The 56,788-nt window shown below is 38.0% G+C and carries 63 protein-coding genes (2 of these 63 cut by a window edge); 25 read left to right on the plus strand and 38 right to left on the minus strand.

The annotated features are described in order from the left end of the window. Together C502_RS0101810 and C502_RS0101815 are read right to left on the minus strand one after the other, a co-directional pair. A protein-coding gene (locus C502_RS0101810) for an HlyD family secretion protein (RefSeq protein WP_018677155.1) crosses the window boundary here: on the minus strand, positions 1–1,009 show its 5' portion. Its footprint begins 143 nt before the window's first position; the window shows 1,009 of its 1,152 coding nt (coding positions 1–1,009); it begins with the start codon at positions 1,007–1,009; the stop codon falls past the left edge of the window. Positions 1,010–1,021: 12 nt separating this feature from the next. After that, a complete protein-coding gene (locus C502_RS0101815) occupies positions 1,022–2,518 on the minus strand; it encodes a TolC family protein (protein WP_018677156.1) in 1,497 nt (498 codons plus the stop codon). A gap of 325 nt (positions 2,519–2,843) precedes the next feature. Here C502_RS0101815 and serC point away from each other — a divergent pair, with 325 nt between their 5' ends. Continuing rightward, positions 2,844–3,923 carry a 3-phosphoserine/phosphohydroxythreonine transaminase gene (gene serC / locus C502_RS0101820; RefSeq protein WP_018677157.1) on the plus strand — a complete coding sequence of 360 codons (1,080 nt, stop codon included), beginning with the start codon at positions 2,844–2,846 and terminating at the stop codon, positions 3,921–3,923. A 68-nt stretch (positions 3,924–3,991) separates the two neighbouring features. On the opposite strand, the gene C502_RS19220 is transcribed toward serC, so the two are convergent. Both C502_RS19220 and C502_RS0101830 read right to left on the minus strand, forming a co-directional pair. Beyond that, positions 3,992–4,135, minus strand: a complete 144-nt coding sequence (locus tag C502_RS19220) for a hypothetical protein (RefSeq protein WP_018677158.1) — start codon at positions 4,133–4,135, stop codon at positions 3,992–3,994. A gap of 36 nt (positions 4,136–4,171) precedes the next feature. Continuing rightward, on the minus strand, positions 4,172–5,110 hold the full coding sequence (locus C502_RS0101830) for a hypothetical protein (RefSeq protein WP_018677159.1): 939 nt from the start codon (positions 5,108–5,110) through the stop codon (positions 4,172–4,174). 183 nt (positions 5,111–5,293) lie between these two features. On the opposite strand from C502_RS0101830, the gene C502_RS0101835 reads away from it, so the two are divergent. Together C502_RS0101835 and C502_RS0101840 are read left to right on the plus strand one after the other, a co-directional pair. Beyond that, the gene (locus C502_RS0101835; RefSeq protein ID WP_018677160.1) at positions 5,294–5,764 is read left to right on the plus strand and encodes a YaiI/YqxD family protein; all 471 of its coding nucleotides are present in this window, start codon (positions 5,294–5,296) and stop codon (positions 5,762–5,764) included. Between the two features lie 7 nt (positions 5,765–5,771). Next, positions 5,772–6,662, plus strand: coding sequence for a DMT family transporter (locus tag C502_RS0101840; protein ID WP_018677161.1), 891 nt, complete (start codon positions 5,772–5,774; stop codon positions 6,660–6,662). Between the two features lie 9 nt (positions 6,663–6,671). On the opposite strand, the gene C502_RS0101845 is transcribed toward C502_RS0101840, so the two are convergent. Further along, a complete protein-coding gene (locus C502_RS0101845; RefSeq protein ID WP_018677162.1) occupies positions 6,672–7,259 on the minus strand; it encodes a PilZ domain-containing protein in 588 nt (195 codons plus the stop codon). Between the two features lie 25 nt (positions 7,260–7,284). Between C502_RS0101845 and C502_RS0101850 the strand changes: the two genes are divergently transcribed. From C502_RS0101850 to C502_RS0101860, 3 genes are all read left to right on the plus strand, one after another. Then, a complete protein-coding gene (locus C502_RS0101850; RefSeq protein WP_023274495.1) occupies positions 7,285–8,520 on the plus strand; it encodes a lipoprotein-releasing ABC transporter permease subunit in 1,236 nt (411 codons plus the stop codon). Continuing rightward, positions 8,513–9,199 carry a lipoprotein-releasing ABC transporter ATP-binding protein LolD gene (gene lolD, locus C502_RS0101855; RefSeq protein ID WP_018677164.1) on the plus strand — a complete coding sequence of 229 codons (687 nt, stop codon included), beginning with the start codon at positions 8,513–8,515 and terminating at the stop codon, positions 9,197–9,199. Before C502_RS0101850 ends, lolD begins: the two co-directional genes overlap by 8 nt. Positions 9,200–9,284: 85 nt before the next feature. Next, on the plus strand, positions 9,285–11,711 hold the full coding sequence (locus tag C502_RS0101860; RefSeq protein ID WP_018677165.1) for a DNA internalization-related competence protein ComEC/Rec2: 2,427 nt from the start codon (positions 9,285–9,287) through the stop codon (positions 11,709–11,711). A gap of 71 nt (positions 11,712–11,782) precedes the next feature. Here the strand turns inward: C502_RS0101860 and C502_RS0101865 are convergent, their stop codons facing one another. Next, on the minus strand, positions 11,783–12,739 hold the full coding sequence (locus tag C502_RS0101865) for a lysophospholipid acyltransferase family protein (protein WP_018677166.1): 957 nt from the start codon (positions 12,737–12,739) through the stop codon (positions 11,783–11,785). A 138-nt stretch (positions 12,740–12,877) separates the two neighbouring features. Between C502_RS0101865 and sppA the strand changes: the two genes are divergently transcribed. Together sppA and C502_RS0101875 are read left to right on the plus strand one after the other, a co-directional pair. Then, positions 12,878–13,900: a signal peptide peptidase SppA gene (gene sppA, locus C502_RS0101870; RefSeq protein ID WP_018677167.1), complete on the plus strand. Its 1,023-nt coding sequence runs from the start codon at positions 12,878–12,880 to the stop codon at positions 13,898–13,900. A gap of 186 nt (positions 13,901–14,086) precedes the next feature. Then, complete coding sequence (locus tag C502_RS0101875) at positions 14,087–14,881, plus strand: alpha/beta fold hydrolase (RefSeq protein ID WP_018677168.1); 795 nt, start codon at positions 14,087–14,089, stop codon at positions 14,879–14,881. A gap of 61 nt (positions 14,882–14,942) precedes the next feature. Here C502_RS0101875 and C502_RS0101880 read toward each other — a convergent pair whose 3' ends face one another. From C502_RS0101880 to purM, 3 genes are all read right to left on the minus strand, one after another. Then, on the minus strand, positions 14,943–15,470 hold the full coding sequence (locus tag C502_RS0101880; protein ID WP_018677169.1) for a hypothetical protein: 528 nt from the start codon (positions 15,468–15,470) through the stop codon (positions 14,943–14,945). 76 nt (positions 15,471–15,546) lie between these two features. Then, complete coding sequence (gene purN / locus C502_RS0101885) at positions 15,547–16,176, minus strand: phosphoribosylglycinamide formyltransferase (protein ID WP_171067601.1); 630 nt, start codon at positions 16,174–16,176, stop codon at positions 15,547–15,549. Then, positions 16,173–17,243, minus strand: a complete 1,071-nt coding sequence (purM, locus tag C502_RS0101890) for a phosphoribosylformylglycinamidine cyclo-ligase (protein WP_018677171.1) — start codon at positions 17,241–17,243, stop codon at positions 16,173–16,175. The genes purN and purM overlap by 4 nt, the downstream gene beginning before the upstream one ends. 134 nt (positions 17,244–17,377) lie before the next feature. Between purM and cxpE the strand changes: the two genes are divergently transcribed. The 4 genes from cxpE to C502_RS0101910 all read left to right on the plus strand — a co-directional run bounded on the left by cxpE (position 17,378) and on the right by C502_RS0101910 (position 23,758). After that, positions 17,378–18,565 (plus strand): chloramphenicol efflux transporter CxpE, encoded by a 1,188-nt coding sequence (cxpE, locus tag C502_RS0101895; protein ID WP_018677172.1) that lies wholly within the window; start codon positions 17,378–17,380, stop codon positions 18,563–18,565. 20 nt (positions 18,566–18,585) lie between these two features. Further along, positions 18,586–19,281: a DnaA regulatory inactivator Hda gene (gene hda / locus C502_RS0101900; protein ID WP_018677173.1), complete on the plus strand. Its 696-nt coding sequence runs from the start codon at positions 18,586–18,588 to the stop codon at positions 19,279–19,281. A gap of 116 nt (positions 19,282–19,397) precedes the next feature. Next, on the plus strand, positions 19,398–21,284 hold the full coding sequence (gene rbtA / locus C502_RS0101905; RefSeq protein ID WP_018677174.1) for a rhombotarget A: 1,887 nt from the start codon (positions 19,398–19,400) through the stop codon (positions 21,282–21,284). 17 nt (positions 21,285–21,301) lie between these two features. Further along, the gene (locus C502_RS0101910; protein WP_026315712.1) at positions 21,302–23,758 is read left to right on the plus strand and encodes a CSLREA domain-containing protein; all 2,457 of its coding nucleotides are present in this window, start codon (positions 21,302–21,304) and stop codon (positions 23,756–23,758) included. An 84-nt stretch (positions 23,759–23,842) separates the two neighbouring features. Here the strand turns inward: C502_RS0101910 and C502_RS0101915 are convergent, their stop codons facing one another. The 5 genes from C502_RS0101915 to C502_RS0101935 form a co-directional block, all read right to left on the minus strand. Further along, on the minus strand, positions 23,843–24,232 hold the full coding sequence (locus tag C502_RS0101915) for a DUF3106 domain-containing protein (protein WP_018677176.1): 390 nt from the start codon (positions 24,230–24,232) through the stop codon (positions 23,843–23,845). After that, complete coding sequence (locus C502_RS0101920; RefSeq protein WP_018677177.1) at positions 24,222–24,545, minus strand: hypothetical protein; 324 nt, start codon at positions 24,543–24,545, stop codon at positions 24,222–24,224. The genes C502_RS0101915 and C502_RS0101920 overlap by 11 nt, the downstream gene beginning before the upstream one ends. Next, positions 24,538–25,149 carry an RNA polymerase sigma factor gene (locus C502_RS0101925; protein ID WP_018677178.1) on the minus strand — a complete coding sequence of 204 codons (612 nt, stop codon included), beginning with the start codon at positions 25,147–25,149 and terminating at the stop codon, positions 24,538–24,540. The genes C502_RS0101920 and C502_RS0101925 overlap by 8 nt, the downstream gene beginning before the upstream one ends. Before the next feature lie 157 nt (positions 25,150–25,306). Then, the gene (locus tag C502_RS0101930) at positions 25,307–26,083 is read right to left on the minus strand and encodes a TrmH family RNA methyltransferase (protein WP_018677179.1); all 777 of its coding nucleotides are present in this window, start codon (positions 26,081–26,083) and stop codon (positions 25,307–25,309) included. Positions 26,084–26,376: 293 nt separating this feature from the next. Then, on the minus strand, positions 26,377–27,348 hold the full coding sequence (locus C502_RS0101935) for a class 1 fructose-bisphosphatase (protein WP_018677180.1): 972 nt from the start codon (positions 27,346–27,348) through the stop codon (positions 26,377–26,379). Between the two features lie 177 nt (positions 27,349–27,525). Here C502_RS0101935 and C502_RS0101940 point away from each other — a divergent pair, with 177 nt between their 5' ends. Further along, on the plus strand, positions 27,526–27,711 hold the full coding sequence (locus C502_RS0101940; RefSeq protein WP_018677181.1) for an NF038105 family protein: 186 nt from the start codon (positions 27,526–27,528) through the stop codon (positions 27,709–27,711). 66 nt (positions 27,712–27,777) lie between these two features. On the opposite strand, the gene pal is transcribed toward C502_RS0101940, so the two are convergent. The 12 genes from pal to C502_RS0102000 all read right to left on the minus strand — a co-directional run bounded on the left by pal (position 27,778) and on the right by C502_RS0102000 (position 37,820). Beyond that, positions 27,778–28,347, minus strand: a complete 570-nt coding sequence (gene pal / locus C502_RS0101945) for a peptidoglycan-associated lipoprotein Pal (protein ID WP_018677182.1) — start codon at positions 28,345–28,347, stop codon at positions 27,778–27,780. A 22-nt stretch (positions 28,348–28,369) separates the two neighbouring features. Then, positions 28,370–29,653, minus strand: a complete 1,284-nt coding sequence (tolB, locus tag C502_RS0101950; protein ID WP_018677183.1) for a Tol-Pal system beta propeller repeat protein TolB — start codon at positions 29,651–29,653, stop codon at positions 28,370–28,372. A gap of 99 nt (positions 29,654–29,752) precedes the next feature. Beyond that, on the minus strand, positions 29,753–31,204 hold the full coding sequence (locus tag C502_RS0101955) for a cell envelope integrity protein TolA (RefSeq protein WP_018677184.1): 1,452 nt from the start codon (positions 31,202–31,204) through the stop codon (positions 29,753–29,755). 3 nt (positions 31,205–31,207) lie between these two features. Beyond that, a complete protein-coding gene (gene tolR / locus C502_RS0101960) occupies positions 31,208–31,660 on the minus strand; it encodes a protein TolR (RefSeq protein ID WP_018677185.1) in 453 nt (150 codons plus the stop codon). After that, positions 31,660–32,358, minus strand: a complete 699-nt coding sequence (gene tolQ / locus C502_RS0101965; protein WP_018677186.1) for a protein TolQ — start codon at positions 32,356–32,358, stop codon at positions 31,660–31,662. Before tolQ ends, tolR begins: the two co-directional genes overlap by 1 nt. A 25-nt stretch (positions 32,359–32,383) precedes the next feature. Continuing rightward, positions 32,384–32,791, minus strand: a complete 408-nt coding sequence (gene ybgC, locus C502_RS0101970; protein WP_023274565.1) for a tol-pal system-associated acyl-CoA thioesterase — start codon at positions 32,789–32,791, stop codon at positions 32,384–32,386. A 154-nt stretch (positions 32,792–32,945) separates the two neighbouring features. Next, positions 32,946–33,857: a hypothetical protein gene (locus tag C502_RS0101975; RefSeq protein WP_018677188.1), complete on the minus strand. Its 912-nt coding sequence runs from the start codon at positions 33,855–33,857 to the stop codon at positions 32,946–32,948. Between the two features lie 143 nt (positions 33,858–34,000). Then, complete coding sequence (ruvB, locus tag C502_RS0101980; RefSeq protein WP_018677189.1) at positions 34,001–34,996, minus strand: Holliday junction branch migration DNA helicase RuvB; 996 nt, start codon at positions 34,994–34,996, stop codon at positions 34,001–34,003. An 18-nt stretch (positions 34,997–35,014) separates the two neighbouring features. Continuing rightward, entirely contained in the window at positions 35,015–35,617 is a 603-nt protein-coding gene (gene ruvA, locus C502_RS0101985; protein WP_023274566.1) for a Holliday junction branch migration protein RuvA, read from the minus strand. 34 nt (positions 35,618–35,651) lie between these two features. Then, complete coding sequence (locus C502_RS0101990) at positions 35,652–36,149, minus strand: GNAT family N-acetyltransferase (protein ID WP_018677191.1); 498 nt, start codon at positions 36,147–36,149, stop codon at positions 35,652–35,654. Beyond that, complete coding sequence (locus C502_RS0101995; RefSeq protein ID WP_018677192.1) at positions 36,146–36,418, minus strand: type II toxin-antitoxin system TacA family antitoxin; 273 nt, start codon at positions 36,416–36,418, stop codon at positions 36,146–36,148. The genes C502_RS0101990 and C502_RS0101995 overlap by 4 nt, the downstream gene beginning before the upstream one ends. Positions 36,419–36,479: 61 nt before the next feature. Beyond that, a complete protein-coding gene (locus tag C502_RS0102000) occupies positions 36,480–37,820 on the minus strand; it encodes a deoxyguanosinetriphosphate triphosphohydrolase (protein WP_018677193.1) in 1,341 nt (446 codons plus the stop codon). A gap of 70 nt (positions 37,821–37,890) precedes the next feature. Between C502_RS0102000 and C502_RS19225 the strand changes: the two genes are divergently transcribed. From C502_RS19225 to C502_RS0102030, 6 genes are all read left to right on the plus strand, one after another. Continuing rightward, the gene (locus C502_RS19225) at positions 37,891–38,040 is read left to right on the plus strand and encodes a hypothetical protein (protein WP_018677194.1); all 150 of its coding nucleotides are present in this window, start codon (positions 37,891–37,893) and stop codon (positions 38,038–38,040) included. Next, positions 38,041–38,364 carry a hypothetical protein gene (locus C502_RS0102010; protein WP_018677195.1) on the plus strand — a complete coding sequence of 108 codons (324 nt, stop codon included), beginning with the start codon at positions 38,041–38,043 and terminating at the stop codon, positions 38,362–38,364. 494 nt (positions 38,365–38,858) lie between these two features. After that, on the plus strand, positions 38,859–42,689 hold the full coding sequence (gene purL, locus C502_RS0102015; RefSeq protein ID WP_018677196.1) for a phosphoribosylformylglycinamidine synthase: 3,831 nt from the start codon (positions 38,859–38,861) through the stop codon (positions 42,687–42,689). A gap of 84 nt (positions 42,690–42,773) precedes the next feature. After that, positions 42,774–44,585 (plus strand): tetratricopeptide repeat protein, encoded by a 1,812-nt coding sequence (locus C502_RS0102020; protein ID WP_018677197.1) that lies wholly within the window; start codon positions 42,774–42,776, stop codon positions 44,583–44,585. Between the two features lie 256 nt (positions 44,586–44,841). After that, complete coding sequence (locus tag C502_RS0102025; protein WP_018677198.1) at positions 44,842–45,315, plus strand: CC0125/CC1285 family lipoprotein; 474 nt, start codon at positions 44,842–44,844, stop codon at positions 45,313–45,315. Positions 45,316–45,439: 124 nt separating this feature from the next. Next, the gene (locus C502_RS0102030) at positions 45,440–45,853 is read left to right on the plus strand and encodes an NUDIX hydrolase (RefSeq protein ID WP_018677199.1); all 414 of its coding nucleotides are present in this window, start codon (positions 45,440–45,442) and stop codon (positions 45,851–45,853) included. A gap of 43 nt (positions 45,854–45,896) precedes the next feature. Here C502_RS0102030 and C502_RS0102035 read toward each other — a convergent pair whose 3' ends face one another. Further along, a complete protein-coding gene (locus C502_RS0102035) occupies positions 45,897–46,565 on the minus strand; it encodes a prolyl hydroxylase family protein (protein WP_018677200.1) in 669 nt (222 codons plus the stop codon). Positions 46,566–46,677: 112 nt separating this feature from the next. Here C502_RS0102035 and C502_RS19620 point away from each other — a divergent pair, with 112 nt between their 5' ends. Both C502_RS19620 and C502_RS0102045 read left to right on the plus strand, forming a co-directional pair. Next, positions 46,678–46,803: a KGW motif small protein gene (locus C502_RS19620; RefSeq protein ID WP_018677201.1), complete on the plus strand. Its 126-nt coding sequence runs from the start codon at positions 46,678–46,680 to the stop codon at positions 46,801–46,803. Between the two features lie 67 nt (positions 46,804–46,870). Continuing rightward, a complete protein-coding gene (locus tag C502_RS0102045; protein ID WP_018677202.1) occupies positions 46,871–47,185 on the plus strand; it encodes a YqfO family protein in 315 nt (104 codons plus the stop codon). A 2-nt stretch (positions 47,186–47,187) separates the two neighbouring features. Here C502_RS0102045 and C502_RS0102050 read toward each other — a convergent pair whose 3' ends face one another. Together C502_RS0102050 and C502_RS0102055 are read right to left on the minus strand one after the other, a co-directional pair. Next, positions 47,188–47,949, minus strand: coding sequence for a nitroreductase family protein (locus tag C502_RS0102050; RefSeq protein WP_018677203.1), 762 nt, complete (start codon positions 47,947–47,949; stop codon positions 47,188–47,190). 106 nt (positions 47,950–48,055) lie between these two features. Further along, positions 48,056–48,856 carry an enoyl-CoA hydratase-related protein gene (locus C502_RS0102055; protein ID WP_018677204.1) on the minus strand — a complete coding sequence of 267 codons (801 nt, stop codon included), beginning with the start codon at positions 48,854–48,856 and terminating at the stop codon, positions 48,056–48,058. A 109-nt stretch (positions 48,857–48,965) separates the two neighbouring features. On the opposite strand from C502_RS0102055, the gene C502_RS0102060 reads away from it, so the two are divergent. Next, positions 48,966–49,532, plus strand: a complete 567-nt coding sequence (locus C502_RS0102060) for a nicotinate-nicotinamide nucleotide adenylyltransferase (RefSeq protein WP_162147113.1) — start codon at positions 48,966–48,968, stop codon at positions 49,530–49,532. An 8-nt stretch (positions 49,533–49,540) separates the two neighbouring features. On the opposite strand, the gene C502_RS0102065 is transcribed toward C502_RS0102060, so the two are convergent. After that, positions 49,541–50,452: a LysR family transcriptional regulator gene (locus C502_RS0102065; RefSeq protein ID WP_018677206.1), complete on the minus strand. Its 912-nt coding sequence runs from the start codon at positions 50,450–50,452 to the stop codon at positions 49,541–49,543. A gap of 97 nt (positions 50,453–50,549) precedes the next feature. On the opposite strand from C502_RS0102065, the gene gstA reads away from it, so the two are divergent. The 3 genes from gstA to C502_RS0102080 are packed head-to-tail and all read left to right on the plus strand — an operon-like array spanning position 50,550 to position 51,784. After that, positions 50,550–51,152: a glutathione transferase GstA gene (gene gstA / locus C502_RS0102070; protein ID WP_018677207.1), complete on the plus strand. Its 603-nt coding sequence runs from the start codon at positions 50,550–50,552 to the stop codon at positions 51,150–51,152. A 37-nt stretch (positions 51,153–51,189) separates the two neighbouring features. Further along, positions 51,190–51,402: a tautomerase family protein gene (locus C502_RS0102075; protein ID WP_018677208.1), complete on the plus strand. Its 213-nt coding sequence runs from the start codon at positions 51,190–51,192 to the stop codon at positions 51,400–51,402. Between the two features lies 1 nt (position 51,403). After that, positions 51,404–51,784, plus strand: coding sequence for a nuclear transport factor 2 family protein (locus C502_RS0102080; protein WP_018677209.1), 381 nt, complete (start codon positions 51,404–51,406; stop codon positions 51,782–51,784). Here C502_RS0102080 and C502_RS0102085 read toward each other — a convergent pair whose 3' ends face one another. The 8 genes from C502_RS0102085 to dapD all read right to left on the minus strand — a co-directional run. Next, on the minus strand, positions 51,785–52,147 hold the full coding sequence (locus C502_RS0102085; RefSeq protein WP_018677210.1) for a glyoxalase superfamily protein: 363 nt from the start codon (positions 52,145–52,147) through the stop codon (positions 51,785–51,787). It abuts the gene before it with no gap. A gap of 12 nt (positions 52,148–52,159) precedes the next feature. Continuing rightward, positions 52,160–52,732 carry a CAP domain-containing protein gene (locus tag C502_RS0102090; RefSeq protein WP_018677211.1) on the minus strand — a complete coding sequence of 191 codons (573 nt, stop codon included), beginning with the start codon at positions 52,730–52,732 and terminating at the stop codon, positions 52,160–52,162. 114 nt (positions 52,733–52,846) lie between these two features. After that, positions 52,847–53,311 carry a peroxiredoxin gene (locus C502_RS0102095; RefSeq protein WP_018677212.1) on the minus strand — a complete coding sequence of 155 codons (465 nt, stop codon included), beginning with the start codon at positions 53,309–53,311 and terminating at the stop codon, positions 52,847–52,849. Between the two features lie 19 nt (positions 53,312–53,330). After that, positions 53,331–54,017: a Dph6-related ATP pyrophosphatase gene (locus C502_RS0102100; protein WP_018677213.1), complete on the minus strand. Its 687-nt coding sequence runs from the start codon at positions 54,015–54,017 to the stop codon at positions 53,331–53,333. 93 nt (positions 54,018–54,110) lie between these two features. Continuing rightward, on the minus strand, positions 54,111–54,536 hold the full coding sequence (locus tag C502_RS0102105) for a hypothetical protein (RefSeq protein ID WP_018677214.1): 426 nt from the start codon (positions 54,534–54,536) through the stop codon (positions 54,111–54,113). Positions 54,537–54,566: 30 nt separating this feature from the next. Beyond that, positions 54,567–55,235, minus strand: a complete 669-nt coding sequence (gene queC / locus C502_RS0102110; RefSeq protein WP_018677215.1) for a 7-cyano-7-deazaguanine synthase QueC — start codon at positions 55,233–55,235, stop codon at positions 54,567–54,569. A 73-nt stretch (positions 55,236–55,308) separates the two neighbouring features. Then, the gene (gene queE, locus C502_RS0102115) at positions 55,309–56,019 is read right to left on the minus strand and encodes a 7-carboxy-7-deazaguanine synthase QueE (protein ID WP_018677216.1); all 711 of its coding nucleotides are present in this window, start codon (positions 56,017–56,019) and stop codon (positions 55,309–55,311) included. A gap of 118 nt (positions 56,020–56,137) precedes the next feature. Then, positions 56,138–56,788, minus strand: the 3' portion of a protein-coding gene (gene dapD / locus C502_RS0102120) for a 2,3,4,5-tetrahydropyridine-2,6-dicarboxylate N-succinyltransferase (RefSeq protein WP_018677217.1). It continues 171 nt past the right edge of the window; only the last 651 of its 822 coding nucleotides appear in the window; its start codon lies beyond the right edge, outside the window — the gene reads right to left on this strand; it ends in the stop codon at positions 56,138–56,140.

The raw sequence follows: 56,788 nt of genomic DNA on the forward strand, positions 1-56,788 counted from the left end.
CCTCAGCATCAATTTTTTTCACCTTGAAGTTTGCTTTACGATTGAGTGCAGGAATAAAACCTTCGAGGGTTTTGGTTTTATAAATTGAGCTATACATGTCTTCACGAACATTTAAACCCACCCATAAATCATGGTCTTCAAGAATACTGACCACAGGGATGCCTGTTGCGACTAGCTCGGTTGGTTTGCCATAGGTTTTAGAAACAGTACCATCGGTTGGTGAATAGAGCTTAGTTTCTTCGGTCAGTGCATTGGCTTCTTTGACCGCTGCTTGAGCCATTGCAACTTGCGCATCAGCAGTTAATTTTTGTTGCTCCGTACTGCCTCGTTGAGCGCGCGCGTACTGTTGATAAGCTGCTTCAGCCGTTTCACGTGCTGAAGTTTGGGCGGCTAACATTTCATCACGACGTTGACGGGAAATTACACCTTGCTGAAATAGGTTTTCACCCCGTTTATACGTGGTTGCAGCCAAATCAGCTTGGGTTTTCATTGCTTGCCAATTTGCGTACAGAGTTTCAATATTCTCTTGTTGTGCGCCACGATACACCGTTGAATGAAATGCTGTGGCACTTTGTAAGGCGGCTTGGGCTTGTTCTTTCTTTGCTTCCAATTCTGGACTAACAAAGCGAACCAAAGCTTGTCCTTTTTTGACGGGTTGTCCGTCAGTGACATAAAACTCTTCAATACGGCTTGGAACTTTGGTGCTGATATGTACTGTTTCTGCTTCAACCCGTCCTTGTAGTTCTATGGTTTTCGGAAGGTAAGCTTTCCATAAACCATACGAAATGAGACCCAGTAATAAGATCACCATCATAGCGACCATGATTTTTAATTTTCCTCGTTTTGATGTTTGCTGAAGATCATCAGGTGAAGGCGAAGCAGGTATGTTTTCTGGTGCGACTTCAATGTTTTCAGTCGTTGTTGATGTGTCATTTTCTGCGTCAACTGTTGGCATTTCTACTTGATCTGTATCACGTTCAGAATTGGATGATGATGGATTTTGGCTCATAAATTTCTCCAATTAACGGATATAGTCAGTACGTGGTTGGTTAACGTAAAGCTTAAACTCATCAATAGAACCGTAGCTTTGTAACAAGGTGGCTAAAGATAAAATATATTTATATGAGTTAAGTGCCATTTCAGTTTTTAAAGCACTCAAAGCATTCTGTGCATCAATCACTTGCGTTGCAGTGCCCATACCTTCTTTAAATGAGAGTTGTTGAATGCGTAAATTCTCTTGTGCTGCTTTGGTATTCTGCGAGAGTAATTGATGACTATTTTGCGAAGAACTTAATTCACTATAGGATTTATACAGTACATTTTCGACTTCTTGTTTAGTACGTTCAGTTATAAGTTCAGCCGCATGTTTTTTCAGTTCGGCTGCACGTATATTTTTATTGTTATCCATCCCAGAAAATAAATTATATTTTGCCATCACACCAACAATCCAATTTTCTTTGTTATCTAATCCATATTCACCAAAAGCAAAAACACTCGGTTTTTTGGTGGCTTGCTGAACTTTTACATTTTCATTTGCAAGTTCAGTATCCATTTGTAGTTTCTTAATTAAACTGGAGTTTTGATCATAATTTGCAAGTAATTTATCTAATGAATGATTTTGAGCTAAATTGACAAAAAGAGGGGTACTGAGTTTGAGGTTCTCTTTGGTTTGTAATAAATTCTGTAAGCTAAATTCACTTGCATGTAAATTGGATTGGGCATTTTGATAGGCTCGTTCAGCATTGTTTCGCGCAACTTCAAATTGCATACGCTGTCCCTTGTTAATAAATCCTTGTTTTTCAAGTTTCAGTGCATTGTTGTAATGCTGTTGCATGGCATCAAAATTAAATAGTGCAGAATTTAATAGTTGTTGTTGTAATTGTACATTGAAATAAGCCTGAATCATTTCAAAGCGTTGTGTATCTTGTTGTTGTTTCTCACTGATATTGGAACGTTGGGCTTGAATATTCGCAATTTGTTTAGCGCTATTAATTTTTCCTCCCATATACAGTGGCATCACCATGGATACTGACGTGCGAATATCACGATCTTGAACAGTGACGTCTAGGTTGTTAGGAACTTTATTTAAACCATCGCTTACCACTTGGTTAAAGCCTTGGCTGACTTGATCAATCACATCAGGGGGAAGTACATTTTCCCATTGAGATAGTTTTTCATCGAAACCATTGGTGAGCGAGTTTTCTAAGCGACGCTTACTTGACTCAAGCGGTACGCTGGTTTCACTATGAAAAGCATAGGCACGGGCATTTAAATCAATTCGCGGTAGACCTAAATTTTTGACGGCTTCCATTTCCAATTGCGATGCTTGTCGTAATGCCTGTTGCGCTTGTGAACCATAAGCATTTTCCACAACATATTGTTCAGCTTGGCTATAACTGACAGTTTGAGCAAATGATGATATTGAGAATAGGGCACAACTGATGAGACTCATACATAAGCTGAGCTGTTTTGGAAACCGTTTGACCTGAAAACTCGGTCGTTCATGTCGTTTCAACATTAGAGTATGTCGCAATTTAATAATATCCTTGGATAGTCTAAATTCTTTTTATAAAATTGAAATATTATGTTTTTAATTAAATAGTTATATCACTTCAATTGGTGTATTGAATTTGTAAAAAATAGAGCTTTTAATCTATAGGGAACAAGGAGATAAGTATTGCTCTATACCCTCGAAAACAAGGGAAATAATCAAAACCTGATTGAAAAATTCAACTGTTTTTTGCACTGAAATTGAAATATTTCCTCGATAATCTGCTGCAAGCTTCGCTAATCTATGATTAAATCCCCATTTCAATTTGTTTCACTTTGACAAGGGAAAACTCATGCGTGCTTATAATTTCTGCGCTGGTCCTGCTGCGTTACCTACTGCCGTTTTAGAAAAAGCTCAACAAGAAATGTTGGATTGGCAAGGTAAAGGTTTGTCGATCATGGAAATGAGTCATCGTAGTAATGACTATGTTGCTGTAGCGGAAAAAGCTGAAGCAGATTTGCGTAAGCTCATGAACATTCCTGAGAACTATAAAGTCTTGTTCTTACAAGGTGGTGCATCGCTTCAATTTTCAGCAATTCCTTTAAACTTGCTCGGCAAGAATGCGAAAGCTGATTATATCCATACAGGTATTTGGTCTGAAAAAGCATTAAAAGAAGCTAAGCGTTATGGCGATATTAATGTAATTGAAGCGGGTACGTTGATTGATGGTAAACATGCCATTACTGAGCAAAGCACTTGGAATCTTTCAAACGATGCGGCTTATGTACACTATGCAGATAATGAAACGATCGGCGGTTTACAATTCGCGGGTGTGCCCGATGTGAATACCCCATTGGTCTGTGACTTTTCTTCAAGTATTTTGTCTGCGCCATTAGATGTTAGCAAGTTTGGTTTAATCTATGCAGGAGCGCAAAAGAATATTGGCCCTGCGGGTTTAACCATTGTCATTGTTCGTGATGATTTATTGGATCAAGCAAAACCTGAAATTCCAAGTATCTTGAAATATTCAGACCAAGCTAAGAATGATTCAATGGTGAATACACCTGCGACTTATGCATGGTACTTATCAGGTCTCGTATTTGAATGGTTACTTGAACAGGGTGGTGTAGATGCCATGTATCAAGTCAACCAAGAAAAAGCAAAATTACTCTATGGTTATATTGATTCTAGTGATTTTTATAACAACCCGATCGCGATTCCAAATCGTTCAATGATGAATGTACCATTCACGCTTGCAGATGAAGCACTTGAGAAACTTTTCTTAAAAGAAGCTGAGCAAAATCATTTGTTGAATCTAGCAGGTCACCGTTCTGTGGGGGGGATGCGTGCCAGTATTTACAATGCTGTACCATTAGAAGGTGTACAGGCATTAGTTAACTTTATGGATGAGTTCGCGAAACGTCATGGTTAAGCAATAAAGTATAAAAAAAGCTCTCATCATTGAGAGCTTTTTTTATACATATAATCTTGGTCTAATAATCAGAATAAGCCAATATGATGAAAAATGAGCGCAGCTAGAAACATACCTAACAAAAAAAAGCAAAATGCGCCAACATCAAGTTTAAGCCCGTGATCACTTGCATGAAGCAGACTGGTGGTCGTTTGTTCTGGTATAATTTTCATTAGAACGCCTAGAAATACTATTTATGTGATTTTTTGTCACTTTATACCATTTTTAGCATAAATATTCGCCTGAATCCATAGGTTGCCGCGAATATATTCACCAATGTTAAAGTTTTTATACAAATCGTTTTTAGTTGCAATACGAATTAAAATTGCAGGTAAATCATCTTCTAAAACAAGGGTGACATCATAAAGGGCATATTCATCTTGCATAAATTGCATGGTGGTTTTACCCACAATATTGCCCTGAAACCAAGCTTCATCTTCTTGACCTAAGGTTTCACCATATAAATATGCCACCATTTTAGAGAAATCAACTGTGACCGGTTCATGATCTTCAGGGGTTTGTGGTTGCCAGTCATTAATCAATTCTTGTAAATTTTCTGGTGCAATTCCATTATGCTCAGCCAAAATTGCATTTAAAGCACGATGATGTTTAATTGATGCAGGGTCATCAACAATAATTTTTTCGTTTTCAGCAACAGTTTCTAGCTCATATGCCCAAGCATTTAGTTGAACTTGATAGCTTTGGTTTTGATCATATTGATCATTATTCACACTGAATAAATTATCAAATGCATAAATAACCGTATTTTTATTTAAGCTTAGACGTAATACGGCTTGGGTAGCCGAATTACAGGTAATAATGCGCTCAATATTTGCTTCATATTTATAAGGACTTTCAAAACTTGGGAATGCTGTTTTTAATGTGCGTGGTTTTTGATCTTCAACCGCAATAATTTGATTAATAGATATTGCTTGACCACTGGGTCCCTGAATCAACCAAAATGATTGATCCATCTCTTGTTCATTTTCACATAAGCCCATCGGCATGACAGGTGCATCAAGTGCCAATCCTAACCATTTGGGAACATCAGTTTCAGGCGTATCTGTCAGTAAGTTCCAATGCTCAACATGATTACCGAAATTTTGATCTTGAATTTTAATGGTTTCTGGACTGTTTTGATTTTTCATAAAGCATGATGCTAAAAAGATTGAACTTACTCTATTAAATCGAGGGTAACATCAGTTTTTCAAGTCTGGATATGTAATTCTATTCATTTATTTCCTTATGCTGAATCTAAATAGATGATCTTAACTTTAATTTCAGGTGAATCTGCTACACTACATTTTTTATTTATATGAGCTTGTACCAACGTGCTGCCATTTAAATTATGGGTAGATGCGGATGCTTTACCGAAAATTCTACGTGAAGTGATTCTGCGAGCCTCTGATCGTTATCAATTAGAAGTAACTTTTGTTGCCAATCAAAATGTTGGGATTACACCCTCTCTGCGCATTAACTCAATTCAAGTGATGAGTGGGGCAGATCAAGCAGATAAAGAAATCGTAGATCGTATGCAAGAGAATGATATTGTCATTACACAGGATATTCCGCTTGCAGCACAAGTGATTGAAAAAGGTGGAATCGCAATTCATCCTCGGGGTGAAGTCTATACGACAGCAAATGTCAAAGCACGTCTGCATTTACGTGACTTTATGGATACTTTGCGTGGAGCAGGTGTCCAAACAGGTGGGCCACCGCCTATTTCAGAGCGAGATAAACGTGAGTTTTCGAGTTCTTTAGATCAAACGATTTTCAAACAAAAGCGCAAAACTGCTTCTTGAGCTGAATATGCCATCACGTATTAACTTAATGCTTACTTATGGTTTGCTTGTGTTTATTTGGGCGACCACGCCTTTAGCAATTGTGTGGAGTGTGGCCGATCTACACCCAATGTGGGCATTGGTTTTACGCTTCTTTATTGCGTTGCCTTTGGCAGTGCTTGTATTACTGTTGTTAAAAATTGAATTTCCAAGACATAAAGTCGCATTATTGAGTTATATCGCAGGTTCTTTAAGTCTGATTGGCTCACAAATTTTTACTTATGCTGCAACGGCTTATTTAAGTTCTGGTTTGATTGCATTAATGTTTGGTTTAGCTCCGATTATGGCTGGGCTGATTGGACGATTTGGCTTTCAACAAAAATTAGCCGCTTTGCAATGGTTAGGAATGGCGACATCTATTCTTGGATTAGCCTTGATTTGCCTAAGTGGTAGCCAAAGGCATGTACAGCCTATTGGCATTATGATGATGTTGGTGAGTGTTTTTGCTTATTCTCTGTCTATTTTTCTAGTGAAAAAAATTAATGCTGATGTCCAACCGATGGCGCAAGCCACGGGTTCAATTTTAGTGTCTACTTTATTGGCTTTTTTATTATTACCTTGGATTTGGCAATATATTCCCACTCATTTTCCTTCGGCTAAGTCCTTATTTGCGCTGATTTATACCATTGTGATGGCATCGTTGATTGCAATGTTTTGTTATTTTAAATTGGTACAAAATTTAAAAGCAACGACCTTATCGCTAACAACAGTAATGACCCCGATGTTAGCGATATTGATTGGTGCTTACCTGAATCATGAACAATTGTCGGCGCAGGTTTTTGTTGGTGCAACGATTATTTTATTTGGTTTATTTCTCTATTTTTATAAAGATTTAAGTGCATATCGCCGCCTAAAATAGACTAAACCATTAGCTTTGATGACCTTCAGTGAGCTGTGATTCCTGCATACTTTCTGCTAATTTTGCACGATCCTGTGGGTTGAGCGTAATAAAGTAAGCACCGATACGGAATTTACCTTGTTCGTCTGCTGTACTATAAGCAACTTGTGCTGTTGCAGCGATATGAAAGTAATTTTCGGGGTGGCTTAACGTGATATGAATATAAGTTCCTTCATTAATATCTTGCGAGCTAAAGAAGCTTAAACCATTCTCAGAAAAGTTCACTTGTTCAGGGACAGGCAGTAAGGATTGCACGATATTGTCGTAGAAAGAGCCCGTAATCAGATTCAACTTCTGATTAAAAAGGGATAATATGCGAGCAATTTGTTGATCTTTTTCATTTAATTGTTCTAATTCGTAGCGAAACGCATGATCAAATTGATCTAATTCAGCAAGTAGTAGAAAATAGCGTGGCAATACAAAGTGAGAATCATAAGGATCATTCAGCGCAACATCGTCGGGAATGACTTGATAGTTGATTCTTAACACAGCATCAATACGAGACATTACTCGACGTTCAGAGTTGTCCTCAACAAGCTGATGTTGTGAATTTTCCATAATAAATCACCTCGGACTAGATGGTATGTTTAAGCCAATTTCGCTGTATATAGGGTTGAGATACACTCGTGCTCGGCGAAGTAATCATTTTATTTCTTTTATTGCCTTGGTTTCCATGATTGGTTTGACCCTTGGCGTCGCTGTCCTTATTACAGTCTTATCTGTTATGAACGGTTTTGACCGTGAATTAAAAAATCGTGTTCTTGGAATGGTTCCACAAGCCACAGTTTCTTCTACTCAGATACTAACAGATTGGCCTGAGCTTGTAAAAAGAGTTGAGCATCATCCGCATGTTACTGGCGTTGCACCTTTTACCCAATTACAAGGGATGTTGACAGCACAGGGGCAGGTTGCTGGGATTATGGTGACAGGAATTGAACCTGAATATGAGAAGAAGGTTTCAATTATCCAAAACCATATGGTCTCAGGTGATTTAAATGCTTTGAAGAAAGGCGAGTTTGGTATTGTTCTAGGCAAGGACATGACCGATGCACTTGGTCTTGGTTTAAATGACAATGTCACCTTAGTTCTGCCTGAAGCAACACCATCACCAGCAGGTGTTGTGCCACGCTTTAAACGTTTTAAAGTCGTTGGGATTTTTAGTGTAGGTGCAGAAGTTGATTCGATGGTGGGTTATATCGCCTTAAATGATGCATCAACATTATTGCGTTTACCTGATGGTGCACAAGGTGTACGGTTAAAGTTAGATGATATTTTTGCCGCACCCTCCGTTGCAGATGATATCGTGAAACAGTTACCAAGTAATTTCTATGCATCGAATTGGACGTATACGCACGGTAATCTTTTCAATGCGATTCAGATGGAAAAAACCTTAGTGGGTTTACTTCTTGTTCTGATTATTGTGGTTGCTGCATTTAATATCGTTTCATCTTTAGTAATGGTCGTAACAGATAAAAAATCTGATATTGCGATTCTGCGAACTCTAGGTGCTTCACCGTCCATGATCACTAAAATTTTTATGGTACAAGGTACAGTGATTGGTGTCATTGGGACGATCGCAGGGACAGTGTTAGGTGTAACTTTAGCATTGACCATTAGTGATATTATTTCTTGGTTCAATACTGTTCTAGGTTTGAACTTGTTTGATGCTTATTTTGTTCACTATCTGCCTTCATATCTCAGATGGCAAGATGTTACGGTAATTGTCACAGTTTCATTATTGATGAGTTTTTTGGCGACAATTTATCCTGCATTACGTGCAGCCAAAGTTCAACCTGCTGAGGCATTACGTTATGAGTAAGATCGTCTTAGAAGCCAAAGATATTTATAAACATTTTGATGATGGTAAAAGCAAAGTTGAAGTGATTAAAGGTTTATCACTTCAAGTAAAAGCAGGTGAGTTTGTCTCCATTGTCGGTTCGAGTGGTTCAGGTAAAAGTACGTTATTACATGCGCTTGGTGGCTTAGAGCAGCCATCGCAAGGACAAGTCTTTTTGCAAGGTCAGCGTTTTGATAATTTAGGTGAGGCGGAGCGTGGTTATAAACGAAATCAATATTTAGGTTTCGTTTATCAATTCCATCACTTATTGCCTGAGTTTTCTGCCTTAGAAAATGTAGCGATGCCTTTAATGTTACGCAGTGAAAGCAATTTTAAAGATGTAAAAAAACAAGTTGAATATCTACTTGATCGAGTTGGTTTATCACATCGTATGGATCATAAACCTGGCGAGTTATCAGGGGGGGAGCGTCAACGTGTTGCTTTGGCTCGTGCGCTCGTGACCAAACCAGCGGTTGTTTTAGCTGATGAACCAACAGGTAATTTAGATCGTAAAACGGCACTGAGTATTTTTGAGCTGCTAACAGATCTCAAGAAAGAGTTGAATATGGCGATGTTAATCGTCACTCATGATGAGCAATTGGCTCAATCTGCGGACTCAATTTTGCATATGCAAGATGGCTTATGGATTGATCCTAAATAATTTATTTTGTGCAAGCTCTTGTTAAAGCCCTGAAAACGGGCTTTAATTTTGCCTTTAGAAAAATCAAAAATTTCATTACAAATAAATGTTAAAAATTATTTTATTGGGTTGGATTGCTGGTATTGCAGTCATGGGGCATCACTTCACTGTTGTTGGAATGACATGGTGGATTTGGTTGGCTATTGCAGTTGCAATATTTAGTTTTGGGTTATACAAAAAAGAATATTATTTCTATCACCCTTTTTATAAGGCATTCGTTTTAATCAGTGCAAGTTGGGGCTTATTTGCTACAGGCTATCATTTTGCAGATTCTGCATTAGAGCAACGACTTCAGTTGAAAGAGTTTGAGGCACAGCCTTTTGAAGCGATTATTTATATTAAAAACATAGATGAATTAACCGAAGATGGTCATAAACAAGTTGCTGAGGTTCTGAATCGGCATGATCAACCTGTTAATTGGTTGCTCTACTTGCAAGAAAATAAAGGTCAGTTGAAGCAGAAGCTATCTTTACAGTTAGGTCATTATTATCGAATTTATGGTCAAATTAAGCCTGCACATAGCTATGCGGTTGCGGGTGCATTTGATCAGGAAAAATGGTTTTTGCAGCAAAATATTATGTCTGCATTTTCAGTGCAGTCTATTCAACCATTAAGCTCTGATGAAATTTACCGTTTGGGTTATCAACAATATTTAAAGCAACAAAAAAGTATGCAAGCCAAGTTGTTATTGAATGTTGAAATCATGCGTTTGGACTTTCGGCAGATGTTGAATACTTCAAACTTGCAGCATAAAGGTTTACTTTTAGCTTTGCTGACAGGTGATGAAAGCCTGTTACCCAATACCTTAAAACAACAATTTCAACAGCTTGGAATCTCGCATTTATTGGCGATTTCAGGCCCACATGTATTGATCTTTGCTTTGATGCTGACTTGGTTTTTACAACGCTTGGTACAACGTTATTGTCCACAAATATATTTATGGCAGCCGAGACAAATTTTGGTGTTATTGCCATTTTTGTTGAGTGTGCTGTTCTATGTTGCATGTGTTGGTTTCGAAATTCCTGCGATGAGAACGCTCTTAACGGTCTTGATTGCGAGTCTTTTTCTTTTCTTTCAGCAGTCAATTCGACCGTTTAGCATATTGATTTATAGTGCAAGTTTATTATTGCTGTTTGATCCCTTTAGTATCTTATCTGCAGGTTTTTGGCTCTCCTATGGTGCGTGTTTTATTTTACTTAGAATTTATCAAACCATCGCGCAATTACCACAAGATCAGCCGATGACATGGACACAAAAAATATTTTTAGCTGCTAAAGCTCTGATTGAATCTCAATCTAAAATTTTTATCGCATTACTCCCTTTGGTTTTGATCTTCTTTCAGCAAGTCTCTTGGGTTGCCCCATTGAGTAACTTAATTGCAATTCCTGTACTGAGTGCTGTGGTTGTCCCATTGGATATTCTTGCTGCGTGTGTTTGGCTCACCATTCCAGTTGTAGGAAAGTTTTTATTCCAACTTAATGATTTTGTATTGTCTTTATTACTGTGGATGCTTGATACGTTACAGCAGATTGCACCTCAGTTATATGGTGTAAGTTATACGCCGTTGATGATGCTAATGTTTATTCTTGGTCTGATCATTTTATTTATGCCAAGAGGAACGATTCCGAAAGCTTGGGCTTTGATTTGTTTTCTGCCGATATTGCTTGGTGTGAAAGCACAACCAACAGTTTTAAATATTTTAGATGTAGGGCAAGGACAATCTATTCTTTTACTACATCCCGAACAAACCGTCATGATTGATACGGGTGGTTCGTATAATGAAACTAAATTTAGTTTAGGTGAGCGCGTTGTTATTCCATTTTTAAGGCAACAAGGCATACGTTATTTAGATCATGTGATCTTGTCTCATCTTGATCAAGACCATAGTGGTGCATTTCCAGTGATCCAAAAAACCTTTGCAATCACTCAGGTACAGTCAAATGAATATGATCAAAAAATGCAGTTCAAAGATAATTTTTCATTTTGCCAACAAGGTCAGCATTGGTCATATCCTAATCTGAACATTGAAATTTTATTGCCTAGATCGGAGGAGCTGATTTATGCAAAGGATCAGCAAAATGAATATTCTTGCGTGGTGTATTTACAATTTTTGAATGCACAACCTTATCAAAACTTTTTGATTATGGGCGATGCAGGTTGGGAGGCTGAATATAAATTATTGCAGCAATATCCCGATTTAAAAGTGGATGTTTTGATACTGGGGCATCATGGTAGTAAACATAGTTCTGCTTATGATTTTCTAGCGATGTTAAAACCTAAATTGGCAATTGCCTCAGCAGGGTTTGATAATCGTTATGGTCATCCGAGTCAGGAATTAAAAAACCGTTTACAAGCTTTAAATATTCCATTGCTGACGACAGTTCAAGCAGGAACGATCAGCTTTGTTTTTGAAAATGGCAAAGTTGAACTCAAACAACAAAGACAGCAAATAAGATGGCTGGAGAGAAAATAGCCTAAGTTATTTGTATTCGATTTACATTCCTGAAAGCCATATTCTATGTAATCGAGTTGACTCGGCTTAAGTTAAATATTCTCTTGTTGTTGAGCCTGTCTACGAACTTCAGCAACCTTCGCTAAAGCCTCATCAGCATCAATATCATAAATCTGATTTAAGCTTGGGTGAGCGCTAAATCGTTTATAACTCCAATGATAATGCATAGGATAGCGTTGGATTAGATTTTCTAAAGTTTGATGAATGAGCAGTGTACCATCTTCAGCACTACCTTCATAAATTTGGGGGGTGATGGGCTCGATATACATATCAAAGCCACCTTGATCATTTCTGATTGCATAAAGTAATAACGTGCGTGCTTTTGTTTTTTGAATCAACTTTGCACTTAAACTGCTAGAGGCAAGTGGTAGACCAAAATAATTGACCATATCACCACCATGATCAGGGGTGTGATCAGGTAAAATAACGGTTGTACCACCTTGTTTTAACGCTTTAAAAATCTGACGAACACCACTTTCATCAGTAGGAACAAGATTTGCTTGCTCACGACTACGTGCATCACGGACAAAACGGTCAGCATCGGGATTTTTAACAGGCTTATAAAGGATTGTCATTTGTGTGTACTTCGATAGCCATGCATTCATAACTTCCCAAGTTCCAAAATGAGGAATGACGAGGACTAACCCTTTTTGCTGTGCTAAAGCTTCATGAAAATAATGCTCGCCATGAATCTTTTGAATACGCTGAATGTTTTTCTCATTTGATGCCCCCCAAATGCTCACAAATTCAAAATAAGAGGTCAGTTCATTTTTAATTGCTTGTTTTTTTAATTGATTTATTTCTTGTTTAGATCGTTCAGGAAATGCAATTTGTAGATTGAGCTGTATGATTTTTGATAGCTTGGAAAGCTGAAGTGCGTTGATTAGTAGCGCAACAAAGCGTGCTATAAAACGACCTAATACAAGTGGTTGATGACTCAGGATTTGTATGAGACGGTAATTGCTATTTGTTGATTTTGGGTGTGCCATATATCAAACATTAAAAAAATTACAAGAGAAGAGTATAGCGTATAAAATAATTATAAGTTAAAACAAGTTATTTAAACAGTTTTCTATAAATCCGCGTATATAATAAAGCCACTTTACAATATATTGGATTGGAATCATATGTCCGATTGGCCACCAAAACCACAAAATGAACCTACAAATAGCAATAATGTGACAGGTAAAGAATGGCAAATTTTAGAAAAAGCTGTTTTAGCTTCTGTCGAAGAACAACGTCGTAGCCGCCGTTGGAGCATTTTCTTTAAATGCTTGGGCTTTGCATATTTACTTATCGTATTGATTGCAATGACTAAAGGGTGTTCGACCTCAGCAGAGAAATCAACCACGAATGTGAGCAGTGACCATTTAGCTGTTGTTGATATTGTTGGAACAATTGACTCGTCAAGCAGTCAATCTACAGTCAATAGCGAAGATACCAATAAGGCATTAAATCGTGCATTTGAGGCGAGTGGAAGCAAAGCTGTTGTTCTAAATATTAACTCTCCTGGTGGTTCACCAGTCCAGTCTGATGAGATTTGGCAAGAGATTCGTTATCTGAAAAAACAACATCCAGATAAAAAAGTTTATGCTGTGATTGGTGATATGGGGGCATCTGGTGCTTATTATATCGCTTCTGCGGCAGATGAGATTGTTGTCAATCCATCAAGCTTAGTTGGCTCAATTGGTGTGATTATGCCGAATTATGGTTTGAGTGGCTTAGCACAAAAACTAGGTGTTGAAGACCGCACTTTAACTTCTGGGAATAATAAAGATATTCTGAGCATGACGAAACCAATCAATCCTGCACAGCAAGCACATGTACAAGCAGTTTTAGATAATGTGCATACACACTTTATTAATGCAGTCAAAGAAGGTCGTGGTAAACGTTTGAAATCAAATGATCCTACAATTTTCTCTGGTTTATTTTGGACAGGTGAGCAAGCAATTGCACTTGGCATTGCAGATCGTAGTGGTAGTATTACTACGTTGATGCGTGATCTTAAAGTAGATCAAAAAGTGGATTATACCGTTCAACGTAATCCATTAGAGTCTATTTTAGGGCGTATGGGTACGAAAATTGGTGAGGGGATTAGTAGTTCTCTTACAGCACAATTGGAAACCCAACAAAACGCAAAAATACAATAATGTATAGATAGTCATGTATTTCGATTAAAGCTTGGCTTTATTGAAAAATATATTGCTCATACTCAGGCTGTGAAATTCACAGCCTTTTTGTCCTAAATGTAACTGGACAGTTCTCCCTTTTAAATTGCAAAGCATTTGCAGCGCGAGATAATCGACCCATCAATACATAAATTGAAAGACAAGCTTATGAAACCTTTGATTCATTTTGCACATGCCAATGGTGTTCCTTCTAAAGTTTATCAAAAGCTATTTGACCAGTTAAAAGATCAATATGACATTATCTATGTGGCAGAGATTGGCACGGATAAACGCTATCCGATTACACATGGTTGGACGTATTTGGTTGATCAAATCATTGATAGTATTGTGCAGCAATCACAAGGTCGAAAAGTCATTGGTCTAGGGCATTCATTGGGTTCTGTATTGACATTAATGGCGGCTTATCGTCGTCCTGAATTATTTTCTCAAGTGATCATGCTTGATCCACCATTTATTATTGGTAAGGCTTCTTTTGCTTTTCATCTTGCTAAAGTGTTTAAGCCTAAATTGGTCGATAAAATCACACCAGCAGGTCTATCGGTACGTCGCCGTGATCATTGGGAGTCTCGTGAACAAGCCGCAGAGTTGTTGAGTTCAAGAGGATTCTATCAACACTTTGATGCAGATTGTTTCCAAGCTTATATTCAGCATGCTTTGACTCATGATCCACTGAAGGGGGGGGTGACCTTGACTATTCCAAAAGTAGATGAAGTTGCGATGTTTAGAACAACACCTTCGATGTGGTGGTTACCTATGCCAAAGCCTAAAGTACCTGTTCATTTGGTCGTTGGTCGTGAGAGTGTGTTCTTAAAACAGAAACTTCCTCAAGTCGCACAGCGAAAATTGGGTATTCCTTTCTCCGTTGTTGAGGGCGGACATATGTTCCCATTAGAGCATCCGACTGAAACTGTGGAAAAAATTAGAAGTTTGATTAATTTCTAAATGCAACATGCCGATAAGAAAGTATGTATTTTCGATCTATCTTAAATACATACTTTGGGTTTTATATGCTTTGATCTAAGAATTTTTGTGTTTGATTTAGATCATCTAAAGTTAATTCACTATTTTGTATATATTGAAGGATTAATAATGCTAAAAATTTGAAAATTTTGATATTAGATCCAATATCACTATGAGCAGCAAAACAAAAGTTTATTTTATATAAATCATTAAATTTCATCTGATTGGATATTTCTAATATAAATTTTTGTAATTCTGTAGCATATTCAATTGGCAAACCATATTTTGCTTCATCAAGTTCATTCAGAAAATCAGATTGAAAAAGACGATTTTCTAAATTACGGTTTGTTAAATCTAGGATGATTTCACGATTTTCTAAATTTATATCCACTTCTGCACCCAGTAAACCATAGAGAAATCTTCCGCCACGAGGTTGAAACAATTCGAGGACAATTGTGTATTTGCGATACGAAGACGATGGTGGGATATCTGTGAAAGGTAAAATCGGAGAGTTTTGAGTCCAAAGCTTTATATGTAGCTGATTTTTCAGTATAAATTCAGATGTGCTCATTTTAGGCTGAAATCTAATTATTTAAAAATTAAGAATTATATTTTTCAAAAAACGCATCCGAAGATGCGTTTTATTTTTAGAATTGAGCAAACTGAATTGGTCGTTCTAAAGGTTTTTTATTGAAATAGGCTTGACCATTTGTCCAAGTGAGTTGACCGTTACATAACCACTCTGCAACTTGAGGGTAGATAAAATGTTCCAACTTATGCACACGTTGCGCTAGGCTGTCTACAGTATCATGCAAACTTACTTGAATTGCAGATTGCGCAATACTTTGTCCAGCATCAAGTTCAGCAGTGACAAAATGAACGGTGCAACCATGCAGGCGATCTCCAGTATTTAATACGCGTTGATGTGTATTAATCCCTTTATAAACAGGGAGGAGAGAGGGATGGATATTTAACATTTTACCTTGCCATTTGCTGACAAAGTTTGGCGTTAAAATACGCATAAAACCTGCAAGGATGACGAAGTCAACTTCCCATGCAAGCAATTGCTGATGCATAGCATCGTCAAAGCTTTCTCGATCTGGGTAATCTTTATGTGAAATAACAGCGGTTGCAATATTGGCTTTCTCAGCACGTTGTAATGCATAGGCATTAGCTTTATTTGAGAGTACACCAATGATTTGCCCCGATAGATTTGCATCTATCAGGGCTTGTAAGTTGCTACCATTGCCTGAGACAAGTACAGCAATTCTCATTATGCAAAGATCACGCGAATTTTTTCGTCTGCACCTTCAACTGATTCAGCATTTTCTTGGATATGACCAATTTTCCATGCTTTTTCACCTTGAGCATTTAATAGGTCAATTGCTTTATCAGCTTCGCTTGCATCAACAGCGATTACCATACCAACGCCACAGTTAAATGTACGATACATTTCAAAGCGTTCTACATTACCTTCACGTTGTAACAGTTGAAATAGTTCTGACCATTCCCAGCTTGATTCATCAATTACAGCTTGTGCGCCATTTGGAAGAACGCGCGGTAAGTTACCTGGTAAACCACCACCTGTGATATGAGCCATTGCATGGACATCAACTTGTTTGCAAAGTTCGAGTACAGGTTTTACGTAAATGCGTGTTGGTTCCATTGCAACATCTGCAAGTGGACGACCATCAACGATCTGAGTTAAATCAACATTCTTAACATCTAAAATTTTGCGTAGTAATGAGTAACCATTTGAGTGAGCACCACTTGATGCAACACCGATGAGTACATCACCAGATTTTACTTTAGTGCCATCAATAATTTTACTATGCTCAACTACACCAACAGCAAAACCAGCAAGATCATAATCTTCGCCTTCATACATGCCTGGCATTTCAGCAGTTTCACCACCAACGAGTGCACAGCCAGCAAGTTCACAACCTTTACCAATACCTGTTACTACATTTGCTGCAACATCAACATTCAAATGACCTGTTGCATAGTAGTCTAGGAAAAATAATGGTTCAGCACCACAAACAAGTAAATCGTTTACACACATTGCAACAAGATCTTGACCAATCGTGTCGTGACGATTTAGGTTTAACGCTAAACGTAATTTTGTACCTACGCCGTCTGTGCCAGAAACCAATACAGGTTCTTCATAGCCTTTTGGAATTTTGCATAGTGCACCAAAACCACCAAGACCGCCCATTACTTCAGGACGAGTGGTGCGTTTAGCGACAGATTTGATACGATCGACCAGTGCGTCGCCCGCTTCAATGTCGACGCCCGCATCTTTATAGCTTAAACCAGTATTTGGGGTAGAAGTTGAGTTGCTCATAGTGAAGTCTCCGCATTGGCGGCAGATTATAACCTGAATATACGAAACTCTTATGTTATTTATGCTCGAAAATGCTATCTTTAATTAAATTTTTTTCCCATTTATAACGATTACACGAAAAAAGGCTAGATTTTATGCAAGATCAGGTACTACGTCGTATCTTTATCCTCGCTGGACTCGCATTATTACTCTGGGTGTTATACCTATTAAAACCAGTTGTGCTGCCATTTGTAGCCGCATTCTTTATTGCTTATTTGTTTAGCCCTCTAGTTGATGTTCTTGTTAAATTTAAGTTACCTCGCTGGCTTGCAATTAGCCTCGTATTTATTGGTATTGGTGTCACGGTAACAGTCGTTTTATGGTTCTTAGTACCTTTGGTTTGGAAACAGTTGATTTATGCTCGAGATAGTATTCCAGCAGGCATTCATTGGGTGAATGGAAACTTTTTACCTTGGGTATCCCATACTTTTAATGTCGTACCAATGGAGCTGGATACTGAGCAGATTTCAAAAGCAATAATGGAGTATATTCAAACCAATTATAGTGCGGACAGTATTCAAACTTTTGCTCTACGTTTAGCTCAGTCTGGTTTGAACTTTATTCAACTTGGTGGGGTATTTATCCTTATTCCAATTATTTCTTTTTATTTCTTACTTGATTGGGAGCGAATGCTTCAGAGTTTTCGCCGTTTGATCCCACGTCCTTATGAAACATCTACTTTAACAATCGTTAGCGAATGTCATAGTGTACTTGGCGCCTTTGTGAAGGGACAATTTCTTGTAATGTTTCTACTTGGTATTGTTTATGCGGTTGGTTTACAACTTATAGGTTTGGAAGTTGGTTTGATCATTGGCATGATTGCTGGTTTAGCAAGTATTATCCCGTATTTAGGCTTTGGTGTTGGAATTATTGCCGCAGTTATAGCAACTCTTTTCCAGTTTGGTTTAGATTGGACACAACTCCTTCTTGTTGGTGTTGTTTTTATGATTGGGCAAATGATAGAAGGCTATATTTTACAACCTTTTTTATTGGGAGATAAGATTGGCTTATCTCCTGTAGCTGTGGTCTTTGCAGTATTAGCTGGGGCACAACTCGCGGGATTCTTGGGGATGTTAATTGCATTACCTGTTGCTGCAGTCATTGTTGTCTTGCTTAAACATGCTCGAGAAAATTATGAAAAGAGTAAACTGTATGGATTACCAGTCGTTGTTGTGCAAGGTGAGACCCAGCAGATTCAGGGCAGAGTAGAGTATACTGAGCTTGATATTGAAATCAAAAACTCGCAAGATACAGAGCCATCAAATTCGAATGATTTAAAGTAATTGGGGAAAACATTAGCTATATGCGTCAACTACAACTAGACATAGAACCTCAATTGGATGCCCGAATCAGTGATTTTTCGGGGCCAGGTTGGGGACCTGTCGTTGATGCAATTCGACAACTACATACTGGGTTAGTGAATCGGTTTTATGTTTATGGTGGTGCTGGAACTGGTAAAAGCCATTTACTCACTGCAATTTGCGATTCATATTTAGAATTAAGTCGCCCCGCAATTAAAGTATCATTATTAGAATTATTGGATGCGCCCATTGAAGCAATTACTTCACTCGAATTTTATGATTTAGTTGCTTTAGATGATATAGATGCAATTAGTGGTGTACCTCACTGGCAAAAAGCTGTTTTTCATTTGATGAATAATCATGAGGGGCAATTGGTATTTTCTTCTCGTGTAGCACCCATAGAATTAAAATTAGAACTACCTGATTTGCAGTCTAGATTAACGCAAGCAGTCAGTGTGAAAGTTCCAAATGGTAGTTCATATACAGATCGACAAGCATTGCTTCAATCTGTTATGACTCGACGAGGGATTCACTTTGATCAACAAATAGTAGACTATTTATTAAACAATGGGCCACATCAGGCATCTATTTTATTACAAACACTTGCTCAACTTGAAAAAATGTTAAAAGGCGAGAAAACCAAACTCTCAAATACAACATTGAGGCAAATTTATGCATTAATTGATGAATATCGCTAATCGCATAAAAATTCTTGAGTAATTTTGACAGCTATGACAAAGTACGCACAAAGGAATGTGGTTGCAAATTTGTAGTTTGCAATACTAAGAAAAATGAAAAATAGAAGGAGAACGGTATGCTCAAACGGACGCTTGCCTGCGCTTTATTTGCGATTACTGGACATGTTTATTCTGCGGATATTCAAGTCACAACATTAGTTGATGAAGACAAAGATGATACCGTTTGCTCATTACGTGAAGCTGTAACATTTTTAAATAATCGCGCTCAAAAAGAGTATGAAAATGGTTATCATGGTTGTGGTAATAAAGATGCCTCATCAATCATTATTTTACAGCGTGACAAAGAGTATTTAATAAATAAATCTATAGAAATAAAAGCTTCGCTGACGATTAATGCGGAGAGTAGTGGTGATTTTAATGATAGTAAAAAGGGTTTAAATAACCCGACTCTGAAGATGGTCGGTGCTGATAGATTATTTTTAATTGATGATGGAAGTATTGAAAAGGAATTAATTGAAGTATTTTTTAACGAGTTAAATTTAAAAGGTTCATCTAATAAAATTAATGATGGTGGTTTAATCTATAATCGTGAATCACTAAGTATTAGATACTCTAGGTTGACTGATGGTTCAGCCAATAGAGGTGGTGCAATTTATAATGCTGGTATTTATTCAAGTACACAGAAAACGGCCGGTTTTGTTAGTTTAAATAGTACTATTCTACAGAATAATAAAGCTGATCGTGGCGCTGCTATCTATAGTGAAATGCCACGTTATATTATATCTCAATCTGTAATTAGAGATAATGAAGGTACATCAGCACCTGAAGGTTCTATATTGTATGTACAAACAGGTTTCACCGATGAAACAATAGGGGCTGCACTGTATACTGGTATTTCTGGGTTGAGAAATACAACTATATTTCACAATAAAGGCGGGTATATCGCTAATATTCGTGAAGGTATGATTTTAAATAATATAACAATGATAAAAAATGCAGGTGGTTTATATTTGCAGGCACCACAATGGACTTCAACGACTACGAGTGGTACGACAACCACAACGACTAAGCAGCCAAGTGCATATATCTCGAACAGTATTATTGTAGATAATAATAACAATAATTGTATGGCTGCTGCTGGTGATGAATCGGTAATACAAAGCAACTTGGTTGCAGCAGAATGTAATTTAAACCCTCCTAGTGCGCGTCCAAATTTTCTTTGGAATAAGAATGATCCTAAGCATAAGTTAATTGCTGGTGGCGTGGAAGACCAGGGTGTATGTAATGCACCACCTGCGGATGGTTTGTTATGTCCTTATTACACACCGAAAGATCAAATGCTAGGTTTTTTTAGACCTCGATTATTAATGTCTTATCTTAAACTTTCTGATTCATTGATTGTAAATAAAGGTCGAATCTATAGTGATGGTAGTACAGTTGGATTGGCAGGCTGTGAAACAGTTGATCAACGTAGTAAAAATCGAAGTGGTTATGATGAGTTCTGTGATTTAGGTGCTATTGAATTAACTGTTGATCGCGCAGATATCGCGGTTGCAGGTCAAGATATTTTATATGGACAGATTGCCAAATTTAGCATTACAGATAGTCTTTTGGATGGTGAACTGATTGACCCAGAATCATGTAAAGCTATTTTAAATATGGAAAAAGATAAAAATGGACAACCATGGCAGCCTGGCTGTTTAGAGATTGTACAGACACAAACATCTTCTAAAGGTAAATTGACCTTAGATCAAGATGGAAATGTGATTTATGTGCCTAATGGAAATTGGCATGGTGCAGATAAATTTAATATGCGCATTATGACAACAACCACACGTTTTAATGATGTCTCAAACTATTACATTACAATTCCTACAACTATTGTCCAAGATCCACCAAATAATTTTCAAAGTAAGACTGTCAATGTTAGTGGAGGAAGTATTGGTTTCTCTGCGATTTTCATGTTACTAGGGTTAATTGGTTTACGTCGATATAAAGCTTAATCAGGGATGATTTAATGATGAAAAATTATAAAAAAGGAATATTAGCTACACTTGTTGTTGCAACAATGCCATTGATTGCGGCAACTAATGATGATGTTATTAAAGTTACCACATTTGCTGATGAAGATGGTGAGAATGCAAATGCCTGCTCATTGCGAGAAGCATTGGAAACTGCTAAGCGACGGACGTCTTATGGTGGATGTACAATTTCAGATATTCTGCCATCAACAACTAAGAGTATTCAGCTTGAGGCCGGAACTTATATTCTAAATAAAGAATTGGTGCCAATGGTTGATGTTCTGATTTTAGGTGCTACGCCTGCGAATTGGGAGAAGAAAAATGTTATTACAAATCAATATCCTGCTCAAACAACAATTAAAACAATAATTGATGCTAAGAATAATTCACGTATTTTTAATACGGCAGTCGGTGGGAGAACTTTATCACTTAACTATATTACATTAAAAGGTGGACAAGCTACGGCTGAAGGTGGTGCGATTTATGCTGGTAATAATGTCAGTCTACAATATACTCAAATTTTAAATTCCCAATCTAATACTGAAGGTGGAGCTATTTATCTAGCAGGCCCTTCAGGATCCTTAACCATTACAAATAGTGCAATTCAATCCAATAGAGCACCTATTGGTAGCGTGATTGGAATGAGTTGTATCAATGATCAAAAATATTCTAAACGAACCATAACAATTAATTATAGTAGTTTGATTGCGAATGGGTCCGAAAATTCTAGTAGTATGCTTGAGCTTTGTGGTGAGCCAGTAGTCACATTAAGTACAAATACGATAGCTAAAAATATAGTAAATATATCGAATGGAAATTTAATTAAGTTTACTGGTGATACCAAAGTAGGCACTGACCCAAATAATACACCAAGCATTTTAAGTAAAAGTAGTGATTTGACATTAACTAGTAATACAATTGTTGAGAATAGGGCATATACAGTTTTTCTATATGATGTTCTCGGTACAAAAAATTTATATTTCAATATTTTATCTCATAATACAAGTAAATATGCATGTCGATATTTACTTGGAGCAGCTTCTGGATTGAAAAATGCTAACATTACAGCTAATTATAATGCTTTGGTAAAAACTGGGTCGAATATTTGTGATTTACCAAGCGATATATTACCAACAGATAATAAAAATATTGATGTAAGTGGTGTAACTGATATTCGACAAATATTAAGTCCTTTGCAGAGCTCAACTGAATATACTGCATTTTTACCATTATACTATCCGAAGAAAAATTCGATTTTAATTGATGTAAGTAAGCTCGGTGCAGATGGATGTGATGAGAGTGATCAAAGAGGAATAGCTCGAATTGCTGATGGTACTTTATTTTATAATCCAGATGGCCGTAATAGTTGTGATGTTGGTTCAGTTGAGTTAATGAAATTAACTGCAGGTGATTTAGAGGATTTATCAAATGTATCAATTGCTACTATAATTGCTGGATACCAGAAAAAAGTTGATGATTTTGAGTTTTTAGTTAAAAATCCAGATGATTCAGGATTAATTACATCAGATAAAGAAAATCTTGAAATATATAACAATCTTTTAGCAAAAACTAAGGATAATCTTCATTATCGTGCAATTTATATTGATTTAAAGAACTATAAATTACCGTTACCTGACGAAGTTGAGCAAACAGATGGTACTCATAAACTACAGTTCTTTAATAAAGATCTTTATGATGTAACAACTGAAGCTTTATTAAGAGGGCAGATTGAAGATTTAGATGATATTGATAAAAATCCAAATATAAAAGATCCTAATTTGGTTTGTCTATGGAATAGTGATCTGGGACAAATTATTTTTTACCGTAAAGATGACAGTATAACCCAAGCCGGTGATAAAGATTTCTGTAAATATACCATTAAATCGAAGCCTGGTAGTACTAATCCTGTCGAGTCTTCAGGTCTAATCAAAGCCTCATTTAATAATATTGCTCCAAATGCAAAAGATACATCCGTTACGCTAAAATATCAGCAAAAAGAAAAAGTTGCTTTAAATCTATTAAATTTTGCGAATGATGATGGTGATACTGGTGAGGGGGGTAAAGGTCCAGATGATAAGCCTAATAAATCAGCATTTTGGGAAAATGAAGAAAAAGTTGGGTTACCAATTCGTTTATCCAACGTACCAAGTACTAATATAACGGTGACAGCTGATCGTCAAGGAGCTTGTCCAGCACCTGATGAGAAAGAAATATGTTATGGTGGGAATATTTATATTCAAGAAGTGAATATTTTTAATAAATTTAACTACGAATTTAATTATCAAGTATATGATGCAGATGGAATTATTTCTAATAAAGCGACTGTCAAAGTTATTAGCACGGCGACTACTAGTGATGATACTCGACCTGCGGCTAGTGGTGGGGGCGGTAGTACAGGGATTTTCTCTATATTCGGTTTAATTAGTTTATTCATGTATCGTCGTTTTAGAAAATAATGGTTAAAATAAAAATAGCGCCATAAGGCGCTATTTTTATTTTGTAAACTAACAATTTATAAAAATAAATTTAAATAGAGGGGGTTAATGTTCCGAGTATTTGCTTAAATATTCTTCTCGAATGTTGACTTTCTCTTCTGTGCTGGCATTCTGCATCCGTTTACGTAAGCTATTACGCTCTTGGGTACTCATTTTTTGCCAAACGTCACGCATTTTTTGTTTTTCATCTTCAGGAAGTTGAGTAAACCATTCCATTCGTTGTTGTAGCTGAGAACTTTGGTCTGTTGGAATTTCTTTTAGGCTTTGGTAACGTTTAATGAGAACGCGTTGTTCTTCTGGAGACAAATCATCCCATGCTTCTTCTGTTGTTGGTTTATTGGGTTTTGAGAATACCCAAAAACGCTCTGAACCAGCAAAGCTTGTTTGCAATAAGCCCAATGTACACACGACTAGGGCTAATTTTTTAGCTGCCATGTTGAGCTTTATCCTCACCGAGTACCATTAACATTTCCATATCTTCAACCATTTGTGGTGAGAGCTTTGGATTTACAATAACTTGATTTTGTGGTTTATCAGCCAATTGTAAAGAACTTGGTAATACGACAACACCCATAAGGGCTGCTGCTAAGGCAAAACCTCCCATTTTCCAGAGACTGTAATACGATGTTTGTTTGTTTTGTACCGTATCTAGAACATGATTCATCACTAACATCTTATTGTGATGTTGTTCTTTTGCAAGTTGATCGAGCTTGGAAGTCACTGATTTAGTGAACTCATCTTTATTCATTTGATGACCCTCCCGTATGTGGATTTAAATGCTCTAAAGCAATTCTAAGCCCTTGGATTGCACGATGATAATGGGTTTTTACACTACCTTCACTGCAACTCATAATTTGAGCAGTGGTCATGGTATCAAAACCTTCCCAAGCTCTTAACATAAATGCTTGTTGTTGACGTACTGGTAATTGGTTGATGGCAGCCTGAATTTCATCCATTGTGACTTCTTGGTTTAGAAATTCGAATGGATTTGGCGTAGATTCATCTACGACATCAATAATTTCCTCATCATCGTCTAAGCTAATTTTTTTGAATAATGAAAAAGGGGTCGCTCGACGTGCTTCTTTACGTCTCCAGTCCTGTAATTTGTTATTTAAAATCGTATAAAATAATGGATACCATTCTTCAATACTTTTATCTGAATATGATTTATGCAATGAGATAAAGGCTTCTTGTACCAAATCCATTGCAATGCCTTGCTGTCCCTGTGTTGCACTTTCCATCATCACAAGCGCACGACCTGTCACGTCCTGCATAAAAAAACGCAGACGTTGTTCAACCGTACTACAATCAGTACCGTTTCCAGTTCGAGCCTGTTTCGGTGCTAAATCCATAGAGATGGAAAATCCTGTCATGGATACCCACCATTATTTCAATTCATTAATTATATAACGTTGAAAATGGTGGATGCGTTGACAACTTAAGCAATTATTTTATGAGTGTAATGGATTTTTTCATTAAAAAAATCGTATTTAAAATAATTTAACGTTTTTATTGACGTTGGCGAACCATTTCAAAAAAGCAAATTGAACCTGCAATCGCAACATTGAGAGACTCTTGTCCGCCAGGTTGGGGGATAGCAACAGCTTGAGCATGTTCTAAAGCATAATCGCTCGCACCTTGTCCTTCATTGCCTAAAATCCAAACACATGTTTGTGTTAAATCTTTTGTGTATAAATTTGTAGACTGATGTGAGCTCGTAACAAACACAGGGATTTGAAATTTAGGAAGAATATCTGTTAATTGAAAGTTTTCAAAACAATATAGGCTAAAGTGAGCGCCCATACCTGCTCTGAGAACTCGTGGTGACCAAAGTGAAGCAGAGCCTTGTGTACAGATTACCTGTTTAATATTGGCTGCGGCAGCCGAACGCAATAGCGTACCAACATTTCCAGGGTCTTGAACATTTTCTAAGATTAAAGTATCAGCCTTAAAATCAATTGTTAATGATGTTTTAGGGAGATCAACAATCGCTAAACAAGGTAGTGTTGTGCCTAAAGTACTCAAATCTTTATAGAGCACTTCACTAATCACAAATACATGACCTTGGTGCAATTCGATTACTTTTTGTAGATCAGCATGTTCTAGTGCTTGTTCTGTTGTGAATAAAGAAAAAAGTTTTTTCTGTTGTTGTAGCCATGCTAAACAGAGATGTGTGCCTTCTAGAACGGTTTGTTGATGTTTTTTTCGAGCGCTGTTGAGTTCAATTAATCCACGCAAATGTTTAATTTTTGCATTGTCTTTTGATTCTAAAAAAATGACTGCCATGAAAATATACTCAATAAAATAAGACTTTAACGAATGTGATGACGATGAGTTCTCATCTTGTTTGAGGGGGTACTGTGTCTGATATTTCAGTTGATATATTTCAACTTGGTACAGGTTTTGCCTATTTTTCTGTTAGAGAAATTAAGCAAAACTTGCGCTATGAATAACGTAGCGCAAGCTCAGTAAAACCTAAATCATCTTTATTTTTACCAAAGCCTGAGTTGCTTTGGTTTACTCAAGTTGTGAGTAATGATGCTTCTAGCGATTAAAACTTCAAAATAAATTTTAGCCGATTAATGATAGCTTGTTACACGTTCAACTTCATTTTTAGAACCAATAATAACAGGAACACGTTGGTGTAATTCTGTTGGTTGGATCTCCATAATGCGAACACGTCCTGTCGTAGAAGCACCGCCAGCTTGTTCAATTAACATGCTCATTGGATTTGCTTCATACATTAAGCGCAAACGACCTGCTTTTTTAGGATCTTTTAAATCATAAGGGTAAAGGAAGATACCACCACGACATAAGATACGGTGGATATCACCAACCATACATGCGACCCAACGCATGTTAAAGTCTTTTTCACGGACAGCAGTCTTTCCAGCCAAAAGTTCATCAATATAGCGTTTTACAGGATTTTCCCAATGACGTTGATTTGATGAGTTGATGGCAAATTCTTGTGTATCTGCTGAAACTTGTACTTGTTCAGTTGTAAGTAGAAATGCTTGAGATGTTGGATCAAATGTAAAGAATGCAACACCAGTACCAACAGTAAGTGCGAGCATTGTTGATGGGCCATAAAGCACATAACCAGCAGCGACTTGTTCTGTACCTGCTTGCATAAAGTCAGCCGATTGAGTCACTGAATTTTGAGCAGGAAGGATTGAGAAAATTGTACCCACACACATATTGATGTCGATATTGCTTGAACCATCTAGTGGATCGAACAAAACTAAATATTTTCCGTTTTCTTGAGCAGGGGTGAAATCATCCAACTCTTCGGAAGCTAAGCCACCAACTTGTGGATGAACTTTTAAAGCATCAATTAAATAGTCATTAGAAATGACATCTAATTTCTTTTGTGTTTCACCCTGAACATTTTCATTGCCAGCACTACCTAAGATGCCAGCCAAAGCACCTTTTTGTAGTGCTTGGTCAATCGTTTGGCATGTTGCAGCAATTGTTTCGATGACTTGTGCCAACTCTGGTGTCAAATTCCCATTTTGTTGTTCTAAATATTGGGACAATGTAAGGTTTGACATATTGAATCGCTCCGATTTAGCCGCGTCAAAGAATTGAGAAAAAGAATGTGGCTATTCTAGATGAGATCGCTCAAAAATAGAAATTATCTTACTTTATTTATGTTGCTTTTATGATTACAAGTATTCTATTACATGCTATGTTGGTCGGATACTAAACAGGAAGTTTGGAGAGGAACGATGTCAACCAAAAAATTTGAAGCTACCCCCACGCCAAGCGAATCAATTAGCTTAGATACGATTTCGAAAGAAAATGTCCAAGATGCTTGGAAAGAGTATGAAGCAAAGCCTGAATATAAAGAGTTTAATAAACACGATATGATTGAGTCGATGCAACCTCAGCCGAAGCCAGAGTCTTCATCATAATTAAAGTGATAATAAAAATGCTCACATCATGTGAGCATTTTTATTGGAAACTGAAATACTAAATGATTATTTTAATAATGGTGGTACGGCTTCGTAGTTAATTTCTACACGACGATTCTCTTTCCAAGCCGCTTCATCATGTCCTGTATTTACAGGTGCTTCTTTACCATAGCTCACAGCTTCGAGTTGCTGAGGGCTTACACCATTGGTAATTAAATAACTTTCAACAGCTTTCGCACGACGCTCGCCCAAGGCCATATTGTATTCACGCGTACCACGTTCATCAGTATGACCTGTTAATGCGACACGAGAATTGGCATTTGCAATGAGAAATTGAGCATGTGCTTGAAGTGTTTGATAGTCATCATTTGATAGATCGCTGCTATCGTAATCAAAGTGAACGACACGTTTCGCTAAAAATGCTTTGTTCGCGGCAGTTACCCCTTTTGATGAAGCGCCAGCCAAGTTCTGTGCATTCAATGCAGCATCTTCACTTAGTCCGTCAGTGCTTACCGTGGTTGACGTATTTGGTGCTGTATTGCCCGCTGTGATTTCAGCAGCAGGTTTACGGCTTGCACAACCCGTGAATGCAATTGTCGCCGCCAACAATGGAAGTGTCAGGTATTTAATATTCATGTGATTCTCCAATTGATCAAATTTATTTTGGTGCCCAAGCAGGTTCACGGACTTCACCTTGTTCGCTTGGTAAATTCATACGGAAACGACCATCTGTAGACATAATAGACAGTAAGCCTCGATTGCCTTCACGTGTTGCATAAACGACCATTTGTCCGTTTGGTGAAAAGCTTGGTGATTCATCTAAACTGGTTGGTGTCAAAATATTAGTAATCCCTGTACTAATATCTTGCAGTGCAACTTTGTAGTTACTACCACTTGGTCGATGAACTAAAGCAATCTTTTTACCGTCAGCGCTTAAAGTACCCCGTGCATTAAATGCACCTTTGAAGGTTAGACGTTTGACTGAACTATCATCAAAACTATAGCGATAAATTTGTGGAGAACCGCCACGATCTGAGGTGAAAATAAATGATTTTCCATCAGGTGCATAACGTGCTTCAGTATCAATCGCTGAGTCATTGGTCATACGTTGTAGTTGGCGCGTATTTAAATTCATCTGATAAATTTCAGGATTACCATGCATAGAGGCAGTGAAAAGCATGGATTGCCCATCAGGTGAGAAGCTTGGTGCACCATTTAAGCCTTTAAAGCTCGCCAAAACCTCACGTTGACCTGTTGCTAAATCTTGAATATAAATTGCAGGACGTTTAGTTTCGAAAGAGACGTAAGCAATTTTTTTAGCGTCAGGTGTCCATGTTGGGGAGAGGATTGGATCTCGTGATGACAGTACCGTTTTAGGTTGTTCGCCATCAGTATCGGCAATTTGTAATGTATAACGTTGAGCAGGGGTTTCTTGATTACGTAATACATACGCAATACGACCGCTGAAATCACCCGCAATACCTGTTAAAGCTTGGTAAATCGCATCACTGATCATATGCCCAGCTTGGCGAACACGAGAACTTGGTACAGTCAGGACTTCATTTAATAAATATTGTTGTTTTTGTACATCATAGAGTTGGTAATGGATTTCAAATGTGTTTGCATCGATGGTTTTAATTTGACCAACTACCACATAGGGCACACCAGCATTTTGCCAATCACCAGCTTGGATTTGGTTGATGCTTGCAGTTGCAGGTAAGTTTTGAGATGCGCTTGTGAATCGACCTGAACGATTTAAGTCATTCTCAATAATTGGGTAAAGCGAGCTGTCATTTGTAAAAGGGATAATTGCAATTTTAGGCGCTTGTTCAGGCGCTTTTGCAATTTCAAGGTGTAATTGTGCAAAAGCTGTTGTCGGAACAATTGCGCTGATCGCAGTAAAAACTGCTAAGGAGATGAGATGTTTACGGGTCTTGTCCATAGTTACAATTACTTGTGTTCGTATTTTTGTGGCTGTTGATTATTTAACATAGTTACATGCTTTGTTCTATTAAAAGCATGTAACGTTAACTATTTATTACTATTTTGCAGTAAAACTTGAAGTAAAGCTTCTTGCTTCGCGACGTGCATCAGGATCATCTGGCATAGGGTAAGGGGCAGCAGCGCGAACAGCGGCTTCTACACTTGCTTTTACATCAGGATCACTAGAATTCACAATCACAGATAAAACAGCACCGCTATCACTAAGTGTTACACGGGCAGTTGCTTTTTGCCCCGATGAGTTTGCGGGCATATCCCAAGCACGCTTAATTTTATTTTCAAAATCACGTTTAGCTGTTGAAGCGATTTTTTTCGCATCCGCCTTTTTCTGAGCAGCTTCTTGCTCTGCCTTTTTTGCAGCCGCCGCTTTTGCATCTGCTTCGGCTCTTTCGGTATCCGCTTTGTCTCTGGCAGCTTTATCAGCAGCGGCTTTGTCTTTTGCAGCTTTATCAGCAGCGGTTTTGTCTTTAGAAGCTTTATCAGCAGCAGCTTTGTCTTTAGAGGCTTTATCAGCAGCAGCCTTGTCTTTTGCAGCTTTATCAGCAGCGGCTTTGTCTTTAGAAGCTTTATCAGCAGCAGCCTTGTCTTTTGCAGCTTTATCAGCAGCGGCTTTGTCTTTAGCTGCTTTATCAGCAGCGGTTTTGTCTTTAGCTGCTTTATCAGCAGCGGCCTTATCTTTAGACGCTTTATCAGCAGCGGCCTTGTCTTTAGCTGCTTTATCAGCAACGGCCTTGTCTTTAGCTGCTTTATCAGCAGCGGCTTTGTCTTTAGCTGCTTTATCAGCAGCGGTCTTATCTTTAGACGCTTTATCAGCAGCGGCCTTGTCTTTAGCTGCTTTATCAGCAGCGGCCTTGTCTTTTGCAGCTTTATCAGCGGCAGCCTTGTCTTTTGCAGCTTTATCAGTAGCGGCCTTGTCTTTTGCAGCTTTATCAGCAGCAGCCTTGTCTTTTGCAGCTTTATCAGCAGCGGCTTTGTCTTTAGAAGCTTTATCAGCGGCAGCCTTGTCTTTGGCAGCTTGCTCTGTTGTTTTGCGTTTTATTTCCTCATCAGCACGTTGTTTCTGGGCTTGAGCTTCTGCCTGTTTTTGACGTTCTTCTGCTTGTTTTGCTTGAGCTGCTGCTTCTTCAGCTTTCTTTTTTTGTTCTGCCAACTTTGCTTGTTGTTGTTCAGCTTTTTGTTTTGCATCAGCGAGTTGTTGTGCAGTCGGCGTTGGAGGAGTGATCGGAAGATTTTCAGGTTGAGTATTATCTACAACAGGGCTTAATATTTCTTCCGCTTGATTTTTAGCAGCCGTTTCCTGTTCTACAGGTTTTGCCATTGGTGGTGGTAAGTCTTTTGGCTTGATGAGAACAGTTGTCAGTTTTTTCGGTTGCTCTGGTGGTTTACTCAGACCTAAGAAAAGCAAGCCAACAATCGCAATTGCATGTACCCCAAGGGTAAAACCTAGCGCAATTGCATTTTGTTTAAAAGGTGGCTCTTGGAATTTTTTCATAACTTATTTTAATGGCTCTGTCAGTAAACCAACTTGAGTTAAACCTGCTTCTTGTAAACTTGCCATAAGTGATACAACTTCACCATAAGGACGAGATTTATCACCATTGACTAATACAGTGAGTTGTTTATTTTCTTGTTCCGCTTGCTTTTGAGCATCACTCAAAATAGTTTCAAGCTGCTCAAGTGAAAGAGGCTCACTATCTTTGTGGTCTTGGTATTGCAAATAAATATTGCCATTTTGACCAATCGTCACCATTGCAGGCATATCTTTCGATTCAATAGGATTATTATTGGCTTGAGGAAGATCTACTTTGATGCCACTGGTAATCATGGGTGCAGTGACCATGAAAATAACCAAAAGTACTAACATGACGTCAATATAGGGTACAACGTTCATATCGCTTTTCAGTGGTTTTTTGATGCGTTCAAAACGTCCAGATCGTTGAATCGCCATTATGCATCTTCCTGTGTCGACCCAATGGCTTGACGCTGTAAAAGAGCGACCATTTCTTCGGCAAATAATGCACGATCTGAATAAATTGATTCGCCTTTCGCTGTGAAATGGTTAAAAGCCAGCACAGCAGGAATCGCTGCAAATAAACCGATTGCTGTTGCAATGAGTGCTTCTGCAATACCTGGTGCTACGGTTGCCAATGTCACTTGATCAACGGCAGCAAGACCGATAAAGGCATTCATAATGCCCCAAACCGTACCGAATAAGCCTATATAAGGCGCAACAGAGCCGATACTTGCAAGTGCTCCCAAACCTTGTTCTAAACCGCCTTGATCACGGCTTAAACCTACACGAAGAATACGTTCCGTACCTTCGATGGTTTGATTCGTATCAGCTTTGCGTTTCTGTAGTTTAAAAAACTCACCCAAACCCTGATAGAAGATGTCTTCTAAGCCGTTACGTTTAGAATTTAACTGAGCATTGTTATAGAGCGTATTTAATTCGGCACCTGACCAGAACATCTTTTGAAAATGCTCATCATTTTGACTTGCTTTTTTAAAGCCCATGTGTAATTTGGCAATCAAATACCAGCTAAAAATTGATGCCAGTAATAGGATTAGCATGACCAATTGCACGACAGGGCTTGCTTGTAAAATCAGGTCAGAAATATGTAGAGAAGATTCTAAATTTGTTGCCATAAGTCACTGTGCCGAAAGTTTATTTTTAGTCCTGTGCCAATTCTTTTTGAATCAGATCACGTATTTCCGCAGGAAGTCTACGCGGCATAAGTTCTTTGTTTAAACATGCCAACGTAACCTCACCTGAAGCCAGCAAGATTTCACCACGATAAATATTTTGTTGCAACACAAAAGATGCGGCTTTACACGAAATAACACGTGCTGTAACGGTAATTAAGTCATCCATTAATATTGGGCGTACATATTTGACCTGAATTTGATGTACTACGAAGTTGTAGTCTTGTTGATGCCAGTAGTGATCGACACCCGATGCACGTAACCATTCAGTGCGTGTACGTTCCATAAAACGAATGTGATTGGCATGGTAAACGATACCGCCTGCGTCTGTATCTTCGATATATACACGAATATTAAACTCAAAATGATTAGCCATATCTTTAACCTGTTTCTGCATACTGCGAGCAATTGAGGGAATGATATTGCGTCAATCTTAGGATGGGAATAGTAATAAATAACATATTGCTAGATCATTGAAAAATTAAGCCTCCATTTCTGAAGGCTTAACTTAAAGTAGTAAAAGAGTAGGATTATTCAAAATAGTCCCAGTCTACAATCTTAGGATAACCCGATAGAGATGTCCCGTTCGCAAATGCGCTGATTAGAACTTTTCCAGCCGTTGAATTTTTAATCGTAATTGCATTTTTAGCGTTGTTAGCATCTTCAATGTTAATAACTGCTGTATTTGGTGATGGGTTATATAAACTATATTCACGATTACTATTAAAGTTTACAGAAAATTTTTGGCGATCTATGTTCGCTTGTAGTTTACCTATCGCTTGGGCTTTGGTTGTCGTATAAGTGCTAACATTATATGTTTCTGTGAGTAGATAATCTGTTAAGTTATAACTTTCTTGATTGGTATTGTCACTCCAAGTAAACGACATATTGCTAATTTTATAATCGACTCTTAGATCTTTAGTGGTTTCATTAAAGGTATATGTTTGTAGTACTTTGCCATTATACTTTTCAGTTTCGTTATCATCATACTTAATAGTAAAATTGGTTAAGGTTAGGTCATTGGAAATAAATTCTTGGGTCTTTTCATTAAAATTTTCAACACTTTGTATTGTACCTGAAATAACAATACCATAAGTGATATTGTTCATTTTTAAATTTTTACAATTGTTTATGGTGAAAGAACCATTCGCATTTTTCTTAATTGTACCTGATTCACAAGTTGCTTTTCCATCTCCTGTATTAATCTCTTCATCTGCGTAAAAATCTATATCATTAGCAAGTTTGTTGATAAAATAGAGAGGATTGTACTTTATTGTACTTAAGGCCACTATTGGTGGTGTAATTAAATCAATTGTTTCTGATTTGCTATAATCTATGTTGCTAGTTGTTGTATGGTTTTCATTGCTAGAGTCGCCACCTCCACATGCTGTTAATAATAAAGTTCCAGTACATAATGCAGAAGCTAGTATCTTGTTTGTCATTTTTAACCCTATGTCTTAATTTTATGTGTTTAAAATAATTAATTACTTTAAGTGGGTGATTATAACAAAAAAATAATTTTTATAATGTTTATTAAACTTATTATTCTGCCTTTTCATATTGAAAAGGCATCTTATATATCTTTTTATTCAGGCGGTGTCATACCAAACTGTAAATAAGCCATATTGGTTGCTATACGACCACGCGCAGTACGCATCACATAACCTTGTTGGATTAAATAAGGTTCGATCACATCTTCAAGCGTTCCACTGTCTTCTGCCATCGCGGCGGCTAGTGCTTCAACACCAGTCGGTCGACCCTCAAAACGTTCAAGTAACATACTGAGATAACGGCGGTCTAAAGTATCTAAACCATCTTTATCGACATTGAGCATGTCCAATGCACGTTGCGCCATATCTTGGGTGACTTCGCCAGTGCCTTTCACTTGCGCATAATCTCGAACGCGACGTAATAAACGATTGGCAATACGTGGAGTACCACGTGCACGGCGAGCAATTTCTGTTGAACCCTCTTTAGTAATTGGCACATCCATTAAATTGGCTGAGCGAGTGACAATATGCGTTAAATCCTCAACAGAATAGAATTCTAAACGTTGCACGATGCCGAAACGGTCACGTAAAGGCGAGGTGAGTAGCCCTGCACGAGTTGTTGCAGCAACTAAGGTAAATGCAGGTAAATCAAGTTTAATTGAACGAGCAGCTGGACCCTCGCCAATCATAATATCGAGTTGATAATCTTCCATTGCAGGATAGAGGATTTCTTCAATAACGGGTGATAGACGATGAATTTCATCAATAAACAGGACGTCGCCTTCCTCTAGATTGGTCAACATTGCTGCTAAATCGCCAGCACGTTCTAAAACTGGGCCAGAGGTGGATTTTAAATTGCCACCCATTTCTCGTGCGATAATGTTGGCTAAGGTGGTTTTACCTAAACCTGGTGGGCCAAAAATCAAGGTGTGGTCGAGTGCTTCACCACGACCTCGTGCAGCACCAATAAAGATTTCCATTTGCTCACGTACGACAGGCTGACCAATATAGTCTGCGAGTGAGGTTGGTCGAATCGCACGATCAAAATGATCTTCTGGTTTTTCAGAACCACTGATTAAACGGTCTTGCATAATGAATTCAGTCTATCTTTATTTATTCAATGATTTAAGCGCAGCTCGGATAATATCGCTTGCTTCAGTAAAGTCAGCTTTAACAGCTTGAATTAGTTTTTGTGCTTCAAGTGGTTTATAGCCAAGCGATTGTAAAGCGGCTTCCGCTTCTGCAACAGCAGAGTTTCCAGTGAACTGTATTTGGGTTGATGTGGAATTATTTGAAGCAGTAGTGCTTGAGAATGCTTTAAAACGATCACGCAGTTCTATCATTAAACGTTCTGCTGTTTTTGCACCAACACCAGGTACTTTAACCAGTGTTTTTACATCACCATGTTCGACTGTATGGATGAGCATGTCCACGCTCAATGTCGAAAGAATACCGAGCGCCATTTTAGGGCCGACACCATTGACCTTGAGTAAAGTACGGAAAATGATTTTTTCTTGCGCATCACTAAAACCATACAGTTGCTGTGCATCTTCACGAACCACCAAATGTGTCCATAAAGTGACTTTCTGTCCTTTTTGTAATTGGCAAAATGTCGAAAGTGGTGTATCTATTTCATAGCCGACACCATTTACATTCAGCAATACGGTTGGGGCTTCTAGGGCAAACACTTCGCCAATTAAACATCCGATCATGAAATTATCTTCTAAAATAAAATGATTTAAAAAATTAGGTTGAAATGTTATGAGCAACGTCTTTCATTGTCATAAACAGTTTGTTTGGATATTGGCTTAATGCCTGAAATCCGTATTGTTGATAAAATTCAGCAATTCCATCTTTTGCATCAACTAGTACCAGTGGAAATGCCACAATTGCACTCGCTTGATATAGGCGGTGTAAGGCATCTAATAATAAAATTGCCCCGAAACCTTGCTTCTGATAACGGTGATCCACCGCCAAACGTGCAATTAAGCCTGCTGAATGCACAGAAGCATGTTTTTTTTGCAAGCTTTGTGGCAACGATGACAGATCTAATGACGTCATGGTTAATGTATAAAATCCCATAATCCATGCAGGGTTGATGGGATCCATGAGGACATACGTTCGGGCATTGTCTTTTTGTGCTTGTTGGCTAGCAATTTGATTTAAATACTGATTCAACACCTGATTTTTGCAATCAAAACGTTGCCGATCATGCTGTTGTTTATCCAGTAAAATAATATTCATTCTTGTGTTTGACGATAATGTTGAGCCGCTTGTTTAAGTTTTGAATGAACTTGAATAGGTTGATCCAATGCTGTTATTAATGCCAATACATCTTTTTCATTGAGTTGTAAGCTTTGCTCTTGAATCAGAACTTGTTTAGCCTTTTCAATTGCGGCACTGAGCACAAATGCATTCAAACTTGGCATACCCAATAAATTGGCAGCTTGCAGCAATAACGCTTGTGTTTGCTCATCAACACGAGCTGTAATTCGGGGATGATAGGCTGACATGATTCACCTACTAAATTGAAATTTATGTGCCATTATGGCACACGAATAGTGATTTGTTAATTTAAAAAAAACCTACTTTATTGCCTTGCAGCTCTTGCGCCAAGCTATAAGCTTGATGGTCTGAGAATTTACTAATAATATCTAGGACTTGCATAATATTGTTGTAATGATTGTTCTGAAGGCTCACACCTGAATGTTGCAAAATAGACATCAAACGTTGTTCTTTAAAGCTCAAGGTCTTATGTGGCATGGTTAATGGGATAAAAGCATCCAAAATCGTTTGTAAGCTCTGGTGTGCGATAATTTCTAAACCTGATTTTTGAGGATGTTCAAAAATTCGATCTCTGGCAAGATTCTTCGCCGTTTGAATGCCTATTTCAATATCGGGTGAGCAATACTGTAAAAGGCTGCCTTTGAGTTGACCTGTGATAATTTCATAATGATGCTTGGCAAAAGCAGTGGTGACTTCATCAACTAGACGTTTCATCACACGCCCACGCAAAGCTGCGATTTTTTGCTGCCATGTGGTATGGGGTAAGTGCAACTCTTCAGGACGACCAAAGTCGGCAATCAAATTCAGAAAAATTGGTTCAACCTCATCGTAACTCAGCATATTGAGGATGATGCCATCTTCTAAGTCAATTAAGGCATAACACATATCATCGGCAGCTTCTAATAAATAAGTGAGCGGATGACGACAATAGTGATACTCGCCAAGTTGAATCAAGCCGAGTTGTTCAGCCAATTGTTTTAAGATTTCTTTTTCAGATTGATAGCAACCAAATTTTGCTCTTTGGTGTGAGGGTGTATCAGCTTGTTCTTCAATCGTTTTAGATAACCACGGATATTTTAAATAAGCACCAAGTGTGGCACAGGTCAAACGCATACCACCATCATCAGGATGGTAATCAATACGACTGAGCAGGCGTAGTCCTTGTGCATTACCTTCGAATTGACGTACATCGGCGGATTCTTCGGGCGTTAATTGGCTGAGAAAGTCACGATGTGACGCATCATCAAACCATTCACGAATCGCATATTCTCCTGCATGTCCAAAGGGAGGATTACCAATATCATGCGCTAAACAAGCTGCTTGGATAATCGCACCGACATCTGCGGGAGAAATCCACATTGGTAATTCATCTTTGATTTTTTCTGCGGCTAACATGCCAAGTGAACGACCAATACAAGAGACTTCAAGCGAATGAGTCAGTCGAGTGTGAATGCCATCATGTTGAGTCAGTGGATGAACCTGAGTTTTTCTATTTAATTGACGAAAACTTTGGGAAAATATAATTCTGTCATAATCTTTGTGGAATGGGCTTCGAGCCAATTCTGTACTGCTTTTTTTACTACCTAAACGAATTGCAGAAAGCAATTCCAACCAACGCATTTGTTCCATTTATCATTATTCACTATGAGTTCAAGATCATCATGCCAAAAAAAAGATTAAAGCACTAGAGCAGGGCGACATGGTTTGGCGTTTAAAATTTTTTGCGTCTGCGTTAGGATTGTTGTATGCATACCTTGAAGTGAAAATAGTAAATTTTATTAAAAGGTTAGCTGGTTTGGCATTCCATCGCACAGCGGTGGAACGAGGCAAATATATGGTAGATAAGTAAATGACGGTATTAAGTGTGGGTGATAATGAAGAAGTAATACACTTTTTTATGGGAGTTAGCTCTCATTTTGAATCGGTTTTTAAAAACTCTCAATTGGATGTTAATTCTTTAATTAATAGTTATTATTCTAAATTTACAAATGAGCGTTTTGTAGGGATTTATGGCTTGGCGCCTGAGAATCAAGAACTTTGGGAGCATTGGGGATATTTTGAAGTTGCACTTAGAGTTTATTATTATGAGGTTTTAAATCATACTCCAGATAAATTGGCTTATATTAAATGGTTGAATAATTTTATAGAAGAATATAGAACAAGACAGATTTAATTATGGCTGTTTGCCTCGTTCCATCGTTGTACGGTAAAGCGTTAAATTGGTTTGTTTATGATTTTAACTAAAATTTATTTAACTCACTCATAAATCAGTTTGTCTCACTTTGATAGTTATTAGGTGAAACGAGGCAACAAGATTATTACAGCCTATCTGTTTCAGTGATTGAGGAAGAATTTAATGCTGTATCCAAGATTTGAGCAAGGCGAGAGGATTTGTTGATTTCGGCACCCACATTGAAGAGGTCGGGTTAGAGCCTCTATTGGATGAGTTGGAGGATGAAATTTTCTCTACATATCAAAGTAAATGAATTGTTACGAATATCGTAAAACCTATAAAGCTATAAGAAATTAAGCTATTTGCAATAGAAAACTCTGATTTTTAAGATGGATATGGCTAGCTGAAATGAGCCTTTCACAGTAGAATATGCGCTCTCTCATAAGTCACATTGTGGTAGGTTCGTTAGACCCGCCCGTGGAGCCAAAGTCAACATGTTTATCGTGGCCGGTGCATCAGCACATTCTTCTTTTAAGAAAGCTCAACTCTTAAACCGTTTAGCGTCAATGAGTTCTGTTCAATCTTTTGACAGCCAGTGGGTTTATTTGTTTGATCAAGCGCTCAACGAGCAGCAACATCAATCGGCATTACAACTTTTAAACGATGGTCAATCTTTCGAACTTCGCCAAGCTGCAAGTGATGAAATCCAAATTTTAGTAACACCGCGTGTCGGCACAATCTCGCCGTGGTCATCTAAAGCAACGGATATTTTCCAAAACTGTAATACGCCTATTCACCGTTTAGAGCGTGGTCTGTTATTTACACTGAAAGGTGTGAAAGAGATTTCGAATGAAGTGAAATTGGGCTTACATGACCGTATGACAGAGAGTGTTTTTGCTCAGATTGATGATGCAAAAGCTCTATTCTCAGAAACAGCGCCGAAGCCATTGAACTCAATTGATATTTTGAGCCAAGGTAAAGAAGCGTTAGTAAAAGCGAATAATGAATTTGGTTTTGCACTTTCTGACGAAGAAATTGATTATTTAGTTGCAGCATTTACCAAACTCGGTCGTAATCCAAACGACATCGAATTGATGATGTTTGCACAAGCAAACTCTGAACACTGTCGTCATAAAATCTTTGGTTCTGAATGGACAATTGATGGTGAAAAACAGCCATTATCATTGTTCCAAATGATTAAAAATACCTATAAAGAATCTCCAACCGATGTGTTATCAGCATATAAAGATAACGCGTCTGTGATCGTGGGTTATGACACGATGCGTTTTTATCCGAAAGCGGATGAAAATGGTCACTTCGTTTATAAATATAAGAGCCAAGCTGCTCATATTTTAATGAAGGTTGAAACACACAACCATCCAACTGCAATTGCTCCATTTGCAGGTGCTGCAACAGGTTCGGGCGGTGAAATCCGTGACGAAGGTGCAACAGGTCGTGGTGGTAAACCAAAAGCAGGTTTAACTGGCTTTACCGTTTCGAACTTAAATATCCCTGGTTTTGAACAACCTTGGGAAGATAACTATGGTAAACCTTCACGTATGGCATCGCCATTACAAATCATGATCGAAGGTCCATTGGGTGGTGCGGCGTTTAACAACGAATTTGGTCGCCCAGCTTTAAATGGTTATTTCCGTACTTTTGAACAGAATGTCAATGGTGACGTGAAAGGCTTCCATAAGCCGATTATGATTGCAGGTGGTTACGGTAACATCCGTCCTGACCATGTTGAAAAAGATGCGATCCAACCGGGTGACTTGCTCATTGTATTGGGCGGCCCTGCAATGTTGATCGGTCTTGGTGGTGGCGCAGCGTCTTCTGTAGACAGCGGTACGATGGGTGAGAGCTTGGACTTTGCTTCAGTGCAACGTGAAAATCCAGAAATGGAGCGTCGTTGCCAAGAAGTCATTGATACATGCTGGCGCTTAGAAGACTTTAACCCGATCGTGTCTGTGCATGACGTCGGTGCGGGCGGTGTATCTAATGCTATGCCTGAACTTGTGAATGATCATGAGTTAGGTGCAGTGCTTAATCTTCGTAAAATTCCATCATTAGAGCCAGGCATGAGCCCGATGGAAATCTGGTCAAATGAAGCGCAAGAACGTTATGTACTTGCGATTCGCCCAGAGTCTTTAGAACAATTTGAAGAAATTTGTGCACGTGAGCGTTGTCCGTTTGCAGTATTGGGTGAGGCGACTGAAGCGCGTCACTTAACGGTTGAAGATCCGTTGTTTGAGAACAAGCCTGTTGATATCCCAATGCAGGTGATCTTGGGCGGTACACCGCGTATGCAACGTTCGTATGAAACGATTGAGCGTACGGGTAACGACTTTGATGCTGCGAAAGTTGATTTAAAAGATGCGATTTTCCGTGTATTGAAAAATCCAACAGTTGCGTCTAAATCATTCTTGATCACCATTGGTGACCGTTCGATTACAGGTATGGTTGCACGTGATCAGATGGTAGGTCGTTGGCAGGTTCCTGTTGCTGATGCTGCTGTAACCACCACTAGCTTGCAAGGCTTCACAGGCGAAGCAATGGCAATGGGTGAACGTCCACCAGTTGCATTGTTGAATCCTGCTGCATCGGCTCGTTTAGCAGTTGCGGAAGCGATTACCAATATTGCCTGTGCCAATATCGAACAAATTAGTGATATCAAACTTTCTGCAAACTGGATGGCAGCTGCAGGTCAAAAAGGTGAAGACCAAGCTTTGTTTGAAGGTGTAAAAGCGATTGGTATGGAAATGTGTCCTGCATTAGGTATTGCAATTCCAGTTGGTAAAGATTCACTTTCAATGCGTACCACGTGGAATGACGGCGAAGATAAAGCCGTAACTTCTCCAATGACAGGTGTGATCACTGCATTTGCACCTGTTTTAGATGTACGTAAAACATTAACACCTGAACTTAAGAACTTAGCAGACTCAGTACTTGTACGTATTGATTTGTCTAAAGGTCAATTCCGTTTAGGTGGTTCGATCCTTGCACAAGTATATAAAGCGATTGGTTCTGTTACACCTGATGTGGATAGTTTTGATGACTTCAAAGCATTCTTTGCCTTGATTCAAGACTGGAACAATCGTGGCCTAATCAAGGCTTATCATGACATCGGTGATGGCGGTCTATTGGCGACTGTTGCTGAAATGATGTTTGCTTCACGCTTAGGTGTAGCCTTAGAAAATCAATCAACTGAAAGTTTATTTGCTGAAGAAATTGGTGCTGTACTGGAAATCACAGCTGCTGACTGGGCGCAATTAGAAGTTGAAGTTGCAGCATCAAGTTTGAAAGATGCAATTGCGGTTGTAGGTCGTGTCAATACAACTGACCAATTGGCTGTCAATGGTTTGACTTTAGAACGTGCTGAATTACAACAAGCATGGGCGGAAGTATCGCATCAAATCCAACGTTTGCGTGACAACGTTGAAACTGCGGATCAAGAATTTTCGTTGATTGCAGATCAAAATCATAAAGGTTTAATTGCACAAGCAACTTATGATTTAAATGAGCCTGTTGAAGCCCCGTTTATCAATACACGTCGTCCAAACATGGCAATCTTGCGTGAGCAAGGTGTGAACGGTCATGTTGAAATGGCAGCTGCTTTTGACAAAGTCGGCTTTAATACCATCGACGTACACATGAGTGACTTGCTTGCAGGTCGTGTGAGCTTGAGCGACTTTGAAGGCTTAGTGGCGTGTGGTGGCTTCTCATACGGTGACGTCATGGGTGCTGGTGGTGGCTGGGCGAAATCAGTATTGTTCAACCCGAAATTACGTGATCAGTTTGAACAATTCTTCCATCGTGAAGATACGTTTAGCTTAGGTGTATGTAATGGCTGTCAAATGATGTCACAACTTGCACCACTTATTCCTGGTGCAGAGCATTGGGGACGTTTCCACCGCAATACCTCAGAAGTATTTGAAGCTCGTGCCGTGAACGTTCGTGTAGAAAAATCAGTTTCTGTATTACTCGAAGATATGCAAGGTTCGATTTTACCAATCGCTGTTGCGCATGGGGAAGGTCGTTTGGTTGCAACTGAACAGCAGATTGCTGCTTTAAATGCTGAGAATCAAGTGATCTTGCGTTATGTGGATAGTTTGGGTAATCCAACTCAACACTATCCGTTGAATCCAAATGGTTCGCCTGAAGCGATTACAGGTCAGACTTCTAAAGATGGTCGTGCAACCGTCATGATGCCACACCCTGAGCGTAACTTCCGTGCTTTACAGCATTCATGGAAGCCAGAAGATTGGGCGGAAGATGGTGCTTGGTTACGTATGTTCCGTAATGCACGTAAATTTATTGGTTAATCTAATTTAGCGTGTCAAAAAACCACCTTGAATGAATTTAAGGTGGTTTTTTTTAATTTAAAAAATATAAAAAGGAAAATCAAAATGACATTGTATTATTTAACAGGCGAAGAAATTAAACGTGGGGATATTGTTCTTTATTTAAGTAAAAATGATGAACGTTATGCGTTTGAATCACCTGTAATGAAAGTATGGGATGTTGTAAAAACAAATGCAGGAAAAGTCATTGGTGTGGCATTAATGCATCCTAATTCAGATAATCCTGTAATTTATCCTAGAGTCATTCATACAGATACAGATCGACAAAAAGAACTAGCTGAGCAGCCTATTAAATTTGGTGATTTAGAGGGGGCATACACTACAACAGAAACATTAATTTTGCGTTCTGATGTTTTTCGTTTACTTGGTTTTTTAATGAGAGATGAGCAACTTAAGGAAACGAATGAAAAAAATCATGCTTTTATTGAGCAAAAAATTGCCCAACTGATTCAGGATAATAATGGGCTTGCTTTATTTTATCAGGCGAAATGTATTGCTTATCCGCAACAAAATTTTGATACTTATTTACAGTCTCTTGTACAAGCAGCGAAATCCGAATTTACCCCTGCAATTTGTGAATTTGCTTTAGAATTTTTCATTGGTCGTATTATTGAAAAAGATCATCAACGTAGCTTCGGTTTTTATAAGGAAGCTTCTGAGTTAGGAGATTGTGTCGCAAGTTATGAATTGGCAAATCGCTATGCAAATGGAATAGGTACTACACAGGATTTGGCCAAAAGTGTAGAGATCTTAGCGTTGGCAGAGAAACAATGTAGTTGGCGAGCAAAACTGGCCTTAGGTTCATATTATCGCTTTGGTTGGTTATCGAGTTTTTTAGCACCTCATCATCAAGGTTATCGAGAAATTAACAAAGAAATCATCAGTTCTGAAAAAGCTTTTTTTCATTACACTCATATTGTTAATCAAGCACCCAAAACAGAACTCACTGCATTGATGAATGCCCAATATCATTTAGGTTGGATGTACCAAGACGGCATAGGTGTTGTGCAGGATTATAAACAAGCTGTTCGTTGGTATCAGGAATCATCAAATCTTGGAAATGTTATTGCGACCAATAATCTTGCTGATAAATATGAACATGGTTTAGGTGTAGAACAAGATTTGGATATCGCTATTGAATTGTATTCAATAGCAGCCGAAAGCAATGTGGTTGCTGCTCATTTATCTTTAGGTCGGATGTATTTACAAGGACGTGGTGTTGAAAAAAATTTAGATTTAGCCCAAAAACATTTGAAAGAAGTGTTGAGTGCAGGTATTGATCAAATCGAAAACATGCAACAAGAAGCATGGCAATTATTAGAGAGTTTTTCCGAAGATACGATTTTAAAACAAGCTCAAAGAATATTAGCTCAGCCACAAAATTATAGTAATGAAGAAATTAGAAAAACTGCAAACGATATATACAAACCTTTTATTAAGGATGGGGCGAAATTCCGTACACTGCTTTATGTGGAAATGGCAAAAAGAGGAGACGATGCAGCCCAATCACAAGTTGGAGATTGGTATTTAAAAGGTTGGGGCACGGAAATTAATTATGAGCAAGCTTATTACTGGGTGAGCAAAGCGATGGGGCAAGACAATTGGTACGCCTATTATCAGATGGGTTACTTTTATGAAAATGGTATTATTGTTGAGCAGAATTTAGAATATGCTCAAGAGCTTTATGAAGCATCTTTAAAGGATACCCAACTTTTTCCTAAAACAATCAATGGTAAGCCAAATCCTGAATATGAAAAATTTTATCGCCTTTCTAATAAAGACGCTCTCGCTGGTATAGAGCGCATTCAAAAGTTAATACGTGAGCAAACACCCAAGTGGATGTTCTGGAAAAGATAATAGACATTATACTATGTAACAATGATGTTTGATGGTGCTGTAATACACCTAAATTTATTGGCTAAATAAACATCAATTGTTGAAAATGCTACTTTTTTAGTGGCATTTTTTTTAACAAGTTATAGATTTTATAGAGAAATAAACTATACAAATCAATTAAATTTAAGTTATTGATAATAAATATTTTTTATTAATAAATCGTTTTAATGGGATTTGGGTGTGATATTCTTACTTTATTCGAGAGGGGAATAAAACAATGAAAAAAATACTGATCTTATCTATTCTATTAACAGGGTGTTCAACAGCTTATCAGCCTCATGCTTTGTTAGGGCAACAGGGGTTTGCTGAAACTCAATTATCCCAAAATCATTTCAGAGTGACATTTAAAGGAAATGAAAAAACATCGCAAGAACGCGCAAGTGATTTTGCATTGTTGAGAGCTTCTGAGCTAATGATTGCGGGAGGATGCACAAATTTTAAAGTGTTAAATTCTGCGAATGAAAATATAGGGAGTCTCGCATTTCCTCAGTCACATAAAGTGAATGCATTTTCAAGTTCAATAGAAAATCGTATCCTTGGAAATAGTGATGGTTCATCTAAGCTATATTCTCCAAAATCTACAATCGAAGTTGGATGTGCAACTGAAAATGTAAGTGCTGAAAGTAGAATATACGCTTCGGCTTCTATTAATGAATCTATTAAGAATAAATACCAGATTGGAATGAAATAAAATTTAAGCTAGAACAGATCGAGATAGATTTCATTTGGGCTATGATTTTTGCTTGGCTTGAATGAGCGTGAGGGACTATTTTTAATTGAATACATTAAAAATGTCTTATTGTGTGAAGGAAATCATGAAGAAAATTGTTCCTGTTGTTTTAAGGCATCAACAGCAAGGTTTGGAAATATTGGCTTTTCGGCATCCACTTGCAGGGACTCAATTGGTCAAGGGAACAATAGAACAAGATGAAAAACATGAGCAGGTTGCTGTTCGTGAATTATTTGAAGAGTCTGGATTAGTCGCTGAGGCAAATCCAACGTTTATGGGAAATCTTTCGCTTAGATTTAATCAACAGAATTGGTATTTCTATTTATGTGAAATTACTAAAGTGACTTCTGACTCTTGGTTGCATTATTGTCATGATGATGGTGGTTTAGAGTTTGAGTTCTTTTGGTATCCTTTACATCAAAAACCTAGTGAAGATTGGCATGAGACTTTTCAGGAATCTTTGGGTTTTATAAAGATATATTTTGATTCGAAAAAGTAAAAGCCATCATAAAATGACTCTTACCTTTATAAGTTTGTTGGATTTAGCAATCTTTAGATTCTAATATCATCGGATGTTTATACATCACATCGGTACGTAGTACATATTTCTGACCTGAAAGGACAGGTGCGCCTTCATGTAACTGTTGATGCTCAAAGACCAGAATCTGCCCAAGTTTTGGTTTTATATTGGTGATTTGGGTTTCTTTACAAGGTTTGAGCATACCGCTATCCCGATAAAAAATCGTTTCGCCACCTGTAAAATCTTCGCTCAGATAGATTAATAAAGTAAGTTGGCTACTGTGCCAATCGTTCACTTCATAAATACCATCCCAATGTGGTTTAAACGTTTCACCATTTTCATAACGATAAAAACGAAAACGTTCATTTAAGCGACTTAATGTCCAACCATTCAATTGTTCAGGTAAAAAGTATTTAAGTTTGGAAAACAGTGTTTCGGCAAGTTGAAGATCATCATAAATCACCCGTTTGTTATTTCTAACATTGCTGCGTATTTGACGAGTTGAGTTTACAAATATATCGGCTGTTTCATAATCATATTGATGACTAAGTTCTATAAACGACAGACATTCTGCATGTGAGAAAACTTTATCTACGGTAAAAATCAAAGGTGAGTGCTGATGTGTGTGTCGTTTTTCTTGTTGTAGCAAAAGTGTTTGCTTGGATGTTATCCCATTTTGATGACCTATCATGTTGAGTTAGAAAGTGATTATTTTACCATCATCATGTTTTCTATTTCTATTCTTTTAAATGGTTCAAATTTTGCATTCTGCTCTGTAGTAAATGTCAAAAAAGGTGAATAAAATGATGAAAAATGAAAATCAAATAAGAATGATTGATACCAAAGATAAAGGCTGGTTTTGGTTTAGCTTAACTTTAGTGATTCAAATGCTATTTATTGTCATAAGTTACCTTGTGATAAATATTTAGCTTTGATATTTCTGTATTTTTAAGGTTATGATCGAATTATGATTTAAATATTTCAGATACCCGACTTATGTTAAAACTCATTTATTATGTACCTGAATCTCATCTTGAGTCGACTAAACAAGCCATTTTTGCAGTAGGAGCAGGGGGTATCGGCAACTATGAAGCTTGTGCATGGCAAGTGAAAGGAATGGGGCAATTTAAGCCTGTTAACGGTGCAAATCCCTTTTTAGGGCAATTGGATGAGTTGGAACAACTTGAAGAATGGCGAGTTGAAACGATTGTCTCAGAAGAGAAAGCCAGTGCTGTAGCAAAAGCATTAAAAGCAAGCCATCCTTATGAAGAGCCTGCCTTTGAATTTCTGCAAATTTTGGATATTCACTAAGATTAAACTTTTTGAATAAACAAATTACGGTCAAAACGATATTGCGGAAAGAACACACCATCTTTGGCACGTTCACCTGCACCAATCACCATGACTGGATATTGTTGATCGTTTAATTTCAAAATTTTACGAACCAAAGGTTCATCAAAGCCCTCCATCATACAGCTATCAAAACCATAAGCACGTAAAGCCAATACTAGATTTTCACAGGCTAATGCAGTGGTTTTTGTCGCCCAGAGTTGGGTGTCAGCAGGATTAAAAGCGGTTACAGGCAGTTGTTTATCTAGCGTTCGTACCACTTTGAATGCTACTTTTTTAAAGTTACCCAAGGCATTGAAGTAACCTGTTTTATAATTGTATGGAATAAAACGATAATATTTTTGTACCATCGCCGGAGCTTCAGGAAATGGAAATTCGCTAATATTACGTTTTGCCATTTCATCAATACGATCTGTACGTGCCACACATACAATTAATTCAGCAGCAGTTTTAGCCGCAAGTTGCCCTAAGCAAGCTTTGACTAATTGTTTTTTCTTACTTGGATTTTGCACCACATAAAAAGTCCAAGGCTGTAAATTTGATGAGTTGGGCGCAAGTAATGCCAAATCTAAGCAATCATCTAAAATTTCAGTTGGAATCGCTTTATCGGTAAATTTACGCACGGAACGGCGACTTTCAATCACTTTGCGAAAGTTAGCCACATCAATATCTTGTGGGGCAGCTTCGTAATAACGATTCTTTTCGGTTTTTGTTTGATCTGTCATGAGTGATGTATTTTCCTTAAGTATTTATATCCATATTGGGATGCAAAATAAAAAAACCACCTAGTTTTTTAAACTAAGTGGTTTTGATGAGTGCGTTATGACCTGATTAATTGAACTGAGAAAAATCAGGTTTGCGCTTTTGCATGAACGCTTGTACGGCTTCCATCATTTCAGGTGAACGTACACGCTGCATAAAGATTTCTGCTTCATCATCTACACAAGCGATGATTTCCGCTAAATCTTGTTTCATCAGTGCTTTGGTTTGCTTGATTGATGCGAGTGGTAAAGCTGCTAAATGTTGAGCTGTTTTTTGGGCTGTTGCATAAACGTCTTCAACAATTTCATTGACTAAGTTTGCTTTGACAGCGGTTTCTGCATCAAATTTTTTCGCTGTGAATAACAATTCAGCCGCTTTTTGATAGCCTGCTTGTTTCACTAGTAAACGACTTGCAGCGCCTTCTGGAGAAAGACCAAGGCTTACGAATGGAATTTGAAATAGGGCAGTATTGTCTGCAAATACAATATCAGCATGTAATAAGATGGTCACACCAATCCCAATCGCAACGCCTTTCACCGCAATAATTAATGGCTTAGAAAAACGTGCTGCTGCTTTTAATAATACAAATGGGGGTTGATCGCCTGCTTTGCCTTCATGTGGCTTTTGGATGAAGCCCATGAAGTCTTTCATGTCATTACCCGCAGTAAAGTCTTGTTCTGCGCCACGGAAAATGACGACACGAACATCTTTACTTGCATCAGCTTCATCAAAGGCTTGTGCGATCCAGAGGTAAAGTTCACCATAAAGTGCATTTTTTGCTTCTGAGCGGTTAATGGCTAAGGTGAGTACGCCATCTTCTAAATTTGCTTGCAAATGTTGATGAGGTTGTTGAATACAGCTAAGCGTCATCGTACTATCCTTGCTTTAATCCAGATTGATTTTTTAAGTGATCTCATTATGTCGTATATTTGCTTGGCATAGTGCAACTGATGAGTTCAAAAAAAGTGAAATTATGCCTATGTACACATTTGACTATCTTGTTTTTATTGGACGCTTTCAGCCATTTCATTTTGCGCATATGCAAACCATTGAAATCGCATTGCAACAGAGTCAACATGTGGTCTTAGCATTGGGTTCTGCGCAATCAGAACGGAATATCAAAAATCCATTTTTAGCCACTGAACGTGAGCAAATGATTCTGTCCAATTTTTCTGAGGCGGATCAAAAGCGCATCCATTTTGTGCATGTGATTGATGTTTATAATGATGAAAAATGGGTCAAACAAGTTAAAAGTTTAGTCAATCAAGTGATTGAGCCCAATGTAAAAGTAGGCTTGATCGGTCATTTCAAAGATGAATCTTCGTATTATTTAGCTTTATTTCCTGAGTGGGAAATGGTGGAGCTAGACAGTCTAAGAGATTCAATTTCAGCCACACCGATGCGAGAAGCGTATTATCGGGGCGAGATTCAAACTGAATTTTTTCCAAAGGGAACGATTCAATTTTTGACTGAATTTAAAAATACGGAAGTCTATGCTGAGTTACAGCGCAAATATTTTGCGGGTGATAAAAGCAATTTAGCTTAACCATATTCTTATGGTTTTAATTCTTTCATCAGGAAATCAATAAAAACACGAATATGAAAAGATTCGTGTTTTTTTGACGGATAGAGTAGGGAAAAGGGGCGCGAAGTACCTGAAAATGCTGTCAACACTTCAATCAATTCTCCATTTTTAAGTTCTTTTTCTACAATAAAACGATAGGTCTGTAATAAACCAGCACTATGTTTTGCCAGTGTAACGGTACCTAAAATATCATCAAAGCAACGGATATTTCCTACGCTTTGGTATTCAATCATCTGTTGATTCAAATTAAATAGCCAAGGTACATTTTTGCCCGTACTCGGGAGCACAAATTGAATGCATTGATGATGCTGTAAATCCTCAAGGCTTTGTGGTATTCCGAATTTTTTTAAATATTCAGGCGACGCCACTACAATCAGTTCAGCCTGTTCAAGTTGCCGTGCAATTAAATTTGAATCAGCAAATTGGCGTCCACGAATTGCTAAATCATATCCTTCAGCAATGAAGTCCACATTTTTATTGGTCAATTGCACATCTATTTTGATGGCTGGATATTGCTGTGAAAACTTTGCCAATAAGGGCAGGATGCGATAGTGTCCATAAGGGGTTGGAATACTGATGCGAATTAAACCAGATGGTTGTTGTGTTTGATTTTTGAGCTGTTGCTCCGCTTCTAAAATTTGATTCAGTGCTTGCTTACATTCATCAAAATAGATTTTTCCTTGTGTTGTCAAACGCACTTGTCGGGTTGTTCGTACAAAAAGTGAGGTCGCTAGATGTTTTTCTAGGCGAGCAATCGAGCGACTCACTGCGGCTGGGCTGACACCTGCTTGTAGTGCTGCTTTAGAAAAGCTCTCATATTCTGCAACTAAGCAAAATAGCTCTACGCTACTAAACATCATTCGTTTAAGTTGTTGAGTCATTGATTACACCATGTAAAAAATGATTTGAGTTGTAGGCTATTTAAGCACATAAATGTAAATAATAAGATGATTTCATTGCTTGTAATGGAGTCAATTTATGAAACTATTTTATTCACCAAATGCTTGTTCTTTAGCACCACATATTGTTTTAAGAGAGCTTGGGCTTCCATTTGAATTAATCAAAGTCGATTTGCAACAGCATTTAACTGAACTGGGTGAAGACTTTTATCAACTCAATCAAAAAGGACAAGTGCCTTTATTGCAGTTTGAAAATGGCTCTTTTTTAACTGAGGGCGCTGTTATTTGTCAGTTTTTGGTTGATCAATCTTCTCGTCAGGATTTGTTAGCCGAAATAAATACCTTTGAGCGTTACCAAGTTCTCGCATGGATGAATTTTATTGCTGCGGAAATTCATAAAGCATATTCACCATTTTTCCATGAGTCCTATGGCGAAGAATCTAAAACTGTCTTTAGTACGGTTTTAAATAAACACTATGCATGGGTCGATCAACAACTAGATGGGCAAAATTATCTAACTGGAAGTAATTTTACGATTGCAGATATTTATCTGTTTGTCGTAACACGATGGGCAGATTTCATTGGTCTTGAGCTTGGGTATTTTATTCATCTAACAGGTTTTATGCAGCGAATTGGTAATCGTCAAACAGTTCAAGATGCGATAGCAGCCGAAGCATCTTAGTATTTTGCTATTTATAAAATTATAAAAGGAGATCCCTATGCCTTATATTTTAATTCAAATCACTAAAGAAAATGTCTCTACAGAGCAGAAACAACGGTTGATTCAGGAAGCTACAGATTTAGTTGTTCGGGTGCTTGATAAAGACCCAGCTACTACATTTGTGGTAATTGATGAAGTTGATACAGATAACTGGGGTGTAGCAGGCGAATCAGTTTCGACTATACGCAATAGACAAAGAATAGGTACATAAGATGCAAAATAATTCGATAACTGAGATTCAACAGCAACTCGAAAAATACTTCGATGCTTTGTACTTTTGTGATGTGGATAAATTGCAGGACGTATTTCATTCCGATGCAACTTATATCAACGCAACGGATGAGCCTATGCTTAAGTTAGATATGGATACTTATTTCTCTATTGTGGAAAAGCGTATTTCACCCGCATCTCAAAACCAATTAAGACAAGATAAGGTTATTGCGATCAATTTGATTCATGATCAGTTAGCGATGGTACATGTTGAATGTGTGATTGAACCTAAATATTTTTATGATGCACTGACATTGGTACAAAAGCAGGGTGAGTGGAAAATTATTTCTAAAGTCTTCCATTATCAAACTTTAGCGGATTGATTAAGCATCTTCCCAAAAGATCAGTCGATTTGAAAAAGGATCAGTCATACTGAGTTCTAATGTTTCCCAGTCTGTTTTTTCGATTTGAGGTTTAGCAAATTGATAGTGCTTTGCCTCAAGTTCAGTATGTAACAAAGTAAGATTTTCCCAATAAATACGGATCGCACTATGTGGACTTGCATCCCCAAAATGTTCTGTTAGGTGGATGATGCAATCATCTTTGGATATTTGTAAATATGAAGGGAAGTTGTCTGCAAATTTGTGCTGCCAGTCGAGTTGAAAGCCTAAATAATCTAGATAAAATGTTTGAGCTAATTCAATATCAAAAATACGGAAAATAGGGGTGATTGAACCAGATTGCATTATTCGTCCTTGCTAGCGAACACCAAATTGTTGAGTCCAATAGCTCTTTTGTTTGGCGGATTGGTCAGATGTACAGGCAATGGCATAGTCTGTAAACTTAGGATGCATTAGATTACTACAATGTACTGGGCTCGTAAGCCATACCGACATCACTTCATTTAAATTTTTTTGTCCTCTTGCAACATTTTCACCGCCACCTCGACCGTTAAATTCAGATTGTTTTAGACGTGCTTTTAAATCTAATCCAGTGCTACTGATATGCCCAAGCATGTTGTGATTTGCCATATCTTCGGCATGAGCAAAAGCACTTTGATATAAGTGCCGATTCCATGTTAAGGGTGCAGCAGCAGCGAAATGTTGCTGACCACATTGGCGTGGATGCTGGCGAATTTCATTGATGGCATGGATAATCACTTGTTGATAGGCAGGGTTTTGTAAATCTTGGCAGCGTATTTCCGTTGTTTCGATTTGAATTTGTGCTACTGATGTTGCATTTTCTTGAGGTGTAGCCGTTGGGGCACTTGTATTACATGCAGATAGAAGAATGAAACCAAGTAATGAGCAAAATAAGTTGCACTGATTCATTTTCAATATCTTTAATTATTTTAATCTTTTTATCATACGCTAAGGCTGAAGTGCGGAGCAATTTACACATATCAAAAAAGCGAGTATGGAACTCGCTTTTTTTGTTACCTAAGATTATGAAGCAACTTGTAATGCTTTTAAATCTTCCAATACTTGCTCAGCATGTCCAGCAGCTTTGACTTTTCGATAGCTTTTTACCAGTTGCTGATTGTGGAAAATAAAGGTTGAGCGTTCGATGCCCATGACTTGTTTGCCATACATATTTTTTTCTTTAATCACATCGAAATGTTTACACAAGATTTCTTCTTTATCACTAATTAAATCAATCGTGAGCGATTGTTTCTCAGTGAAGTTTTGATGTGCTTTGACTGAATCGCGTGATACCCCAAGAATTTGGCAATTTAAGGCATCAAATTGATCTTTTAAGCATGAAAAGCCGATCGCTTGAGTCGTACAGCCTGGTGTTGAATCTTTTGGGTAAAAATAGAGTACTAACCATTCATTGGTGAGTTCAGCTAGATTCACTTCACCTTGTGTTGTTGGAAAAGTATGATTCGGTAGTTGAATATTCTCAGACATTTCGATTCCTTCAATAAAACTAAAGTTGGTCTAGTTCAAGTGGTAAAAAAGCATATTCTTCATGATAAACAATATCACCCTGTCGTACAGGAATTGCTTTGTTAAAAATTGGCCCATCAATAACTGTGGTATGGAACTCACCACCTTCGCCACATGGATCTATACCGCGATTTTCTAATTCTTGGATGTATTCTAAAGTCAGGATCTTACCCAAATCGTTAACTTGCATACCAAGCTTCAAATTTACCGTTACGATCACACTGCGAAAGCCAAGTTTGATAAATTCTTCAACGACTTCACGATGGGGGCGTAGCCAAAGTGGCATACCTAATTTAAGCCCGACTTGTTGAGTAACACGGTCATGCCAACAACCATATTTAGGCATATCTAGATCGCCTGTGACCAGTACTTCTGCACCTTGTTGTTTAGCTTGCTGAAGTAGCTCTATAAATTTACTTTCATAGTCAGCCCAGCTTGAAGATGCCATAAAAATAGGTAAACCAATTGCATCCGCTTGTGCTTGAATAATATCGAGGGGCATAGCATGTGAACGGGAGCGTTGTCCTTGTTCTTCTAACATGACAATCAATCCAGTCGCTTTGCCTGTTTGCATGGTATGGTACAGGGCAAGTGAACTGTCTTTCCCCCCACTAAATGAAACAATACATTGTCGTTGATGGGTATTGGTCTTCCATTGATCCTGCATGGTGTAATTCAACTTATTCAAGATAAAAGAAATTTTAACAGAACTGATAAAAAAGCCTGCATAAATGCAGGCTTCATTTTTAACAATATTCGCTTATTTTTTCGGTGCTTGTTGCTGCTGTTGTTGAGCAGCTTTCATTGCTTCTTCAGTCAATTTTTCTAATTTAGTTACAAGTGGTGCGCCTAAACAAGCCTGTAATTCTTTATTTTGCTGCTGTACAAAGCCTAAAGAACTTGGGCTTTTCTTCGCATTGATGGCACTTTGGATTTCCCATTTCTGTGCTTCAGTCACTTTACCTTGAGCGTCAATTTGGCATCCACAGAACTTGCTTACTTCTGCTGCTGACAATTTACCGCCTTTAGTGGTCTGTTCTTTACAAACATTAATTAAACCAGCTTTTACATTGGTACTTTTATATACAGCTTGTAATGGATTATCTGCTGCGTGCGTTGCTGTTGCAAATAAAGCCGCAGCTGACATCATTGTAGAAAGAATAAGATTTGATTTGAAAAACTTCATATATTGTACCTAATGATTGCCCTATATCGTTTATTCAGTATAACGTGTAGGGTCCGTAATACCTGCTTCGATGAAACCTTGTTGACGTAAACGGCAACTGTCGCATTTGCCACATGCACGTCCTTGAGCATCTGCCTGATAGCAGGATACTGTTTGGCTATAGTCTACGCCATGTTCGATACCTAAGCGTATAATATTCGCTTTGGATAAATGTAACAAAGGTGTTTCAATTTTAAGGGGTTTTCCTTCAACGCCAGCTTTCGTTGCTAATCGAGCGAGATTGGCAAAAGCGTCAATAAATTCAGGACGACAGTCTGGATACCCTGAATAATCAACAGCATTTATTCCAATCACGATGGCAGCAGCGTCAAAAACTTCAGCAGCTGCTAGTGCATAGGATAGAAAAATCGTGTTACGTGCTGGAACATAAGTTACAGGAATCCCTTCTTGTAATTGTTCTGGAACGTCAATGTTATGATCTGTAAGTGCAGAACCGCCTAAATTACCTAAATCAATGTTAATGACACGATGTTCAACACCTGCACGTTGTGCTAAAGCTCTTGCAGCATCAAGTTCAGTCGTTGAACGTTGACCGTACATAAAACTTAAAGCGATACATGCATAATTTGCCTGTGCCCAAGCAAGACACGTTGTTGAGTCTAAGCCGCCAGACAATAATACGATGGCACGAGAACGCATATTATTTTCCATTATTCAACCTAAAATAAATTTGATAAAAGCTATGATTGATTAAAATCACTTTGAGAACTTTTTAACGACCAGATTCGTCATTCCATAACAGCTTATGTAACTGTAATTGGAATCGAACAGGGAGATGGTCTTCTAAAATCCATTGGGCTAAGTCACGTGCCAATACGGGCAGAGCAACTGTACCTTTTTCAACAGCAAAAGCAGGAGAGAACCAAACGGTACTTACTTTGTCTTGCAACTGCAATTGTTCAAGTTGTTGTTTTGACCATTCATAGTCAGCACGATTACAAATCACAAATTTAATCTGATCATGTTGAGTTAAATAGTCGATATTGGTCAATAAATTACGATGATCTTCTTTTGATGTTGGTGTTTTTAAGTCGAGTACTTTGGAAACACGTGGATCAACTTTCGATACATCTAAAGCACCACTAGTTTCTAAGGAAACTTCAAAACCAAGATCACACAAACGTTGTAACAAGATCAGACAATTTGGTTGAGCAAGAGGTTCGCCGCCTGTCACACAAATATAGGGTGTCTTATGTTGGCTTGCAGTTTCAATAATCTGTTCAAGTGACTGACGTTCGCCACCTTCAAAAGAGTAAGTCGTATCGCAATAACTACAACGTAATGGACAGCCTGTTAAACGAATAAAAACCGTTGGTAAGCCAAAAGTATTCGCTTCGCCTTGCAAAGAATAAAAGATCTCTGTAATGCGTAAACCCGCCGCAGGATCTGAGACAGGAATTGCAGAGGAACGTAAGGAAGCCATAAACAGTTACCACAAACAGGTGCTATACAAGTAGCATATTACATAAAAACAAAATCTCTACGACCATGACTGATCGTAGAGATGGGGAACGATCAAGTTCCGCAATAAATATTACAAATTAGTCTGCGCGTAATAAATCGTTCAAGCTTGTTTTAGCGCGAGTTTTAGCATCAACTTTTTTCACGATAATTGCAGCGTAAAGGCTGTAAGTACCACATTTTGATGGAAGGCTACCAGCAACAACTACAGAACCTGCTGGTACGCGACCATAGTGGATTTCACCAGTTTCACGATCAAAGATTTTAGTTGATTGACCAATGAAGACACCCATTGAAATCACAGAACCTTCTTCAACAATCACGCCTTCAACGATTTCAGAACGTGCACCAATGAAGCAGTTATCTTCAATAATGGTTGGGTTTGCTTGTAATGGCTCTAATACACCACCAATACCAACACCACCTGATAAGTGAACATTTTTACCGATTTGAGCGCATGAACCAACAGTTGCCCATGTATCAACCATTGTACCTTCATCAACATAAGCACCGATGTTGACATAAGACGGCATCAAGATCACATTTTTCGCTTGGAAACTACCACGGCGTGCTACAGCAGGTGGTACAACACGAACACCAGCAGCTTTAAATTGCTCTTCAGTCCAGCCAGCGTATTTAGTATCTACTTTGTCATAGAAACGAAGATCACATGCTTCGATTGGTTTATTGTCATTCAGTTTAAATGATAATAAAACCGCTTTTTTTAGCCA

Source organism: Acinetobacter tjernbergiae DSM 14971 = CIP 107465 (assembly GCF_000374425.1).
Lineage (GTDB): Bacteria > Pseudomonadota > Gammaproteobacteria > Pseudomonadales > Moraxellaceae > Acinetobacter > Acinetobacter tjernbergiae.

Excerpts from the sequence above, each read along its gene's own strand:
- C502_RS0101815 (WP_018677156.1), bottom strand. The coding sequence starts at position 2,518 with ATGTTGAAACGACATGAACGACCGAGTTTTCAGGTCAAACGGTTTCCA.
- serC (WP_018677157.1), top strand. The coding sequence starts at position 2,844 with ATGCGTGCTTATAATTTCTGCGCTGGTCCTGCTGCGTTACCTACTGCC.
- C502_RS19220 (WP_018677158.1), bottom strand. The coding sequence starts at position 4,135 with ATGAAAATTATACCAGAACAAACGACCACCAGTCTGCTTCATGCAAGT.
- C502_RS0101830 (WP_018677159.1), bottom strand. The coding sequence starts at position 5,110 with ATGAAAAATCAAAACAGTCCAGAAACCATTAAAATTCAAGATCAAAAT.
- C502_RS0101840 (WP_018677161.1), top strand. The coding sequence starts at position 5,772 with ATGCCATCACGTATTAACTTAATGCTTACTTATGGTTTGCTTGTGTTT.
- C502_RS0101845 (WP_018677162.1), bottom strand. The coding sequence starts at position 7,259 with ATGGAAAATTCACAACATCAGCTTGTTGAGGACAACTCTGAACGTCGA.
- C502_RS0101850 (WP_023274495.1), top strand. The coding sequence starts at position 7,285 with ATGTTTAAGCCAATTTCGCTGTATATAGGGTTGAGATACACTCGTGCT.
- lolD (WP_018677164.1), top strand. The coding sequence starts at position 8,513 with ATGAGTAAGATCGTCTTAGAAGCCAAAGATATTTATAAACATTTTGAT.
- C502_RS0101860 (WP_018677165.1), top strand. The coding sequence starts at position 9,285 with ATGTTAAAAATTATTTTATTGGGTTGGATTGCTGGTATTGCAGTCATG.
- C502_RS0101865 (WP_018677166.1), bottom strand. The coding sequence starts at position 12,739 with ATGGCACACCCAAAATCAACAAATAGCAATTACCGTCTCATACAAATC.
- sppA (WP_018677167.1), top strand. The coding sequence starts at position 12,878 with ATGTCCGATTGGCCACCAAAACCACAAAATGAACCTACAAATAGCAAT.
- C502_RS0101875 (WP_018677168.1), top strand. The coding sequence starts at position 14,087 with ATGAAACCTTTGATTCATTTTGCACATGCCAATGGTGTTCCTTCTAAA.
- C502_RS0101880 (WP_018677169.1), bottom strand. The coding sequence starts at position 15,470 with ATGAGCACATCTGAATTTATACTGAAAAATCAGCTACATATAAAGCTT.
- purM (WP_018677171.1), bottom strand. The coding sequence starts at position 17,243 with ATGAGCAACTCAACTTCTACCCCAAATACTGGTTTAAGCTATAAAGAT.
- cxpE (WP_018677172.1), top strand. The coding sequence starts at position 17,378 with ATGCAAGATCAGGTACTACGTCGTATCTTTATCCTCGCTGGACTCGCA.
- hda (WP_018677173.1), top strand. The coding sequence starts at position 18,586 with ATGCGTCAACTACAACTAGACATAGAACCTCAATTGGATGCCCGAATC.
- rbtA (WP_018677174.1), top strand. The coding sequence starts at position 19,398 with ATGCTCAAACGGACGCTTGCCTGCGCTTTATTTGCGATTACTGGACAT.
- C502_RS0101910 (WP_026315712.1), top strand. The coding sequence starts at position 21,302 with ATGAAAAATTATAAAAAAGGAATATTAGCTACACTTGTTGTTGCAACA.
- C502_RS0101915 (WP_018677176.1), bottom strand. The coding sequence starts at position 24,232 with ATGGCAGCTAAAAAATTAGCCCTAGTCGTGTGTACATTGGGCTTATTG.
- C502_RS0101920 (WP_018677177.1), bottom strand. The coding sequence starts at position 24,545 with ATGAATAAAGATGAGTTCACTAAATCAGTGACTTCCAAGCTCGATCAA.
- C502_RS0101925 (WP_018677178.1), bottom strand. The coding sequence starts at position 25,149 with ATGGATTTAGCACCGAAACAGGCTCGAACTGGAAACGGTACTGATTGT.
- C502_RS0101930 (WP_018677179.1), bottom strand. The coding sequence starts at position 26,083 with ATGGCAGTCATTTTTTTAGAATCAAAAGACAATGCAAAAATTAAACAT.
- C502_RS0101935 (WP_018677180.1), bottom strand. The coding sequence starts at position 27,348 with ATGTCAAACCTTACATTGTCCCAATATTTAGAACAACAAAATGGGAAT.
- C502_RS0101940 (WP_018677181.1), top strand. The coding sequence starts at position 27,526 with ATGTCAACCAAAAAATTTGAAGCTACCCCCACGCCAAGCGAATCAATT.
- pal (WP_018677182.1), bottom strand. The coding sequence starts at position 28,347 with ATGAATATTAAATACCTGACACTTCCATTGTTGGCGGCGACAATTGCA.
- tolB (WP_018677183.1), bottom strand. The coding sequence starts at position 29,653 with ATGGACAAGACCCGTAAACATCTCATCTCCTTAGCAGTTTTTACTGCG.
- C502_RS0101955 (WP_018677184.1), bottom strand. The coding sequence starts at position 31,204 with ATGAAAAAATTCCAAGAGCCACCTTTTAAACAAAATGCAATTGCGCTA.
- tolR (WP_018677185.1), bottom strand. The coding sequence starts at position 31,660 with ATGGCGATTCAACGATCTGGACGTTTTGAACGCATCAAAAAACCACTG.
- tolQ (WP_018677186.1), bottom strand. The coding sequence starts at position 32,358 with ATGGCAACAAATTTAGAATCTTCTCTACATATTTCTGACCTGATTTTA.
- ybgC (WP_023274565.1), bottom strand. The coding sequence starts at position 32,791 with ATGGCTAATCATTTTGAGTTTAATATTCGTGTATATATCGAAGATACA.
- C502_RS0101975 (WP_018677188.1), bottom strand. The coding sequence starts at position 33,857 with ATGACAAACAAGATACTAGCTTCTGCATTATGTACTGGAACTTTATTA.
- ruvB (WP_018677189.1), bottom strand. The coding sequence starts at position 34,996 with ATGCAAGACCGTTTAATCAGTGGTTCTGAAAAACCAGAAGATCATTTT.
- ruvA (WP_023274566.1), bottom strand. The coding sequence starts at position 35,617 with ATGATCGGATGTTTAATTGGCGAAGTGTTTGCCCTAGAAGCCCCAACC.
- C502_RS0101990 (WP_018677191.1), bottom strand. The coding sequence starts at position 36,149 with ATGAATATTATTTTACTGGATAAACAACAGCATGATCGGCAACGTTTT.
- C502_RS0101995 (WP_018677192.1), bottom strand. The coding sequence starts at position 36,418 with ATGTCAGCCTATCATCCCCGAATTACAGCTCGTGTTGATGAGCAAACA.
- C502_RS0102000 (WP_018677193.1), bottom strand. The coding sequence starts at position 37,820 with ATGGAACAAATGCGTTGGTTGGAATTGCTTTCTGCAATTCGTTTAGGT.
- C502_RS19225 (WP_018677194.1), top strand. The coding sequence starts at position 37,891 with ATGGTTTGGCGTTTAAAATTTTTTGCGTCTGCGTTAGGATTGTTGTAT.
- C502_RS0102010 (WP_018677195.1), top strand. The coding sequence starts at position 38,041 with ATGACGGTATTAAGTGTGGGTGATAATGAAGAAGTAATACACTTTTTT.
- purL (WP_018677196.1), top strand. The coding sequence starts at position 38,859 with ATGTTTATCGTGGCCGGTGCATCAGCACATTCTTCTTTTAAGAAAGCT.
- C502_RS0102020 (WP_018677197.1), top strand. The coding sequence starts at position 42,774 with ATGACATTGTATTATTTAACAGGCGAAGAAATTAAACGTGGGGATATT.
- C502_RS0102025 (WP_018677198.1), top strand. The coding sequence starts at position 44,842 with ATGAAAAAAATACTGATCTTATCTATTCTATTAACAGGGTGTTCAACA.
- C502_RS0102030 (WP_018677199.1), top strand. The coding sequence starts at position 45,440 with ATGAAGAAAATTGTTCCTGTTGTTTTAAGGCATCAACAGCAAGGTTTG.
- C502_RS0102035 (WP_018677200.1), bottom strand. The coding sequence starts at position 46,565 with ATGATAGGTCATCAAAATGGGATAACATCCAAGCAAACACTTTTGCTA.
- C502_RS19620 (WP_018677201.1), top strand. The coding sequence starts at position 46,678 with ATGATGAAAAATGAAAATCAAATAAGAATGATTGATACCAAAGATAAA.
- C502_RS0102045 (WP_018677202.1), top strand. The coding sequence starts at position 46,871 with ATGTTAAAACTCATTTATTATGTACCTGAATCTCATCTTGAGTCGACT.
- C502_RS0102050 (WP_018677203.1), bottom strand. The coding sequence starts at position 47,949 with ATGACAGATCAAACAAAAACCGAAAAGAATCGTTATTACGAAGCTGCC.
- C502_RS0102055 (WP_018677204.1), bottom strand. The coding sequence starts at position 48,856 with ATGACGCTTAGCTGTATTCAACAACCTCATCAACATTTGCAAGCAAAT.
- C502_RS0102060 (WP_162147113.1), top strand. The coding sequence starts at position 48,966 with ATGTACACATTTGACTATCTTGTTTTTATTGGACGCTTTCAGCCATTT.
- C502_RS0102065 (WP_018677206.1), bottom strand. The coding sequence starts at position 50,452 with ATGACTCAACAACTTAAACGAATGATGTTTAGTAGCGTAGAGCTATTT.
- gstA (WP_018677207.1), top strand. The coding sequence starts at position 50,550 with ATGAAACTATTTTATTCACCAAATGCTTGTTCTTTAGCACCACATATT.
- C502_RS0102075 (WP_018677208.1), top strand. The coding sequence starts at position 51,190 with ATGCCTTATATTTTAATTCAAATCACTAAAGAAAATGTCTCTACAGAG.
- C502_RS0102080 (WP_018677209.1), top strand. The coding sequence starts at position 51,404 with ATGCAAAATAATTCGATAACTGAGATTCAACAGCAACTCGAAAAATAC.
- C502_RS0102085 (WP_018677210.1), bottom strand. The coding sequence starts at position 52,147 with ATGCAATCTGGTTCAATCACCCCTATTTTCCGTATTTTTGATATTGAA.
- C502_RS0102090 (WP_018677211.1), bottom strand. The coding sequence starts at position 52,732 with ATGAATCAGTGCAACTTATTTTGCTCATTACTTGGTTTCATTCTTCTA.
- C502_RS0102095 (WP_018677212.1), bottom strand. The coding sequence starts at position 53,311 with ATGTCTGAGAATATTCAACTACCGAATCATACTTTTCCAACAACACAA.
- C502_RS0102100 (WP_018677213.1), bottom strand. The coding sequence starts at position 54,017 with ATGCAGGATCAATGGAAGACCAATACCCATCAACGACAATGTATTGTT.
- C502_RS0102105 (WP_018677214.1), bottom strand. The coding sequence starts at position 54,536 with ATGAAGTTTTTCAAATCAAATCTTATTCTTTCTACAATGATGTCAGCT.
- queC (WP_018677215.1), bottom strand. The coding sequence starts at position 55,235 with ATGCGTTCTCGTGCCATCGTATTATTGTCTGGCGGCTTAGACTCAACA.
- queE (WP_018677216.1), bottom strand. The coding sequence starts at position 56,019 with ATGGCTTCCTTACGTTCCTCTGCAATTCCTGTCTCAGATCCTGCGGCG.